General features: G+C 63.6%; 59 protein-coding genes (2 of these 59 running past the window's edge). 30 read left to right on the top strand and 29 right to left on the bottom strand.

What is annotated here, in order from left to right:
* Nucleotides 1-217, bottom strand: the 5' portion of a protein-coding gene (locus V3C33_20580) for an HAD-IA family hydrolase (protein XAS67769.1). It extends 521 nt beyond the left edge of the window; the window shows 217 of its 738 coding nt (coding positions 1-217); it begins with the start codon at nt 215-217; its stop codon lies beyond the left edge, outside the window.
* Between the two features lie 336 nt (nt 218-553).
* Entirely contained in the window at nt 554-1,171 is a 618-nt protein-coding gene (locus V3C33_20575; protein ID XAS67768.1) for a phospholipase, read from the bottom strand.
* 416 nt (nt 1,172-1,587) lie between these two features.
* On the opposite strand from V3C33_20575, the gene V3C33_20570 reads away from it, so the two are divergent.
* The 6 genes from V3C33_20570 to V3C33_20545 all read left to right on the top strand — a co-directional run bounded on the left by V3C33_20570 (nt 1,588) and on the right by V3C33_20545 (nt 6,820).
* A complete protein-coding gene (locus V3C33_20570; GenBank protein ID XAS67767.1) occupies nt 1,588-1,845 on the top strand; it encodes a DUF6458 family protein in 258 nt (85 codons plus the stop codon).
* Nucleotides 1,846-2,217: 372 nt separating this feature from the next.
* The gene (locus V3C33_20565) at nt 2,218-3,021 is read left to right on the top strand and encodes a DeoR/GlpR family DNA-binding transcription regulator (protein ID XAS67766.1); all 804 of its coding nucleotides are present in this window, start codon (nt 2,218-2,220) and stop codon (nt 3,019-3,021) included.
* Nucleotides 3,018-4,004, top strand: coding sequence for a hexose kinase (locus V3C33_20560; protein XAS67765.1), 987 nt, complete (start codon nt 3,018-3,020; stop codon nt 4,002-4,004). Before V3C33_20565 ends, V3C33_20560 begins: the two co-directional genes overlap by 4 nt.
* Nucleotides 4,005-4,006: 2 nt before the next feature.
* Nucleotides 4,007-6,043, top strand: a complete 2,037-nt coding sequence (locus V3C33_20555) for a fructose-specific PTS transporter subunit EIIC (GenBank protein ID XAS67764.1) — start codon at nt 4,007-4,009, stop codon at nt 6,041-6,043.
* Between the two features lie 57 nt (nt 6,044-6,100).
* Nucleotides 6,101-6,379 carry an HPr family phosphocarrier protein gene (locus tag V3C33_20550; protein ID XAS67763.1) on the top strand — a complete coding sequence of 93 codons (279 nt, stop codon included), beginning with the start codon at nt 6,101-6,103 and terminating at the stop codon, nt 6,377-6,379.
* A 129-nt stretch (nt 6,380-6,508) separates the two neighbouring features.
* Nucleotides 6,509-6,820: a hypothetical protein gene (locus tag V3C33_20545; GenBank protein ID XAS69816.1), complete on the top strand. Its 312-nt coding sequence runs from the start codon at nt 6,509-6,511 to the stop codon at nt 6,818-6,820.
* 172 nt (nt 6,821-6,992) lie between these two features.
* Here the strand turns inward: V3C33_20545 and V3C33_20540 are convergent, their stop codons facing one another.
* The 4 genes from V3C33_20540 to V3C33_20525 all read right to left on the bottom strand — a co-directional run bounded on the left by V3C33_20540 (nt 6,993) and on the right by V3C33_20525 (nt 11,012).
* Complete coding sequence (locus V3C33_20540) at nt 6,993-7,541, bottom strand: GNAT family N-acetyltransferase (GenBank protein XAS67762.1); 549 nt, start codon at nt 7,539-7,541, stop codon at nt 6,993-6,995.
* Between the two features lie 76 nt (nt 7,542-7,617).
* Complete coding sequence (locus V3C33_20535) at nt 7,618-8,151, bottom strand: GNAT family N-acetyltransferase (protein XAS69815.1); 534 nt, start codon at nt 8,149-8,151, stop codon at nt 7,618-7,620.
* Between the two features lie 125 nt (nt 8,152-8,276).
* Nucleotides 8,277-9,673, bottom strand: a protein-coding gene (locus V3C33_20530; protein XAS69814.1) for an IS3 family transposase whose coding sequence is annotated in 2 segments (ribosomal slippage) — nt 8,277-9,295 and nt 9,295-9,673 — 1,398 coding nt in all. Because the reading frame shifts where the segments join, the coding sequence is not laid out codon by codon here.
* A 304-nt stretch (nt 9,674-9,977) separates the two neighbouring features.
* Nucleotides 9,978-11,012 (bottom strand): NAD-dependent epimerase/dehydratase family protein, encoded by a 1,035-nt coding sequence (locus V3C33_20525; GenBank protein ID XAS67761.1) that lies wholly within the window; start codon nt 11,010-11,012, stop codon nt 9,978-9,980.
* Between the two features lie 224 nt (nt 11,013-11,236).
* On the opposite strand from V3C33_20525, the gene V3C33_20520 reads away from it, so the two are divergent.
* The gene (locus V3C33_20520) at nt 11,237-11,503 is read left to right on the top strand and encodes a Rho termination factor N-terminal domain-containing protein (protein XAS67760.1); all 267 of its coding nucleotides are present in this window, start codon (nt 11,237-11,239) and stop codon (nt 11,501-11,503) included.
* 99 nt (nt 11,504-11,602) lie between these two features.
* Here the strand turns inward: V3C33_20520 and V3C33_20515 are convergent, their stop codons facing one another.
* Complete coding sequence (locus V3C33_20515; protein XAS67759.1) at nt 11,603-12,577, bottom strand: Ku protein; 975 nt, start codon at nt 12,575-12,577, stop codon at nt 11,603-11,605.
* Nucleotides 12,578-12,617: 40 nt separating this feature from the next.
* Here V3C33_20515 and V3C33_20510 point away from each other — a divergent pair, with 40 nt between their 5' ends.
* Nucleotides 12,618-15,128, top strand: coding sequence for an ATP-dependent DNA ligase (locus tag V3C33_20510; protein XAS67758.1), 2,511 nt, complete (start codon nt 12,618-12,620; stop codon nt 15,126-15,128).
* A gap of 109 nt (nt 15,129-15,237) precedes the next feature.
* Here V3C33_20510 and V3C33_20505 read toward each other — a convergent pair whose 3' ends face one another.
* The 3 genes from V3C33_20505 to V3C33_20495 all read right to left on the bottom strand — a co-directional run bounded on the left by V3C33_20505 (nt 15,238) and on the right by V3C33_20495 (nt 16,630).
* Nucleotides 15,238-15,498: a hypothetical protein gene (locus V3C33_20505; protein ID XAS67757.1), complete on the bottom strand. Its 261-nt coding sequence runs from the start codon at nt 15,496-15,498 to the stop codon at nt 15,238-15,240.
* A gap of 71 nt (nt 15,499-15,569) precedes the next feature.
* Nucleotides 15,570-15,815, bottom strand: a complete 246-nt coding sequence (locus V3C33_20500) for a hypothetical protein (GenBank protein ID XAS67756.1) — start codon at nt 15,813-15,815, stop codon at nt 15,570-15,572.
* A gap of 308 nt (nt 15,816-16,123) precedes the next feature.
* Nucleotides 16,124-16,630: a hypothetical protein gene (locus tag V3C33_20495; GenBank protein ID XAS67755.1), complete on the bottom strand. Its 507-nt coding sequence runs from the start codon at nt 16,628-16,630 to the stop codon at nt 16,124-16,126.
* 439 nt (nt 16,631-17,069) lie between these two features.
* Here V3C33_20495 and V3C33_20490 point away from each other — a divergent pair, with 439 nt between their 5' ends.
* Both V3C33_20490 and V3C33_20485 read left to right on the top strand, forming a co-directional pair.
* On the top strand, nt 17,070-18,647 hold the full coding sequence (locus V3C33_20490) for an MFS transporter (GenBank protein ID XAS67754.1): 1,578 nt from the start codon (nt 17,070-17,072) through the stop codon (nt 18,645-18,647).
* 165 nt (nt 18,648-18,812) lie between these two features.
* Nucleotides 18,813-19,889 carry an FUSC family protein gene (locus V3C33_20485; protein ID XAS67753.1) on the top strand — a complete coding sequence of 359 codons (1,077 nt, stop codon included), beginning with the start codon at nt 18,813-18,815 and terminating at the stop codon, nt 19,887-19,889.
* On the opposite strand, the gene V3C33_20480 is transcribed toward V3C33_20485, so the two are convergent.
* Entirely contained in the window at nt 19,837-20,631 is a 795-nt protein-coding gene (locus V3C33_20480; protein ID XAS67752.1) for an SDR family NAD(P)-dependent oxidoreductase, read from the bottom strand. The genes V3C33_20485 and V3C33_20480 overlap by 53 nt on opposite strands.
* A 31-nt stretch (nt 20,632-20,662) precedes the next feature.
* Between V3C33_20480 and V3C33_20475 the strand changes: the two genes are divergently transcribed.
* The gene (locus tag V3C33_20475) at nt 20,663-21,178 is read left to right on the top strand and encodes a tetratricopeptide repeat protein (protein XAS67751.1); all 516 of its coding nucleotides are present in this window, start codon (nt 20,663-20,665) and stop codon (nt 21,176-21,178) included.
* Here V3C33_20475 and V3C33_20470 read toward each other — a convergent pair.
* Genes V3C33_20470 through V3C33_20455 form a run of 4 tightly spaced genes read right to left on the bottom strand, consistent with a single transcriptional unit; the run spans nt 21,175 to nt 26,661 of the window.
* Nucleotides 21,175-23,067: an IucA/IucC family siderophore biosynthesis protein gene (locus tag V3C33_20470; GenBank protein XAS67750.1), complete on the bottom strand. Its 1,893-nt coding sequence runs from the start codon at nt 23,065-23,067 to the stop codon at nt 21,175-21,177. The two genes, V3C33_20475 and V3C33_20470, sit on opposite strands and share 4 nt — an antisense overlap.
* Nucleotides 23,064-23,711: a GNAT family N-acetyltransferase gene (locus V3C33_20465; protein ID XAS67749.1), complete on the bottom strand. Its 648-nt coding sequence runs from the start codon at nt 23,709-23,711 to the stop codon at nt 23,064-23,066. The genes V3C33_20470 and V3C33_20465 overlap by 4 nt, the downstream gene beginning before the upstream one ends.
* Nucleotides 23,708-25,084, bottom strand: a complete 1,377-nt coding sequence (locus V3C33_20460) for a lysine N(6)-hydroxylase/L-ornithine N(5)-oxygenase family protein (protein XAS67748.1) — start codon at nt 25,082-25,084, stop codon at nt 23,708-23,710. Before V3C33_20460 ends, V3C33_20465 begins: the two co-directional genes overlap by 4 nt.
* Nucleotides 25,081-26,661 (bottom strand): pyridoxal-dependent decarboxylase, encoded by a 1,581-nt coding sequence (locus tag V3C33_20455; GenBank protein XAS67747.1) that lies wholly within the window; start codon nt 26,659-26,661, stop codon nt 25,081-25,083. Before V3C33_20455 ends, V3C33_20460 begins: the two co-directional genes overlap by 4 nt.
* Nucleotides 26,662-27,040: 379 nt before the next feature.
* Here V3C33_20455 and V3C33_20450 point away from each other — a divergent pair, with 379 nt between their 5' ends.
* Nucleotides 27,041-27,400 carry a hypothetical protein gene (locus V3C33_20450; protein XAS67746.1) on the top strand — a complete coding sequence of 120 codons (360 nt, stop codon included), beginning with the start codon at nt 27,041-27,043 and terminating at the stop codon, nt 27,398-27,400.
* 79 nt (nt 27,401-27,479) lie between these two features.
* Here V3C33_20450 and V3C33_20445 read toward each other — a convergent pair whose 3' ends face one another.
* Nucleotides 27,480-27,698: a hypothetical protein gene (locus tag V3C33_20445; protein ID XAS67745.1), complete on the bottom strand. Its 219-nt coding sequence runs from the start codon at nt 27,696-27,698 to the stop codon at nt 27,480-27,482.
* Between the two features lie 227 nt (nt 27,699-27,925).
* On the opposite strand from V3C33_20445, the gene V3C33_20440 reads away from it, so the two are divergent.
* Entirely contained in the window at nt 27,926-28,663 is a 738-nt protein-coding gene (locus V3C33_20440) for a GAF and ANTAR domain-containing protein (protein XAS67744.1), read from the top strand.
* A gap of 81 nt (nt 28,664-28,744) precedes the next feature.
* On the top strand, nt 28,745-29,728 hold the full coding sequence (locus V3C33_20435; GenBank protein ID XAS67743.1) for an aldo/keto reductase: 984 nt from the start codon (nt 28,745-28,747) through the stop codon (nt 29,726-29,728).
* Between the two features lie 19 nt (nt 29,729-29,747).
* Here the strand turns inward: V3C33_20435 and mmsB are convergent, their stop codons facing one another.
* The 3 genes from mmsB to chvE all read right to left on the bottom strand — a co-directional run bounded on the left by mmsB (nt 29,748) and on the right by chvE (nt 33,812).
* A complete protein-coding gene (gene mmsB, locus V3C33_20430) occupies nt 29,748-31,052 on the bottom strand; it encodes a multiple monosaccharide ABC transporter permease (protein XAS67742.1) in 1,305 nt (434 codons plus the stop codon).
* Nucleotides 31,053-31,057: 5 nt separating this feature from the next.
* Nucleotides 31,058-32,587: a multiple monosaccharide ABC transporter ATP-binding protein gene (mmsA, locus tag V3C33_20425; protein ID XAS67741.1), complete on the bottom strand. Its 1,530-nt coding sequence runs from the start codon at nt 32,585-32,587 to the stop codon at nt 31,058-31,060.
* A 106-nt stretch (nt 32,588-32,693) separates the two neighbouring features.
* Nucleotides 32,694-33,812 (bottom strand): multiple monosaccharide ABC transporter substrate-binding protein, encoded by a 1,119-nt coding sequence (gene chvE / locus V3C33_20420; GenBank protein XAS69813.1) that lies wholly within the window; start codon nt 33,810-33,812, stop codon nt 32,694-32,696.
* A gap of 377 nt (nt 33,813-34,189) precedes the next feature.
* Between chvE and V3C33_20415 the strand changes: the two genes are divergently transcribed.
* On the top strand, nt 34,190-35,254 hold the full coding sequence (locus tag V3C33_20415) for a LacI family DNA-binding transcriptional regulator (protein ID XAS67740.1): 1,065 nt from the start codon (nt 34,190-34,192) through the stop codon (nt 35,252-35,254).
* 61 nt (nt 35,255-35,315) lie between these two features.
* Here the strand turns inward: V3C33_20415 and V3C33_20410 are convergent, their stop codons facing one another.
* The 5 genes from V3C33_20410 to V3C33_20390 form a co-directional block, all read right to left on the bottom strand.
* On the bottom strand, nt 35,316-35,657 hold the full coding sequence (locus tag V3C33_20410) for a GNAT family N-acetyltransferase (GenBank protein XAS67739.1): 342 nt from the start codon (nt 35,655-35,657) through the stop codon (nt 35,316-35,318).
* The gene (locus tag V3C33_20405) at nt 35,654-37,072 is read right to left on the bottom strand and encodes an acyltransferase (protein XAS67738.1); all 1,419 of its coding nucleotides are present in this window, start codon (nt 37,070-37,072) and stop codon (nt 35,654-35,656) included. Before V3C33_20405 ends, V3C33_20410 begins: the two co-directional genes overlap by 4 nt.
* 138 nt (nt 37,073-37,210) lie before the next feature.
* Nucleotides 37,211-37,603 (bottom strand): DUF1304 domain-containing protein, encoded by a 393-nt coding sequence (locus V3C33_20400; protein XAS67737.1) that lies wholly within the window; start codon nt 37,601-37,603, stop codon nt 37,211-37,213.
* Between the two features lie 72 nt (nt 37,604-37,675).
* Nucleotides 37,676-38,578, bottom strand: coding sequence for an NAD(P)-dependent oxidoreductase (locus V3C33_20395; protein XAS67736.1), 903 nt, complete (start codon nt 38,576-38,578; stop codon nt 37,676-37,678).
* 34 nt (nt 38,579-38,612) lie between these two features.
* Nucleotides 38,613-40,118 carry a four-carbon acid sugar kinase family protein gene (locus V3C33_20390; GenBank protein ID XAS69812.1) on the bottom strand — a complete coding sequence of 502 codons (1,506 nt, stop codon included), beginning with the start codon at nt 40,116-40,118 and terminating at the stop codon, nt 38,613-38,615.
* 165 nt (nt 40,119-40,283) lie between these two features.
* On the opposite strand from V3C33_20390, the gene V3C33_20385 reads away from it, so the two are divergent.
* Together V3C33_20385 and V3C33_20380 are read left to right on the top strand one after the other, a co-directional pair.
* Nucleotides 40,284-41,006 (top strand): FadR/GntR family transcriptional regulator, encoded by a 723-nt coding sequence (locus V3C33_20385; protein XAS67735.1) that lies wholly within the window; start codon nt 40,284-40,286, stop codon nt 41,004-41,006.
* 119 nt (nt 41,007-41,125) lie between these two features.
* On the top strand, nt 41,126-41,497 hold the full coding sequence (locus V3C33_20380) for a hypothetical protein (protein ID XAS67734.1): 372 nt from the start codon (nt 41,126-41,128) through the stop codon (nt 41,495-41,497).
* Between the two features lie 45 nt (nt 41,498-41,542).
* Here V3C33_20380 and V3C33_20375 read toward each other — a convergent pair whose 3' ends face one another.
* Both V3C33_20375 and V3C33_20370 read right to left on the bottom strand, forming a co-directional pair.
* Nucleotides 41,543-41,980, bottom strand: coding sequence for a YbhB/YbcL family Raf kinase inhibitor-like protein (locus V3C33_20375; GenBank protein XAS67733.1), 438 nt, complete (start codon nt 41,978-41,980; stop codon nt 41,543-41,545).
* 125 nt (nt 41,981-42,105) lie between these two features.
* Nucleotides 42,106-42,474: a cupin domain-containing protein gene (locus V3C33_20370; GenBank protein ID XAS67732.1), complete on the bottom strand. Its 369-nt coding sequence runs from the start codon at nt 42,472-42,474 to the stop codon at nt 42,106-42,108.
* A gap of 501 nt (nt 42,475-42,975) precedes the next feature.
* On the opposite strand from V3C33_20370, the gene V3C33_20365 reads away from it, so the two are divergent.
* The 10 genes from V3C33_20365 to V3C33_20320 all read left to right on the top strand — a co-directional run bounded on the left by V3C33_20365 (nt 42,976) and on the right by V3C33_20320 (nt 51,068).
* A complete protein-coding gene (locus V3C33_20365; GenBank protein XAS67731.1) occupies nt 42,976-43,356 on the top strand; it encodes a VOC family protein in 381 nt (126 codons plus the stop codon).
* 323 nt (nt 43,357-43,679) lie between these two features.
* Nucleotides 43,680-44,591, top strand: coding sequence for a slipin family protein (locus V3C33_20360; protein XAS67730.1), 912 nt, complete (start codon nt 43,680-43,682; stop codon nt 44,589-44,591).
* Nucleotides 44,592-44,908: 317 nt separating this feature from the next.
* Nucleotides 44,909-46,006 carry an IS701 family transposase gene (locus V3C33_20355; protein ID XAS69811.1) on the top strand — a complete coding sequence of 366 codons (1,098 nt, stop codon included), beginning with the start codon at nt 44,909-44,911 and terminating at the stop codon, nt 46,004-46,006.
* Nucleotides 46,007-46,276: 270 nt separating this feature from the next.
* A complete protein-coding gene (locus tag V3C33_20350; protein ID XAS67729.1) occupies nt 46,277-46,399 on the top strand; it encodes a hypothetical protein in 123 nt (40 codons plus the stop codon).
* A gap of 126 nt (nt 46,400-46,525) precedes the next feature.
* Nucleotides 46,526-46,855: a hypothetical protein gene (locus tag V3C33_20345; protein ID XAS67728.1), complete on the top strand. Its 330-nt coding sequence runs from the start codon at nt 46,526-46,528 to the stop codon at nt 46,853-46,855.
* The gene (locus V3C33_20340; GenBank protein XAS67727.1) at nt 46,848-47,102 is read left to right on the top strand and encodes a hypothetical protein; all 255 of its coding nucleotides are present in this window, start codon (nt 46,848-46,850) and stop codon (nt 47,100-47,102) included. The genes V3C33_20345 and V3C33_20340 overlap by 8 nt, the downstream gene beginning before the upstream one ends.
* 295 nt (nt 47,103-47,397) lie before the next feature.
* Nucleotides 47,398-48,241 (top strand): IS5 family transposase gene (locus V3C33_20335; GenBank protein XAS69810.1). Its coding sequence is split into 2 segments (ribosomal slippage): nt 47,398-47,703 and nt 47,705-48,241, totalling 843 coding nucleotides; the frame shifts between segments, so codons are not numbered across the junction.
* A 1,142-nt stretch (nt 48,242-49,383) separates the two neighbouring features.
* A complete protein-coding gene (locus V3C33_20330; GenBank protein ID XAS67726.1) occupies nt 49,384-49,734 on the top strand; it encodes a hypothetical protein in 351 nt (116 codons plus the stop codon).
* A 416-nt stretch (nt 49,735-50,150) separates the two neighbouring features.
* Nucleotides 50,151-50,669, top strand: coding sequence for an SUMF1/EgtB/PvdO family nonheme iron enzyme (locus tag V3C33_20325; protein XAS67725.1), 519 nt, complete (start codon nt 50,151-50,153; stop codon nt 50,667-50,669).
* Nucleotides 50,670-50,858: 189 nt separating this feature from the next.
* Nucleotides 50,859-51,068, top strand: a complete 210-nt coding sequence (locus tag V3C33_20320) for a dodecin (GenBank protein XAS67724.1) — start codon at nt 50,859-50,861, stop codon at nt 51,066-51,068.
* 96 nt (nt 51,069-51,164) lie between these two features.
* Here the strand turns inward: V3C33_20320 and V3C33_20315 are convergent, their stop codons facing one another.
* The 3 genes from V3C33_20315 to V3C33_20305 all read right to left on the bottom strand — a co-directional run bounded on the left by V3C33_20315 (nt 51,165) and on the right by V3C33_20305 (nt 53,844).
* Nucleotides 51,165-52,388, bottom strand: a complete 1,224-nt coding sequence (locus V3C33_20315; protein XAS69809.1) for a beta-ketoacyl-[acyl-carrier-protein] synthase family protein — start codon at nt 52,386-52,388, stop codon at nt 51,165-51,167.
* A gap of 172 nt (nt 52,389-52,560) precedes the next feature.
* Nucleotides 52,561-52,746: a hypothetical protein gene (locus V3C33_20310; protein XAS67723.1), complete on the bottom strand. Its 186-nt coding sequence runs from the start codon at nt 52,744-52,746 to the stop codon at nt 52,561-52,563.
* 126 nt (nt 52,747-52,872) lie between these two features.
* Nucleotides 52,873-53,844, bottom strand: coding sequence for a helix-turn-helix transcriptional regulator (locus V3C33_20305; GenBank protein XAS67722.1), 972 nt, complete (start codon nt 53,842-53,844; stop codon nt 52,873-52,875).
* A 204-nt stretch (nt 53,845-54,048) separates the two neighbouring features.
* On the opposite strand from V3C33_20305, the gene V3C33_20300 reads away from it, so the two are divergent.
* The 3 genes in view from V3C33_20300 to V3C33_20290 are tightly spaced (at most 47 nt apart) and all read left to right on the top strand, a layout consistent with a single transcriptional unit that may run on beyond the window.
* Complete coding sequence (locus V3C33_20300; protein ID XAS67721.1) at nt 54,049-54,909, top strand: aldo/keto reductase; 861 nt, start codon at nt 54,049-54,051, stop codon at nt 54,907-54,909.
* Nucleotides 54,910-54,956: 47 nt separating this feature from the next.
* Nucleotides 54,957-55,928, top strand: a complete 972-nt coding sequence (locus tag V3C33_20295; GenBank protein ID XAS67720.1) for an aldo/keto reductase — start codon at nt 54,957-54,959, stop codon at nt 55,926-55,928.
* A 2-nt stretch (nt 55,929-55,930) separates the two neighbouring features.
* A protein-coding gene (locus V3C33_20290) for an NAD-dependent epimerase/dehydratase family protein (GenBank protein XAS69808.1) crosses the window boundary here: on the top strand, nt 55,931-56,161 show its start. It continues 792 nt past the right edge of the window; only the first 231 of its 1,023 coding nucleotides appear in the window; it begins with the start codon at nt 55,931-55,933; its stop codon lies off the right edge, out of view.

Below are 56,161 nucleotides of genomic sequence, written 5' to 3'. Positions count from 1 at the left end.
GGACGCCGTCGAACCGCGGTTTGCCGTCAATGTGGTCGAAGTAGTCGCTTTCGCGGTAGCCGGCGAATTCCGGTTTGGACTCGAGATAACCGTCAAAGAGCTCCTGCCACGCGCGCTCGTGGACCGTGGCCGTGGGAGTGAGGACGCCGTCGAGGTCAAAAAGGATGGCGGAGGCCCCGGTCCAGCTGGTGCGGTTGCTGTTGGGAAGTGCAGTCATGCGCGGATCGGTGTCCTTTCAGACGGTGAGGACAACAGTGGCGGGATGAATCGATGGATGCGGGGGCGGCGTTGTTTCGATGGCCGCGGGCAGCGTCTTTGCCGGTGCTGGCGGGCACTAGTGAGTGGTCAGGCAGTGGCCTGGCGGTACGCGCGCGCTGATGATCGTCCCTTCCCATGATGAACGCGTTCCTCCGCGCTGGCAAACCGAGTTCACCGACAGCCAAGTCCTGCGCCGGAAACCCCGGCCGAAAAAAGTGTAAGCGCTTACAATTTTGGCGTGCAAGTGGTTCATCCAAGTAAATCGAATGTGGCGTCTCAGCACGGCGCGTGCGTCTCAGCGGAGCACGTAGTGGCGCAGGAACGCGCTGACATCCACCATTTCGGTCTTGGACATCGCATGGCCCATCCCGGGATACGTCCGGGCCGTCAGATGCGTGTTCGCGTGCAGCCATTCGTGGGTGTGCGCCGTGGCGTCCTCGTTGATCACGAGGTCCGCCTTGTCCCGGCCCCAGAAAAACGGCGGCGGGGTGTCAAAGGATTCACTCAACGCCAGAAGATCGTTGTCCAGGACAAAACCGGAAAGCCCGACGACGGCACGGAAGTCGTGCGGCCGCAGCCGCAGCAGCGTACTGGCCATCGCCATCCCCTGCGAGTAGCCCAGCAGGCTGACGCTGGTGTGCTGGCCTTTGACGGAGTTGATCCAGGAGGAAACTGAATTCGTGGCGCTGATGACGTCCGCGAAGTCGTTGGTGAGGAAGTAGTCCAGCAGGAACCAGCCGTAGTCATCGCCGATGGCCATGGGCGCCCTGAGTGCGGCGCAGGTGAATTCGGATGGCAGATGCTCGAACAGCTTCACCATGCGGGATTCGTCGGTTCCGTAGCCGTGCATCATCACCAGCAGCGGCGTGCCGGCACGCTGGTGTTCCGGCCTGGACCATACGACTGTCTCCATCGGAACAGCCTAGCGAGTCCGCAGCTCCAGCAGGTGCCAGCTACTCCGCGCCAGGCGCATTAGGCACCCTCCATGAATTCCGGGCTCGGGTGACGAAACCGGGGCAATTATCCAGCATGTTTGATTGCCGCCTGAGTTTCCTCGACAGGCGGCCGATGGAAAACGGGGCGCAGGCATCCCTGGCGGTGTGGACCCCGCCGTCGGCTGTAGCCACGGCGATGCCGAAGTTGTCAGCGCTGACTCCGCAGGGTGCCCTATGGTCACGGGGCATAAGCCGTGATCTGTCCCATCGGAGGTCGCCGGCTGTGCGCATCTTCCGAATGATTGAATCCGCCGTGGCCGGGCTGTAGCGTGACACTAGACAGCATGCTTAGCAAATCACGCCGATCAATTCAGCGAATAACAAGGAGCAAGTCATGAGAGTCGGTTCCTCCATTTTTCTCATCGCCGTCGGCGCCATCCTGGCCTGGGCCATCACACCGGGCCTCATCCCCAATGTTGACCAGCCCCTGATCGGATACATCCTCATGGCAGTAGGCGTGATCGGGCTGATCGCTTCGCTGATCCTGGCCTCACCCGGGCGCAGCCGCCGTGTCAGCGAAACCCGCTCGGTGATCGACCCGAACACGGGAGAGTCCATCACCCGCAATGAAAGCCGCGACGGCGGCCTGTAGCTTCCCGCCACCGGTAACCGCCCGCCGTCGAGCGTTAACCAGACACCATGCACCGACCACCCAGCCGGGTCCGACCATCAGGGGCGGGCCCGGCTCTCTTATTCCGCCGAACTCGCCTGCATTGCGGTTGTCGTGCGCCATTTATGGCCGGCTGAACAGGCGGTTGCCTTGATTTTCCGGGCTCCCCGGCTCCAACGCGGGCCATAAGTCACGCATTTCCGCCAACCCTTCAGATACCGGGAAGCTGCTCTATCTGTGAATTTGTTGTTATCCGTTGACAAACCAACATGAACAAAGATAAAGTCAAGTAATTCCAGATCATGTGACGCCAGTCACCTGACGGATATCAGGACTTTACGCAACGGAGGGTATGTGTTCGCCGAAGAGCGCCAGCAGCTTATTGCCGAGCTTGTGACCGGCCACGGCCGCGCCAGCGTCACCGATCTGGCCGACCGTTTCAGCATCACCACGGAGACCGTCCGCAGGGATCTGGCAGCACTCGAGTCCACCGGAAAAGTGCGCCGCGTCCACGGTGGCGCCGTTGCCGCAGACCGTTTCAGCACCACCGAGGAAAGCATCCACGAACGCACCGTCCAGCGCCCCGATCAGAAGCTTCGGATCGCACAGGCCGCCCTTGCCCTCATTCCGGCGGCTTCCTCCGGAAGCATCCTGCTGGATGCCGGCTCCACCACTGAAGTCCTGGCCGACCTCCTCGCCCGGCGCACCGCGGGCGAAGCATCATCGGCGGAGGCGGGTACGGAACTTGTGGTCATCACGCACGCCATCCCCATCGCCGGGAGACTTTCCAGCGCACCGGGCATCGCCCTCCACATCCTGGGCGGCCGGGTCCGCGGGCTCACCCAGGCAGCAGTCGGCCAGGCCACGGTGGAAGCCGCCCACAAGATGCGCCCGGACATCGCGTTCATCGGCACCAACGGCATCCACGCAACCTTCGGCCTGAGCACCCCCGATCCCGAAGAAGCCGCTGTCAAGGCCGCCTTCGTCCAATCAGCCCGCCGCATTGTGGTGCTGGCCGATTCGTCCAAGCTGGATGCGGAAACGCTGGTCCAGTTCGCCTCCTTGAAAGATCTGGACACCGTGATTACTGACCGAGAACCCAGCCAGGAACTCGCCGCCGCACTTGCAGACGCCGGCGTTGATGTGGTGATCGCATGATCGTCACCCTGACCGCAAACCCCAGCCTGGACCGCACCGTTGCGCTGCCGGCTCCGCTGGAACGCGGCGAAGTCCAGCGGGCTGTTTCCGTCAGCCAGGAGTCCGGAGGCAAGGGCGTCAACGTCTCCCGTGCCCTCGTGGCCTCCGGCCTGGAAACTGTTGCCGTGCTGCCCGGCGCCGACACGGACCCGGTCCTTGCAGGACTGCGCGACGGCGGTGTTCCGTACGCCGCTCTTGCCATCAGTGAGCCGCTGCGCACCAACGTGGCACTCACCGAACCTGGCGGCGTCACCACAAAAATCAACGAACCCGGCCCGGAACTGAGTGAAGAACAGCAGGAGGCTCTGATCGGGCTGCTGCTGGAGCGCTCCCGGGGCGCCAGCTGGGTTGTCCTCGCCGGCTCACTTCCACCCGGAGTCCCAGCCGATTTCTACGCCACCGTCACCCGGCGGCTCCGCTCCATGAACGACGGCGGGGTTGCCCCGCGGATCGCCGTCGACTCATCCGGTGAACCTCTCATCGCTGCCGTCACGGGCGATGCGTCGGGCAAACCGGACCTCCTCAAACCCAACGCCGAGGAACTGGCGGAGCTGGCTGCCGCAGCCGGTTTCGCGACGGCGTCCGCCGCTGAGCGACTGGAAGCGGATCCGGAGGCTGCCGCGGCAGCCGCCGCCGCCGTCGTGCGCTCCGGTGTAGGTGCCGTGCTGGCAACGCTCGGCTCCAAGGGTGCGGTACTTGTGACGTCCGACGGCGCGTGGCTTGCCACGCATCCGCCGGTCAATGCGGTCAGCACGGTCGGCGCCGGCGATTCGTCGCTTGCCGGCTACCTGCTCGCCTCCAGCCAGGGCGCCGCCCCGGCTGACTGCCTCCGCCAGGCGGTGGCACACGGTGCCGCCGCCGCTTCCCTGCCGGGCTCCACTGTTCCGGCAGTCCACCAAACAACCCCCGATGCCGTAACCATCACGGCCCTCCGGAAGGATTGACAGTGACTCAGCTCATTACTACCGAACTGGTCGAGCTCGACCAGAACCTGGGCACCACGCCCGAGGACGTGATCCGGCACCTGGCCAGCAAAGTTGCTGCCACCGGACGCGCCACCGAGGTTGAAGGCCTCTTCGCCGACGCCTTTGCCCGCGAACAGAAGACCGCCACCGGTGTTCCCGGCGGCATTGCGATCCCGCACTGCCGTTCCACTGCCGTCACGGTGCCCACGCTGGCCATGGCGCGGCTCTCCCAGCCCGTCGACTTCGGCGCCAAGGACGGCCCCGCAGACCTCATCTTCTTCATTGCGGCTCCCGAAGGCGCGGACCAGGAGCACCTCAAGCTCCTCTCCAAGCTGGCCCGCTCCCTGATCAAAAAGGACTTCACGGCGGCGCTTCGTGCAGCCTCTTCAAGAGAAGAAATAGTCGAGCTGGTGGACGGCGCATTGGCTGACAAGCCGGCGTCGCACGCTGCAGCGGCGCCCGCCGCCATGGCCCCGGCCGCCACAACCCCTGGCGGCGGCGCTCCCAAGCGCCTTGTGGCAGTCACGGCCTGCCCCACGGGCATCGCCCACACCTACATGGCAGCCGATTCGCTCGTGGCAGCCGCCCAGGAAATGGGCGTGGATCTTCAGGTTGAGACCCAGGGTTCCTCAGGCGCCAAGCCGCTGGACCCGGCAGTCATCGCAGCCGCCGATGCCGTGATCTTCGCGGTGGACGTGGATGTGCGTGGCAAGGAACGCTTCGCCGGGAAGCCCGTCATCAACGCACCGGTCAAGCGCGGCATCGACGAACCGGCCAAGATGGTCCAGGAAGCACTGGCCGCAGCCGACAACCCGAATGCCCGCCGTGTGCCGCACTTCGGCGCGGAGGAGCAGGCTGAAAACGAGGCCGCAGAAAAGGGTGAGCACATCGGCCAGAAACTGAAGAAGGCCCTCCTCACCGGCGTCAGCTACATGATTCCGTTTGTTGCAGGCGGCGGTCTGCTGATCGCGCTGGGCTTCCTGATGGGCGGATACCTGATCACCAAGTTCGCGGACACGATCGTCGTGGAAAACAGCATATTCAACCTTCCGACAGAATTCCCGGACAACGCCTGGGGCCCGCTCGGCGCATACCTCGGCGCCGTCCTGTTCAAGATTGGCGCCCTCTCGCTCGGCTTCCTGGTGCCCGCACTGGCCGGCTACATCGCCTACGCTATCGCTGACCGGCCGGGCATCGCGCCAGGCTTTGTTGCCGGAGCTGTTGCCGGGTTCATGGGAGCCGGCTTCCTCGGGGGCATCGTCGGCGGCCTGCTCGCCGGCTACATCGCCCACTCGATCGGCCGGCTCAATGTGGCCCGCTGGCTGCGCGGCCTGATGCCGGTGGTTATCATCCCGCTGGTGGCTTCGATCGTCGCGTCCGGCCTGATGTTCCTGATCCTGGGCGGACCGATCGTGGCGATCACCACGGGACTCAACACCTGGCTGTCCGGCCTCACCGGTGCAAGCGCCATCGCCCTGGGTGTGATCCTTGGCCTGATGATGTGCTTCGACCTCGGCGGACCCGTCAATAAGGTTGCCTACTCCTTCGCAGTCGCCGGCCTGGGTGCAGCGACGCTGACCAACCAGGCACCGTGGCAGATCATGGCCGCAGTCATGGCCTCCGGCATGGTTCCGCCGCTGGCAATGGCCCTCGCCACGATCCTGGACAAGCAGCGTTTCAGCCTCGCCGAGCGTGAGAACGGAAAGGCGGCCTGGCTTTTGGGCGCGTCCTTCATCTCCGAAGGTGCCATCCCGTTCGCCGCAGCTGACCCGCTGCGTGTTATCCCTGCCAGCATGGTCGGCGGTGCTCTCACCGGCGCCATCTCGATGGCGTCCGGCGTGGGGTCGAAGGCTCCGCACGGCGGGCTCTTCGTCTTCTTTGCCATCGACAACTTCATCATGTTTGTTGTCGCTATCCTGGCAGGAACCGTGGTCACCGCACTGTCTGTTCTCGCCCTCAAGCGGTGGGCAGTACGGAAGCCCGTTGATACGGTGGAACCCGTTCCGGTAATGGTCTGATCCGGTCCGGAAGATCCACCACGCTGTAATTCTCAAGCTGCAATGCAAGGAGCAGAAATGTCAGAACGTACCGCCACAGTTGCCAGCCGCGTGGGCCTGCACGCCCGCCCGGCGGCCATCTTTGCCGAGGCCGCCGGCGAGTTTGATCTCGAGATCACCATCGCCCGTGAGGGCGAGCCGGCTGACGAAGCCATGGATGCCGCCAGCATCCTGTCGCTCATGAGCCTGGGCGCAGCCCACGGCGACGTTGTGGTGCTTCGTTCAGAGGGCGACGGCGCGGATGACGCCCTGGACCGTCTCGTCCAGATCCTCGAAACCGATCACGACGCCGAATAGTCCGGATTGATTCGCCGTGGCCGCCGCCTGCGCAACAGTAACCCGACAAACCGGGCCTGACGCGCCGGCGGCCGGCCGCGGCTTTTCGATGCCGCTTCGGACGGCCAGGGCCTCCAGGACGATGAAACCATCGCCCGGATCAAGGCGCTGGTCATCCCGCCGGCGTGGAAGGCCGTGTGGATCTGCCCGTGGCCGAACGGCCACATCCAGGCTCTGGGAACGGACGACGCCGGGCGGAAAGCTGTGGAAAGATACGTTCGGCGACGCCGCACTCGCAGAAGTCCTGAAAAATACGCCCGCCATTGCCCGGGCTTCGTACGTGAACCCGCTAGTGTTCGAGCTGTTCCAGCACGGCGTGACTGCCAGCCGGAAGGGCTCGGCGGATGCCGCCGTCGTGCGTCTGCTGACTCAAAAGTGACCCGCAGGCGGCGCCTGAATTAGCCCGGGGCCGGCGACGGGCAGACCACTATCTGAACGTCGTCTTCGTAGAGAACTTCTCCCGCCGAGACCGTTGGCAAGGCCGAAGATGCCGACAAATAAGCCCCGGACGTTAAGCTGCGTCGCCTGATATCTGAGAAAAGCGACTGCCTCGGTCATGAGCGAAACCAGCCGCTCACCAGGGAAGGCCGCGAAGATCGATGACACCGACAGGCCAGGCTTCCACGGGCCTGGTGCCGGCGCAGATCATTGTTGGTCCCTGGCTTTGTACGACCGTCATCGCGTCGCGGGGAGAAATATCGCGGATGAGGGTGTCAATCCGGGTGAAGCCGCATGACCGATAGAACGGCACAACCTCGTCACGGCACCCGAGCAAGCCGAAGTCAGCGGGGGCGAAGCTGCGGCTCGCTTCCTGGAGCGCCGCGAGAATCTGGCGTCCGACGCCCATTCCACGCGACTCCGCGCTGGTTATGACCCCGCCTGTGCCTGCGATGACGACTTCGCGCTCACCGACGCCGATAAATCGTCTGGCAGTAGACGCGTATCCAAGCAGCTTCCCGTTGCTGCGCGCCATCCCATGCAACTCGCCGTTGGCATATCCGTAACCCTGTTTCGGATTCCACGGGCCCCATTCCTGGGCATACTCGCTGTCGAAGAGTTCAGCCATATCCGCATGATCGGCAGCTGAGAGCTGGGTTGTCCAGCGAAGGTTAACGGAGGTCATTTGCCCACAGTAACAAGCGTCCGGCGGCGAACTGCGGCATAGCCGCGTTCCTTGACGGGTAGCTGCGGAACTCTCGTCAGCGGAGGATGCGCTGGTACAGGATGTGGTCCTGCCAGGAGCCCGCGATCTTGAGGTAGGTGGGGGCCAGCCCTATCTCCTGGAACCCAGCTCGACCAAGTATTTTTTTTGACGCGGCGTTATCCCTGAGCGTCGCGGCTTGAACCCGGTGCAGGCCCAGCTCTTCGGCTGCGGCTTTCATCGCAAATGCCAGTGCCGCCGCACCGACCCCTTGACCGGAAAATTCCTCATCCACCCAGTAGCCGATGTTGGCGCTGAGGAACGGGCCGCGCACAATGCCGGTCAGCGTGATGGTTCCGATGACGCGGCGGCCGTCCAGGAGAACCCAAGGAACTTCGGAACCAGCATCGTGCAGAACGAGCTTGGCCTCTATGTTGGCGCGCTGGCCAGCTACCGTGAAGAACTCCTCCGCCCGTGCCGGTTCCCAGGGCGCCAGATGTTCCCTGTTGAGCTGATAGGCGTCTCGCATTGCCGCAGCGTCGGAGGGGCGCATCACTCTCAACTGAGCGTTGCCGATCAGGCTGTTAGCCATCGCAGTCACCCGGCGACCCTAGCGGTCCCTTGCACTGCCTTCAATGCGGAAGCCTCTCTGCCATGAGATGTTTCGTCAGTTCTTGCCATTTCGGAATTTGTCAAGGCGAATGAGGCCAGTGGGAGTTAGGCTGCTGCTTTTGTTTCGTTTTTCTCGGCTGGTTTGTTGATCCATGCCGTGTCGGGGATGACCAGGATTTTGGGGTCCTTCCTGGTGGCGAATCGTTCGGGGTTCCTCTGGCGTGCTGCGGCCAGGGTTTTCGAGCGCTCGACGGCTTTGCCGGCGGCAAGGCCGTAGTGGACATCTGCGGGGGTGTTCAGGCCTATTCCGGTGTGGCGATGAGTGTGGTTATACCCGTCGACGAAGGACGCAATGAAGGTCCTCGCATCGGGCAGCGAGCCGAAGCGTTCAGGGAACACGGGAGCGAACTTCAGCGTCTTGAACCACGCCTCGCTGTACGGGTTGTCATTGCTTACCCGGGGCCGAGAATGCGACCGGGTGACCTCCAAGTCAGAGAGCAATGCGGCAACCGTTTTACTCGTCATGGACGTCCCACGGTCGGCGTGGACGATCTCCGGGATGCCGTGAATGCCGAAGATCTCCTTCATCATCTCCACCGCCAGCTCCCCGGACTCATGGGCGTGGACGTAGGCTCCGACAATGTAGCGGGAGTAGATGTCGATCATGACGTAGCAATCGAGGTATTTCCCCTTCACTGGACCGGCGAGTTTGGTGATGTCCCAGGAGTAGACCTGGCCGGGCCCTGTCGCGATGAGTTCCGGAATCGTCCTGGGGGGATGGCGTGCCTGCCGGCGGCGTTCCTTGACCTGGCTGTTCTCGGCCAGAACCCGGTAGAACGTGGAGATTGAACACAAATAGATCCCCTCGTCCAGGAGCTGGGCGTAGATCTGGACCGGCGGCAGGTCCACGAATCGCTCCGAATTCACCGTGGCCAGGATCCGTGCGCGTTCGGCTGGGCTGATCTTGTTCAGTGGGGCCGAGGCGGGCATCAAATCGGTCACCGGTGTCCGGGGCTTACGGGTCGCTGTGGCCCTCGATATCCCGGCCAGGAGGGCCGCTTCCCTGGTTGGAATGTCCGCCTTTGTAAGGTCGGTATAGGCTCTGGTCAGGGTTTCTTGTACCAGGGCTGTTGTTCCGCGCTTTCGGAGATATCCTCCAAAAGCTGTCGTGCTTTTTCCATAATCGATAACGCAGCTTCCGTCCGTGCCAGCTTGCGTTCACTCACCTCCAGCTGCCGGCGTAGACGAGCGATTTCTGCTTGTTCAGCAGTGAGTTTGCCGATCGTCTCACCGGGCTTTTTGCCCTCGAGCACGCCGGCATCACGGAGCTTGCGCCACTCGGTGATCTGCGAGGAATACAGGCCCTCGCTCCGCAGGTAGGCTCCGCCGCCGGTGCCGTCATCACAGGCCTGCTGGTAGGCGTCCAGGTGGGCTAATTTTTGTGCCGGAGTGAACGACCTTCGAGGACTCGGGCCACCGGCGCGGGGGCCAGGATTACTCATGGACCCATCTTCCCGCACCGGGGAAATTGTGGAGATAGACATTAGTGATGTTCCTGATTCTCGCCCTACGAATTAGACGAAGTTGCTATGAGGTACTGGCCTCACCCAACCCTGACACGTAGGGTTTCGCCCGGGGCCGAGACGATCTTTAGCGTCTCCGAGCTGTCACCCATAGAAACTATGAAGGAGGGGTACTCTTCCGAACACAACTCTGTCCAGATGCTTTGAATCGCGGGCCGCTTCGTCCTTGCGAAGCCCACAACATTGACGGGGCGCAATGCCGTCCAATTTTGGCCTCCTGGCATCAGGGCCTGACTGCACCGTGTGTGGCGAGCAGCTGATCCTCATCCGAGTAGTTGAAGAGTCCTTCAAAGTACGACTCGTCTTGTCTCGCGCACGCGCCACGCTGGCTATTGGCGACGAGCCAATCCACTTCCTCGATCACGGTCTGCGCATAGCTGCCGACGGGCATGTACCCGAGTCGGGTGGCTGCCGTCATGTCCAGCAGGATGGGCGAGACGGTGTCCCACGGCGTGGCCCCTATAGCAGGATCGGCCTCGTAGCCGACAAGCACTTCCTCCCAGGTGTGGCCGAGGTGCCGGGCAATAATCCGTGATATCTCGAGCACAGTCGGCGCGTCGGGGTCGGCGCTGTTAAGAACACGGCTGCCCGGTACTTCGGCGGATAGCTCAATCAACGCTGCCAGGTTGACCGCCGCGGTGGTGTGGTCGATTGACTCGCCGCGGCCCCTGAGGAACACGGCTGGCCGACCATCCAGCACCCGCTTCACGAAGACCCATTCCCGCGCCGGCCTGGCACCCTCCCCATGGACTTTCGATGCCCGGACTATTGTGACGGGAAAGCCGCTGTCCAGGAGCGTCTGTTCTGCCGCTACCTTGTTGGCGCCGTACCCTTCCGGTGTGTTGTGGTCGCCGCCCCCGGCAAGCACAGTCGGTTGGCTCTCCGAGATGGGGCCGTTGAAGCGCGGCGGTGACTCGGAATTGACGTGGCGGCCCTCGTCGTCGACGTAGACGGCCTTGCTGGAGACCATGACCGTTGATCCCACACTTCCCAAAAAGGGAACAAGGATTTGGGCGTCTGAGGCGGTGAAGGCCAAACAGTCAACGAGCAGATCGGCCCCGTCCCCGAGGACTGCGCCCACAGAGGCTCCGTCGGGACGATCCAAAGTGTGGAAAGCCGTGCCGGCCTCGACGAGGTCTACCGGCATGCGTTGCCGGTTGCGGCCGCAAACGTCCACGTGCCATCCCGCTGCCACGAAGCGACGAGCGACAGCTCGCCCAATCAACCCGGTACCACCCAAGATCACTACTTTCGACATCAGCCGACTATATCGAGTCGTCGACGGACTTGTGCGGCAACGGCGCGGACGCCTCAGCCCAGGATGTCGCCGGCAATTAACCCTTGGCCATGAAATAAGCAACCTTAGTAGATTCCTTGTGTTTGTCCGGGCCCCCAATTAGCGTTGGAACGTGGCGTCACGCCGCTCAAGACCGCGCCGTTCGAGACCGCCGGAGGGCCACTTCTCCGGTTGAAGAGGATGAAATGCCTGGTAAAAAGAACCCCAGCCTGAAGGATCCCGAGCTCTACGAGGAACTCAGGGTGGATGGCGCGTCCAAGCAGAAGGCCGCCCGGATTTCCAACCCCGCCGCGAAGGAGGGCCGCTCTGCAGTGGGCCGCAAGGGCGGTGAAGCCGGCGACTACGACGACTGGACGGTGGCACACCTCAAGGCGCGCGCCAAGGAGATCGGCCTGAAGGGTTACTCGGGCAAGAAAAAGAGCGAACTCATTTCCGCCCTCAGAAACTCCTGAGCGGCTGCCATGCGGCCGGGTGCGGCACGTGCGGGCGCTGAGTATGCCAGCGCTGCGCGTGCCTGCGGCGCGGGAACAGCCAGGGACGGAGCCTCCGGCTCAGGCCTCTTTCCGGGCAGCCTTCGCGGCGGGCTTGGCGGCAGTTTTGGTTGTGGACCTGGGAGCGGAAGTCGCCTTTGCCGCGGGCTTCCGGGCGGGCGCAGCCTTCGTGGCCGACTTGGCCGGTGCTTTGGCACCGGATGCGGGAGCCTTGGCGGCCGTCTTGGTCGCAGTTCCGCCGATCCCTCCCCCGCGCTTCCGGTCCAGGCTCCGCTTGAGCGCCTCCATCAGGTCGATCACCTCGCCGTTGCCCGACTCCGCGGCCCGGGCCCCGAACGTCTCCTCCGTGTCCAACGAATCGCCCTTTTCGAGCTTGGCGTCGATGAGCTGGCGGAGCTGCACCTGGTAGTCGTCCGTGAACTGCCCCGGCTCGAAGTCGGCAGCCATGGATTCCACCAGGGCCGCGGACATCTCCCGCTCCTGGGCGGAGATCCGAACGGACGCTTCAAGAGCGGGGAAGCTGGCTTCGCGCACTTCATCCACCCACAGCAGCGCCTGAAGCATCAGCACATCATCGCGGATCCGAAGTGCTCCCAAACGGGTTTTGTCTCGCAGTGCGAACTGGACGATCGCCACCCGGTCCGTGTCCTCAAGCGCCCGGCGCAGCAGCACATAGGCCTTGGGAGACTTCGAATCCGGCTCAAGGTAGTAGCTCTTCTCGAACGTGATGGGATCCAGCTGCTCGGACGGCACAAACTGCACCACTTCTATCTCGTGGCTGTTTTCGGCCGGTATGGACTTGAGTTCCTCTTTGGTCAGGACCACCGTGCGGCCGTCGTCCTCATAGGCCTTATCTATGTCCGCATAGTCCACGACCGTGCTGCAGACTTCGCAGCGGCGCTGGTAGCGGATCCGGCCGCCGTCGGCATTGTGGACCTGGTGAAGCCCGATGTCATGGTCCTCCGTTGCGCTGTAGACCTTGACCGGGACATTGACCAGTCCGAATGCGATTGCGCCTTTCCAGATGGCTCTCATGACTCAAGTGAACATCAGACTTGCCCGGAGGTGAAGACCCTTGGCTGCGCGTAAAGAGCGCGTGCGTGTGGACGGACGCGAATTGACCATCACCAGTCTGGACAAAGTGCTCTACCCGGAAACCGGCACCACCAAGGCTGATGTGCTCGCCTACTACGCCGCAGTGGCCTCAGTGTTGATCCCGGCCGCGGCCAACCGCCCGGCTACCCGCAAGCGCTGGGTGCACGGGGTGGGCACCGCTGAGGATCCGGGCCAGATGTTCTTCCAGAAGAACCTGGACGATTCCACCCCCGGCTGGGTTCCCCGGGCGTCCATCCGGCACAAGGAGCACTCCAGCCAGTACCCGCTGGTCAACGATCCCGCCACGCTGACCTGGTTTGGTCAGATTGCCTCGCTCGAGATCCACGTGCCGCAGTGGCGGGTGGATGCGCATGGAAATGCCTTGCCGCCAGACAGGATGGTCCTGGACCTTGACCCCGGAGAGGGCGCCGGACTGGCCGAATGTGCGGAGGTGGCGAAGCTGGCCCGCGTCATTCTGAAGGACGTGGGCCTCGATCCCGTTCCCGTGACCAGCGGCAGCAAAGGAATCCACCTCTACGCCGGACTGGACGGCACGCAGACGTCGGAGCAGATTTCGGCCTTCGCCCATGAGCTCGCCCGTGCACTTGAGGCCGACCACCCCGAGCTCGCCGTCAGCGACATGAAAAAGTCCCTGCGCACGGGCAAGGTGCTGGTGGACTGGAGCCAGAACAGCGCGGCCAAGACCACTATCGTGCCGTACTCCCTGCGCGGCCGCCTGACCCCGACCGTCGCCGCACCGCGGACGTGGCGGGAGCTGGCCTCCCCCAAGCTGCAGCAGCTGGACTACAAAGCAGTCATGCGCCGGGTCAAGGACGGCAAGGATCCGTTCGCGGCCGTTTCCGCACGCGCCGGCCACGTTGACGGGACGCTCGACGGCGGTGCCTCCGATCCACGGCTGGAAACGTACCGCTCCAAGCGGGATCAGGAAGGGACGCCGGAGCCGTTTTCAGACAGGCCTGCCGGTATTTCGACAGGCTCAATCACCGGGACAGTCTCAATCACCGGTAAGGCAGCGGGCGGCCAGGAGACGTTTGTGATCCAGGAGCACCATGCCGGCCGTCCGCACTTCGATTTCCGGCTGGAGCACGAGGGCGTTCTGGTGTCCTGGGCGCTCCCCAAGGGTGTTCCGGTCACTGGGGCCCAGAATCACCTGGCGGTCCAGACCGAGGACCATCCCATGGACTATGGCGCCTTCGAAGGCACCATCCCCAAAGGCCAGTACGGCGCCGGCACGGTACGCATCTGGGACCACGGTGTCTACGAGTGCCACAAGTGGATCAACGGCAAGGAAGTCATAGCCACCCTCACGGGTGCGGAAGGCGGCGGCCTCGAGGGCACCAAAAAGTTCGCCCTCATCCATACCGGCCAAGGAAACGGCAAGGACTCGCAGGGCCAGTGGCTGATTCATCTCATGGACAAGGGTTCCCAAGCACATGCCACGACAAGCTCAGCTGTGCCATCGACCGGGACTTCCACCGCCGCTGATTCCGGTGCCACTCCTGCTTCCATGGAGGACATCATCCCCATGCTGGCAACCGCGGGCGCCCCAGCGGATCTCCATGGCAGCGGCTGGCAGTTCGAGCTCAAATGGGACGGCATCCGCGCCCTGATCGTGGCCGACGATAAAAAGATCCGGCTGATCAGCCGCAACGGCAGGGACATGACTGCCACCTACCCAGAGCTCACCGACCGCTCGTGCTGGCCGAAGCAGAGCTTCACCGCCGACGGCGAGATCATCGCCGTCGGGCCTTCCGGACGCCCCGATTTCGGCCGTCTGCAGGGACGGATGAATCTAACCAAACCTGCCGACGTCGAGAAAGTCCGCGCGTCCGTCCCCGTCCGGCTGATGCTTTTTGATCTGCTGTCCGACGGCGGCGAAGACCTCCGCCGCCTGCCTCTCGAACGGCGTCGGGAACGCCTGGAATCGTTGTACCGCCCCTCGGATTGCCCGGTGGAGCTGTCCGCAGTATTGGACGACGACGTGGAGATCATCCTCGAAAGCGCGCAGGAGCTGGGACTCGAAGGGGTGATGGCCAAGCGCGTGGACAGCCGCTATGTCAGCGGGCAGCGGACCCGGCTCTGGATCAAACTCAAGTTTGAACGCACCCAGGAAGTGGTCATCGGTGGCTGGCGCACGGGCAAGGGCGAACGGCAAGGGACGGCGGGTTCGCTGCTGCTGGGCATCCCCGAGGGCAAGAAACTCCGGTATGTGGGGCGGGTGGGCAGCGGCTTCAGCAACCGTGAGCTGAAGGAGCTCCGTCAGAAGATGGATGGCCTGGCCCGGAAAACCTCACCCTTCGACGACGTCCCGGGCGCCGATGCAGCAGATGCGAATTGGGTCACCCCGGCCCTCGTGGGCGAGGTGACCTTCGGCGAATGGACCGGGAGCGGCAAACTGAGGCACCCGGTATGGCGCGGCTGGCGGCTGGACAAGGATCCAGGCGATGTCGTGGCGGAGACCGGAGTATGACAGCGACGCGCACTCCTCCCCTCGACGCGCAAATGGCCCGCCGACTCCCGAATTCGGGTGTCGCCAGGCCAATTGCGTGTCGCCAGGCCATCCGGGTGTCGTCAGGCGGTCAGGAAGAGTGCGGCATCTGCGGCCGCCGGGTCCGGTGCACGGCCGTTACAGCAGCCTCATGACCCGCCCGGCCGTGGTCCGTTCCGTTGTCTTTCGGATGGCGGTGCTTGCCGCTGCCATCCGGCCACTCCTGGCCTTCCGTCATGGCCGCAGCTACGGCGATGGTTGCCGGTTCGGGCATCTGCGGCGTGTCCATGGACTCCGCGAGACGACTGGCGACATCCGCCCCGATCTGTTCTCCAGCGTGCTTTTCAGCCATTGTTCTTCCTTCCGCAATGAAATGAAGTGTTCACCAATACTAGGTCTGGAGCCAGATATTGTCTGCAGTAATTACCAGCGGACTTTCTTTGGCGCCGGGCCCAGTTTGCCGCTTGCGTGAGTGGGCTTATGGTTGCTGCCGACGCTTTGCGTGCCTGCGCCGCCACCGCGTGATTTGCTTTCAAGCATCTGCTTCTGAGCATCGGTAAGCCGCGATTTCATGCCCTTGTCTGGAGTCTCAGCCTCCGCTTCGACCGGGCTGGTCTCCTGCGCGTTGTTGGCCTGGTCGTTGCCAGCGGTGGATTGTTTGTCAGTCATGAGGTTGGTCTCCTTCTTGGGGTGAACCTGCTGGTGATTGCACGCTGTGAAGTGGTCTGTGCCGCCGGCGGAGCAGCACCAACGGGAGCAACGCGGAGGCAGAGGCCTCAACAAGCATGGATTTATTTGGTAAGACTCGACGGCGGGATCACGGCAAACGCCATCATCGCAGGGCAGCCGGTCTACTCAAAAATCAGTGTTCCCATGGATCAACCATAAACAGTTAACGCGCAGGTTGTGAACCCCTCATTTGTGGTCAGCTCCAGTACACGCGGATGGGCACACCAGAGGCAGCATCCGAGCGGCTATCAGCCCGCGGCCTCATCGCTGAAACGGCCTTCCCAAACAGCCCGTGACCCTGCTTCGCCAATCAGCACAACCGTAGCCACGGTTCCGCCGCAGAGCGCCAGCACCAGTACAGTCGCCACCACTGCCACGACGCGGGAGCCTGCAGTGCCCAGCTTTTCGTTCATTCTGGCCGCCGTTATTGTGCCGTAGCGGAACCAGAGCCACTGCCCGACCGCCACCACGAACACACCGATGACCCACGGCAGCAGGGTTTTGCCGAGGTTGGCGTGGGTAGAGATGGCGGGCGTGGTGTCGATCCGCACCAGCAGCCACGCTCCGGCTGCCTGGGTCACTGGAACCATCACGAGTGCCACCAAGGCGAGGAGGGGCGTCACAATTCCAAGCCGCCGCCTGGCCACCGGCCATACAATACTCAGCAACGTGCACAGGGCCGCCAGAGGAACAACAACTACGGTGCCGTGTACCAACAACGCATGCATTGGAAGGCCGCTTATTTGGTAGTCCATGCCGAACACCCCTGTCTGGAATCTTTCCGAAATCTTGCGTGCGCGTTCACTCAGGTTCACTCAATCAGACGCGCACCGCCGCCAAAGGGTTCAACCGGACGTTTATGACGTCATGGATCCCCGGAATTCCCTCCCGGCCCGGGCAGCAATGTTCTGTGGCCGCCATCACTAATCCCTGCGGAATGGGGCTTGAATGCGCTCGAATATGGTCGCGGCCCAAAAAGGTTTGGTAACAACGGTCCGGAACGCCGGAGACCCAGTGATGGCGCGGTGAGAGCGCGCAAAAGAAATCGGGCTTTCCCCGCGGATATGTGCCGGAAACGGGTGATCCTACTGCACCGAACTCTCAATTTCCATGGAAATCGCGTAAAATTGAAAGCCTGCCCGGAGCGGGGCAGCTACAAGTCGTAAGCAAATGACCTCCCTAGGAGAAGCCCAAATGCCCACAGACCGAAGCACGACCGACTCTTCAGCAGGCGTTTACAACGCCAGCGGAACCAATAAAGTCGCACCCCTGGGTGTGAGAAAACCAAAGATACTTGCACGGCGTCGGCTCAAAGAGTCCGACGTAAATGTTGTTGACCAGCCCATGCTGAAGAAAGCACTCGGCGGCACCATCGTGGGTAACACCATGGAATGGTACGACGTCGGTGTTTTCGGCTACCTGATCACCACCATGGGCCCGGTATTCCTGCCCGAAGCGGATAAATCCGTACAGACGCTGTTCCTGCTGGGCACGTTTGCCGCCACCTTCATTGCCCGCCCGCTCGGCGGTGTGATCTTCGGCTGGCTCGGCGACAAGGTGGGCCGCCAGAAGGTGCTTGCCACAACGCTGATGCTCATGGCGGCCAGCACGTTCGCCATCGGCCTTCTGCCGGGATACGCCCAGATCGGCATGTGGTCGGCCGCGCTGCTGGTGGTGCTCAAGATCGTCCAGGGGTTCTCCACAGGCGGTGAGTATGCCGGAGCCACCACGTTCGTGAGCGAATATGCCCCGGACAAGCGCCGCGGCTTCTTCGCCAGCTTCCTGGACATGGGAAGCTACCTCGGCTTCGCCCTCGGTGCTGCCCTGGTCTCCGTGCTGCAGCTGACCCTGGGCCAGAGTGCCATGGAGGAATGGGGCTGGCGCCTGCCGTTCCTGATCGCCGGACCGCTGGGCCTGATCGCCATCTACTTCCGGAACAAGATCGAGGAATCACCTCAGTTCCAGGCCACCCTGGACGCCCAGGAAGCCGTGGCCAAGGATGCAGCTGCCGGCGACGCCGCAGCAGTCAAGGGTCCGGTGGGCATTGTGAAGGCCTACTGGCGCTCGATCGTTGTAGCCATGATTCTGGTGGCCGCAGCCAACACTGCCGGCTACGCGCTGACTTCCTACATGCCGACCTACCTCACGGAGTCCAAGGGCTACGATCCCGTCCACGGAACTCTGCTAACCATCCCCGTGCTGGTCATCATGAGCCTCTGCATTCCGCTGACCGGCAGGCTATCCGACCGGATCGGCCGCCGTCCCGTGCTGTGGATCGGCGCCGTGAGCACCGTCGTCCTGGCTACTCCGGCGTTCCTGCTGATTGGCGTGGGAGAGATCTGGTCTACCCTGGCCGGCCTCGCGCTGATTGCCTTCCCGGTGACGTTCTACGTGGCTAACCTGGCTTCGGCCCTCCCGGCCCAGTTCCCCACGGCCAGCAGGTACGGCGCCATGGGCATTGCGTACAACTTCTCCGTGGCCATCTTCGGCGGCACCACTCCGTTCATTGTCGCTGCGCTGATCACGGCGACCGGCGATGACATGATGCCTGCGTATTACCTGATGGGCACCTCCTTTGTCGGCGCCATTGCCATCTACTTCCTGAAGGAATCGGCCCAGCGTCCGCTGCCGGGCTCCATGCCCAGCGTGGACACCCAGGCCGAGGCCCGCGAGCTCGTCGCTACCCAGGACGAGAACCCGCTGATCGATCTCGATGAGATGCCCTTCGAGGCCCTGGACCTGGAACCCGCAAAGGTCCCTGCCAACGCCTGATGTTGTAGTTCAGCGCCCCGCGCCCGCGTTCTGAGGCCTGTTCTGCGTGCTATTCCTTCGGGAAAGCATGCAGAGCGGGCCTCACCGGCGTCCGCCGCGGCTAGGTGTCTGTGTGTGACTGCCTGCGACCCCCGCCGGCAGGCGAACTGATAGGTGGTGTCCCGGATGCAGTCCGTCATGCGCCATGTCCGGATGCTGCACAGTCTGGGACCCGCGAACAACGACCACCTCTCCGCGCTCCGGGTGGCCATCAGCGTTGCCGTCCCGTCCCTTCTGCTCCTGTTCTTCGGCCGCCCGGATCTGATCATCTACGCCGTCTTCGGAGCGCTGACGGGTATGTATGGGCGTTCCGAGCCCCACCAGCTGCGGTTGAAGCACCAGCTGCAGGCGGCCCTCGTGTTGCTGGGCGGCGTGGGCGTCGGAGTATTCCTATCCGTCAACCAGCTCCATTCCTGGTGGCTGGTGATCATCGAAGCCCTGCTGGCAGGCGCGGGCTCTGTTTTCGCGGACAAGGTGGGGCTTAAGCCCAACGGCCCGTTCTTCGGCATACTTGCCCTCGGCGCCTGCGCCTCCGTTCCCACCACCATCCCCTGGCATGCGGCGCTGCTCATCTGTGCCGGCTCGGCGTCGTTTTCCGTATTCGTGGGATTCGGCGGCTGGGTCCGTGGCCGGGCCTGGGATCCCCGCGCCACGCGGGACGTTGTGCCGCTGCGTGGTCCCGTCCGGCAAGAAGCGGTGATCCATGCCGCCCGGTACACACTCGCGGTAGGCGCGGCCGGCACAATCGGAATCCTGACGGGCAGCGGCCACCCGCACTGGGCCATGGCCGCAGCCGCCGTGCCGCTCGCCGGCGCGGACCTGCCCAGCAGCGTCCACCGTGGCATCCACCGCATTGTGGGGACGTTCATCGGGCTGGTCCTGACCGCCGTCGTACTCTTTCCCTGGCCCTTGGCGCCGACGCAGTTCTTCCCGGGGCGGGAGGCCGCGGTCCTGGCTGTCCTGGTGATTGCTTTCCAGTTCACCACGGAGCTGTTCATGACCCGGCACTATGGCCTGGCGATGATCTCCTTCACGCCGGTGATCCTGCTGATGACGCAGCTGACGGCCCCGATCGGCCCCTACCTGCTGATCACCGAGCGCGGTGCGGAGACTCTGGTGGGCGCGGTGGTTGGCATCCTGGTGGTGGTTCTCATCCGTCGGCGGGAGACAGCTGCTTTGCCTTCCGTGGCGGACCGGAAGTGAGCTTGGCGGGCAGTATCCGCGCAACGCCGGTAACCACTTTGTAGCGCTTGGTCGGGATGGAAACCCCTTTGCCCCGGGCGTTGTCCGCGAGCCCTTCCCGGACCACACGCTCCGCCGTCAGCCACATCCAACGCGGGGCGACTGTCTTGTCCATGCCCATGCGGTCGTGGAATTCGGTGTGCGTGAAGCCGGGACACAGGGCTGTGATCTTCACACCGCTGTGTGCATACGCCAGATTGGCCCAGCGGCTGAAGCTGACTTGCCACGCCTTCGCGGCCGAGTAGCTGCCTCGGTTGGCAAACGCCGCCACGCTGGCAACGTTGATGATCCTCCCCGAGCCCCGCGCCAGCATCCCCTGAAGTGCGGCATGGCAAAGCTCCATCGGCGTCTGGACATGCAGGCGGAGGTGGTTCCTCTCCTCCTGCACGCTGTTCCGCTCGAACGAATGCAGCAGCCCGATCCCCGCGTTGTTCACCAGGACCTCCACGGGACGCAAAGCGTCTGAAAGGCGTTCGACGACGGCGGCCACCCCGGCGTCGTCCGTCAGGTCAGCGGGAAGCACCTCAGCCGTGATGCTGAAATCGCGCTCGAATTCGTCCGCCGCCTGCTGAAGGCGGCCGGCGTCGCGTGCCACGAGGACAAGGTGATGTCCTTCCTGTGCCAGCTGCCGGGCGAATTCGGCACCCAGACCTGCGGTGGCACCCGTGATCAATGCGGTGGTGGCGTTGGCCCTGGTAGTCATACGCCCAGCCTAACCGTGCTAGCTTGGCCGCATGCAAAATGCTGACTGGGAAGAGCGTGTGGCCGCGCTGTGGGCCGAACTGGACAACTATGGCCGCGAGGAATTTCCTGCGGCCATGGCCGGGCTGGCCGCCGAACTGCCCGAAGGCACCGCCGATGCCGACTTCGAGCTCGGAGCCTCCTACGATTCCACCGGTTACCCGGAACGTGCGGTGCCCCTTTACCGGCGGGCAATGGAAACGGGGCTGGAAGGTGAGCGCCGCCGTCGGGCAGTCATCCAGCTGGCAAGTTCCCTGCGCAATCTGGGTCACCCGGAAGAAAGCGTGGTTTTACTGATCGCGGAGCGTTCCAAGGGCACCGATCACCTGTCCGACGCAGTAGACGCCACCCTTGCGCTGGCCTATGCCAGCACAGGGCGTGAACGCGAAGGCCTCTCCCTGGTCCTGGCCGCGCTGGCACCGCACCTGCCGCGGTACCAGCGCTCCATGGGCAACTACGCCCGGATGCTCCTGGAGGACGCCCCGGGTTCTCCGGTGAAGGATTCCTAGGCACCACTTTTCCGGGCGTGGTTGTCCCCTGCTTCCGCTGCGAATCCGGCCAGCGGGTTGCTCAGCCGGCCGGCCATCTGCAGGCCGCCGGACGGATCCGTGAGGTCCAGCATCTGCTGGTTGTTGCGCAGCTGCAGGCGGTTCAGGCAGGACAGTTCGAAGTCGGCGGCAAAGAGATCATGCCGGGCAAACTGGTCGGCAAGTTCGGGGTGCTGTGCCTGGTATTCCTGAATGGCTGTTGCCGCGATGCCCCAGAATTCGTCCCCGCTGAGCTTGCCGTCCTCCACCAGCAGTGCGTTGAGGAAGCGGAAAATGCAGTCGAACACATCCGTGAAGATGGCCAGGACCTTTTCGCTGTCCGGGATGTCTGCCCTGATCCGCGACACTTCCTCGGGCAGCTCAAGCCTGTCCCCCATCACCACGATTTCCTCGGCGATGTCCTTCATGACGGCCCGCACCGGCACACCGTTCTCCAGTACCAGGATCACATTCTCGCCGTGCGGCATGAAAGCCAGCTCGTAGCGGTACAGGCAGTGCACCAGCGGAATGAGGTACGCCTCGAAGTAGCGGCGCAGCCATTCCGAGGGCGCCAGCCCGGACTGCTCCATCAGCGCCGAGACCACCGGTTTACCAGCTGAGTCGACGTGCAGCAGCGAGGCCATGGTGGCCAGCTGCTGATCGTCCTTGAGCAGCGGAAGCGGACTCTCCCGCCACAGGGCGGACAGCATTTTCCGGTACGGAGAGTCCTTGGCGGAAGCGGCCTCGTAGTAACCGTTGTGGTAGCCGATGGCCGCGACTTCGCTGATCATGGCCAACCCGCGCCGTTGCAGCACGTCATCCCTGCGGATCAGCGCCCGCAGCCAGTCGTTGATGGCCGGCGTTGCCTTCATGTACTGCGGGGACAGCCCGCGCATGAAGCCCATGTTCAGCACGGACATGGCAGTCTTGACGTAACATTTTTCCGGCGCCCCCGTGTTGAAGAATGTCCTGATGGATTGCTGGGCCTGATAGGAGTCGGCACCGATGCCCAGGTGGACGATGTGATTCTGCGCTATTTCGGCCGCAAACGTCACGGTGAGCTTGTTTTCCCACTGCCACGGATGGACCGGCATCAGGAAGTAGCCGGACGGGTCCAGACCCTGCGCGCCCAGTTCGGCATGGAAACAGGCCACGGTGGAGTCACCCAGTTCAGCGTCAAGGTGTGCCCGGTAGTCCAGCCCCTCGCCGGAAGTGAATACGGCCTTGCTGCGGTGCACGGCGATCCATTCCAGCTGCACCGGCGCCCCGGTTTCCGGGGCAAACGCCAGGTAATCGCTGACGCCGAACCCCAGCCGTCCGTTGTTTGCCACAAAGCACGGATGCCCCTCGGTCATGCTGCGCTCGATGGCTTGGAAGTCGATGGCGGCGTTGGCGCCGCCGGTGACTCCGGCTGCGAGTTCAGCGGACGACGGCTGGCCGACCCACTGCTTGTACGCGTGGCTGGAGAGCGTGCTGCTGATTTCCTCGAGGTAGACAGGCAGCATCTCTTCGCGGATTCCCAGGGTGTCGGGGAACTCCGTGATGAAGTTCAGCGCGTCCAGCCCGGATTCCAGGCCGTCGCGGGTGCAGCGGATGGACACGGGGTCGATGGACCAGTGATCCAGCTCGAGCAGCCGTGCGGAGAACGAGTATTCCACCGTGGCGTCATCACTGAGGACCTGATAGTCAGCAGGCTCGCCGGGCATTCCGGAATCCGGGCTGACGCGTGAAGGAGCCAGGATCCGCTCGTGTGAGAACTCGGCGAGCGCCTTGCGGACCAGATGGCGGTTGGCCGCCGCCCAGCGTTCCGGGGTGAGGTGGGCTGCGGCATTGCCGGCAGCGAGGACAGATTCAAGTTCAACGGTGGTCACAGTGATGCTCCCTGATGGCTCGTGGACTGACGGATGGCGGGCGTGTGCCCGGCGGCCTGGACGGAGGCCTGATCGGAGTCCGGCGGGTGGGCCGGCTCGGGGATCGCGGCCCGGTGGATAGCTGCCTGGGCAGTGTGGAAGTCGGCGCGGGTGCAGAAACTCAGCAACGCCTGTTTGTCCGGCAGCTCCACCACGCCGGCAGGCTGGAACCCCAGCCGCTCATTGAGAGCATGGATCTTGGTGTTCCGGGCATCCGGCTCCACCACGACGCGCTCCACGCCGGGTTTCTCGAACAACCTCTCCAGCACGGCCTCCATCACGGCGGTGGTGTAGCCGGACCGCGGACCTCCCGACGCCGGTGCCACCAGGAGGTGCATGCCGATGTCCTCCGGTTGCACGGCGTACACACCGGCCAGAGGTGAGCAGCCGGGGAGGTACTCCTCCATGAGGAAGGCCGGAACACCGCCGTCGAGCCCCACCAGCGCGTGGTGATGGCCGCTGGACTGGATCCTGGAGTATTCCTCCACAACGTCGTCAACGCTGGCGGTCAACATTCCCCAGAAGGAGGCATACTGCCGCGTCATCCAGCTGTGGAGGAGAGGTGCATCGGCTTCGACTTCGACGCAGCGGAAGGTGAAGCTCATGCCGGCACCTCCGCGGTCTCCGTCTGCTGCACATCCGGGCTTTCCACGTGTGCCGGCGCCGAAACCGGCGCACCGAACTGCTGGAAGGCGATGCTGCGCTCCACCGCGTACACCTCGCGCCCGGTGATTTCGCGCAGGATGCACGAGTTGCGGTAGGCGGCCATGCCGAGGTCCGGGGTGACGAAGCCGTGGGTGTGGAGTTCCGCGTTCTGGACAAAGATCTCGCCGGGCTCGACGCCGGTGCTGTAGTTGCGCCCCACGGCGAACCTGCCGCTGGAGTCCCGGGCGATGCGGTCCTGAACGCCGGCAAGGAAGGGAGGCTCGCGGTAGGTGTAGCCGGTGGCCAGGACCACGGCTTCGCTGTCCAGCGTGTAGTCGACACCCTGCTCTTCGTGCCGCAGCTGCAAAGTGTGGGACTGAGCTGACGAATCCCACGAAGCGCCGGTGAGGGCCGAGTGGGTCAGCAGCCGGGTGTCCACCATTCCTCCCAGGCTCTTGGCGTAGAGCAGGTCGTAGATGGCGTCGATGAGCCCTGGGTTGATGCCCTTGTACAGGTTTTTCTGGCTCTTGACCAGGCTGTCGCGCTGGTCCTGCGGCAGTTCGTGGAAGTAGTCCACGTACTCCGGTGACGTCATCTCGAGAGTTAGCTTGGTGTACTCCAGCGGGAAGAACCGGCCGGACCGCGTGACCCAGTTCAGCTGGTAGCCGCGGACGTCGATCTCCTGCAGCAGCTCGTAGTAAATCTCAGCGGCGCTTTGTCCGCTGCCTACAACCGTGATGCTGCGTTTGCCCTGGAGTTCACTCCTCCTCAACAGGTACTCGGCGTTGTGGAGGGCAAGTCCTCCGCCGTCCACGGAGGCGTCCACTATCCCTAAACAGGCCTCCGGAACGTACGGGCTGGTTCCGGTGCCCAGCACCAGCCGCCGTGCCAGCAGCACCTCCGGCCCTTCCGGGCCATCCGCCGCAAGCCGGTACACGCCGTCGTCGTACGTGATTTCCCGGACATGCGTACCGAACCGGACAGAGTCCAACTGGCCGGCCACCCACTGGCAGTACTGGTTGTACTCGGCGCGCAGCGGGTAGAAGTTCTCGCGGATGTAAAAACGGTAGAGCCGCCCGGTCTGCTTGAGAAAGTTCAGGAACGAATATGGCGACGTGGGGTCCGCGAGCGTGACCAGGTCCGCCATAAACGGCACCTGAAGATGTGCGGGTTCCAGCATCATGCCCGGGTGCCAATCGAAGGAGTCGCGGCGTTCCAGGAACACCCTGTCCAGCCCGGCCACCGGCTCGCTCAGCGCCGCGAGACCCAGATTGAAGGGCCCGACGCCGATCCCGGCGAAGTCGTAAATGCGGGCTGTGGTGGAGGTGCTCATGCGCTTGCCTCCGCTGCTGTGGTCCCGGTAATGCTGCCGGCGAGGTCGTTTTGGAGGAGGGACTCGCCGGTGCGCCGGAGCAGCCCGATGATCCCGTCGATGTCCTCCAGAGTTGCTTCGGCGTTAAGCAGCGTGAACTTCAGGTAGTGCCTGCCGGCCACTTTCGTCCCGGCGACCACCGCCTCGCCGGAGGCAAACACGGCGGCCCGGATGGCGGGGTTAAGCGAGTCTGCGGCGTCCTCGGACAAGCGCGTGCCGTCCGCCAGGGCGGGGCGGTAGCGGAATACCAGCGTGCTGAGCAGGGGTTCGGCGGCCAGTTCGAAGTCGCTGTCCCCGCCGAGCAGCGAACCCACGCGGCCGGCCAGGTCAATGGCTTCATCAAACAGCGCGCCGATCGCGTCCGCGCCCATGATCCGGAGCGTGAGCCAGAGCTTGAGCGCGTCGAAGCGGCGGGTGGTCTGGATGCTCTTGTCCACCTGGTTGGGGATGTCCGCGAGGGCGGCGCTTTCCGGGTTGAGGTAGTCAGCGTAGTACGTGACGTGGCGGAGCATGGCGGCGTCCCTGACCAGAAGCGCGCTGGAGCTGACGGGCTGGAAGAACGTTTTGTGGAAGTCCACGGTGACGGAATCGGCCAGCCTCGTGCCGTCGAGCAGGTGCCGGTAGCGCTTGGACACCATGAGCCCGCCGCCATAGGCCGCATCGACGTGGAACCAGGCGCCGTAGGCGCGCGCCAGGGCAGCGAGCTCTGCGAGCGGGTCCACCGCGCCGAAGTCGGTGGTCCCGGCGGTGGCCACAACCGCCATCGGCACCAGCCCGTCGTCGTGCGCCTCCGCCATTGCTTCCGCGAGCGCAGCCGGATCCATCCGGTGGTCTATTGCGCAGCGGACCGGCACGACGGCGTCGAACCCCATCCCCAGCATTGAGGCCGACTTCCGGATGCTGAAGTGGCTGTCCTCGGAAGTGAAGATCCGCAGCTTCTCCAGCAGCGGCGGCAGCCGGAGCCCGGCATTGCCCGGTTCCTGCCGCAGCCCGGCCACGGCATGGTTGCGCGCGATCAGCAACGCCTGGAAGTTGGACTGGCTCCCGCCGGAGGTGAAAATGCCGTCGGCAGCGGCCCCCAGCTGCAGCCGTTCGGCCGTCCAGTCAATCAGCCTGCGCTCGATCATGGTGGCGCCGGCGCTCTGGTCCCATGTGTCCATGGAGGAATTCACCGCCGACAGGATGGCCTCCCCCACGAGGGCCGGGATGACCACCGGGCAGTTGAGGTGGGCGGCATATTTGGCATCGTGGAAGTAGACGGCGTCCCGCAGGTAGACGTCCTCAAGCTCCTCCAGGGCAGCTGCTGTGTCCGGCAGCGGGCGGTCCAAATCCACGGCGCCCACGCGCGCTTTCATCTTTGAGGGCCCGACGCCGGTGAACGGCCGCGTGGTCCGGTCCAGTTTGGTGGCCACCACATTGACCGCCTGCATCACCTGCGCCACGTAGCGGGGCGAATTGCGGGTGTTGAAAAGATGGTTGGTGGCGGCAAGGGCCAGCTCCACCCGGGAACCGAAGTCATGGCCTGATACTTCTTCCACACGTATTCCAGCCACTCGGGGCAACAGCGTCACAGTGGTAATCCTTTTGTCGGCGTTAGGGGCTCTCAGATAGCAAGGTAAGCCTTACTTAGGTATACCTTTTCGTCAAACTTCTGTGAGGTAATTCATCCCAACCCCGGAAATACACGATTTTTGGTGGGTTGCGGGAGGTCATTGACTTCCCAAATGAGCGCGAACGAGCAGATAATGCCCTCGAATTCGCGATTTACGGGCCTTATCTGCCCGTTCGGGCTTCACAATCTGGGGGAACAATGGCGCAGCCCCGGTCCAGATCGGCGCGGTTGCGGAAATCGCTCCAGGGGTAGTGTTCTTGGCATCACGTAACGGCGGCTGAGATCAGCAACAATCAGGGGGAACCATGGCGCAGATCGACGGGGACAGGCTGAATTTCCGGGAAGTGGACCAGGACGGAAACCCGGCAGGCGACGGTGCCGTGGGGCAGGCTGATTCTGCGTCGGAGTCAACGCGGACAGCCAGCTTCACAATCAACCCCTTCATCGTGGCGCTGTGGCTCGCCTCGGCAGGACTTATCGTTGCAGGCTTCGGGATGTTCCTTGGTGCACAGAATGCCGCGATGGCCGGGCCGAACAGCAGCGACTCCATGCCCCTGAACTACCTGTGGATGAGTTTCGCGCCGAACGTCCTGCTCGCCGGCGTCCTGACGTCGGCCGGGCTGCTTTTCTGGCACGCAGCGCAGTGGCAGCGCCACGCAAAGTAGCCCTCGGCGTCGTAACCCACCTCCGCGAACGCACAGTTGAGGACCTGAAAACGCCGATTCCGGCGCGGATTCCGAGGCCTCAGCTGCCCCCTCGCGCCCGCCGCAAATCCAGCTCGTCAGCAACCTGCTGGTACAGGGAATGCGCCCCGAAGACTGGGCTCTGAGTGTCCAGGTGGCGGTAGAGCGAGTCAGCCAGCTCGGCCAACGCGTCATCGCTCATGGCACGCGCCGCTGCGGCAGGATCCCGTGTGTCGTCAAGGTTTCGGGCCAGGTAGCGGGCCAGATCCTTCTGGTTCATGACGGGTCCCCCGCCGGGACTGGACGGCCGAAGGCGTCCGGGGTGGCATGTCCGGGGCTGACATCAACACGGGCAGGCACTCGCAGTTTGTGGTTCAAGGCGACTCCAATGAAAGATTCCTTGAGCCGGCTGCACAACTCAGACTGATCGTACGAAATTGATCTCCAGCTCACAAGTCCGCCTGGTTTTTCGGGTTCACATGACGGCCGCGGACCTACACTGGGGGCATGGAAGAGGCCGCCGTTGAACAAACAGTCGCCGAACGGCTGCAGGACCTCGTCATTGACAGCCAGGACGTCAACGCTTTCCTGGCTGATCTCTGTGAATTTTCAGCCGCATCTGTTTCAGCGTCCCTCGGGCAGCAAGTGGTCTGCGCCGTCACGTTGAATCGGCACCGTCGCCGCAGCACGGCCGCCTGGAGCAGCCCGGACGCGCGCACCATGGACGAGATCCAGCATGCCTTCGGTGAAGGGCCGTGCCTCCACGCAATGAAAACCGGGACGACTGTGGTGGTCAGGGACACCCGGACGGATCCACGCTGGCCGGAGTACGGGCAGGCCATTGCGGCGCAGGGCCAGTTCAGCGTTTTGGGCGTCCCGCTCACCCTTGATCAAGGCGCCACTGCGGCCCTGAATGTCTTCGCCACCACGCCCGATGCCTTTGATCCGGCGTCCGTCCAGAGCGCAGAACTCTTAGCAGCGCAGGCGCAGAAAGCCGTGCGCCTGGCAGTCCGGGTGGGCGCCGGGCAGCAGCTGGCCGGCGATTTGCGGGCGGCCATGGAATCCCGGACCGCGATCGATCTGGCGTCCGGAATCATCATGGGCCAGAACCGGTGTTCACAGGACGAGGCAATGACCATCCTGGTCAAGGCCTCGAGCGGCAGGAACAAGAAGCTTCGTGACGTCGCGGAGCAACTGGTGGCGCAGTTCTCGGCCGGGCCGGCCACAACCCATTTTGACGTCTAGAGCCGCCGACGCCGGGGCACCAAACTTCCGCCTTATACGGCTTTTCATCATGGACGCAGCCGGACTGCATATAGTCGAAGGATGGAACAACGCAGACTGGGCAGGACCGGACGGAACGTCTCCACCGTAGGACTTGGGACCTGGCAGCTGGGCGCAGATTGGGGAACTGTGGATCCGGCGGAGGCCAATGCGATCCTGGCTGCCGCCGTGGAATCCGGGGTGACGTTTATGGACACCGCGGACGTCTACGGCGACGGGCGGAGCGAACAAACCATCGGCGCCTTTCTGGCGGCCAATCCGGGCCTGGACATCACCGTCGCCACCAAGATGGGCCGGCGTGTGGAGCAGGCGCCCGAGAACTACACTCTGGCTAATTTCCGGCAGTGGGTGGACCGCTCCCGCCGGAACCTGAAGACGGATACCTTGGACCTGGTGCAGCTGCACTGCCCGCCCACACCCGTGTACAGCAACGGCGAAGTGTACGACGCGTTGGACACCCTCGTGAGCGAAGGCGCGATCCGGAGCTACGGGGTCAGCGTCGAGCGGACGGAGGAAGCCCTGGCCGCCATCGGACGCGGCAGCACAGCCACCGTTCAGATCATTCTCAACGCCTTCCGGCTCAAACCGCTGGACGCCGTGTTGCCGGCGGCAAAAGCGGCAGGCGTCGGCATCATTGCCCGGGTGCCGCTGGCCTCCGGCCTTCTGGCCGGCAAGTATTCCAAGAAGACCACTTTCGCGGACAATGACCACCGCAACTACAACCGGACGGGCTCCGCCTTCGACGTGGGCGAGACCTTCTCCGGGGTGGACTTTGACCGTGGGCTGGAAGCGGTGAAGGAATTCGAGGAGCTGGTCCCGGACGGCGTCACAACCGCCCAGGCCGCCATCGCGTGGATCGTCGCCCAGGACGGCGTCAGTACCGTCATCCCCGGGGCACGGAACGTAGAGCAGGCCCGTTCCAACGCGGTGGCCGCATCCACCGGAACCCTGGGCACCGGCCTCGATGCCGGGGTACGTCATATTTACGACCGGTACTTCCGCGAGGCCGTCCATCCCCGCTGGTAGCCAGGGGCAGGGCAGGCGCCTATGCGCCGGGCCCCGCGGGTGTAGATGCAGGAACGGCGACCGGTTCACCGGTTGTTGGTTTCCCGTTCTGATGTGTGGCCGGCGGCGGGGTGCGGAACTTGAAGCGTTTGCCAAGGCCTCCGCCTCCGCCGCTGCTGCGGTTCTTGTTGAAAATGTCGAAGCCGACGGCCAGAAGCAGCACGAGGCCCTTAATCAGTTGCTGGTAGTCCGTGCCCAGGCCGAGGATGGACATGCCGTTGTTGAGTACTCCCATGATCAAACCACCGATCATGGCTCCGGCGATGGTCCCGATTCCTCCTGTGACGGCGGCCCCGCCGATGAAGGCGGCGGCGATCGAGTCGAGTTCGAAGCCGGTTCCACCGGCGGGCTGGGCGGAATTCAACCGAGCGGTGAAAATGAGCCCTGCCAGCGCAGCAAGAACGCCCATATTGACGAAGATCCTGAACGTGACGGCTTTGGTCTTGATTCCGGAGAGTTCAGCCGCGTGGAGGTTGCCGCCGATGGCATAGGTGTGCCGGCCGAACACGCTGTTGTTCATCAGTGCGGTGTACACAATCACCAGACCGGCAAGAACGATCAGCACGATGGGTGTGCCTCGGTAACTGGCCAGCAGGAACGCGATCGTCAACACCAGCAGGGCCGTGAAAGTGGTCTTAATCGCGAACCAGGCCATCGGCTCGTTCTCCAGATCAAATTTCCGGCGCACCCGCCGCTCCTTCACGGCCTGGAAGACCATGGCCGCTGTGGCAGCGACGCCAAGGATGACGGTCAGCCATTCCAGCGCAGAGTTGCCCCCGGAGATGTCCGGCAGGAACCCACCGCCCAAGGACCGCATTTCATTCGGGAAAGGGGTGATCTGCTGGTTCTTCAGGGTGATCAGGGTAAGTCCGCGGAAGATCAGCATGCCGGCCAGGGTAACGATGAATGCGGGGATCCCGATGTAGGCGATCCAGTAGCCCTGCCAGGCCCCGACGAGCGCTCCCAGAAGCAGGCAGGCCGGGATGGCGAGCCACCACGGCCAGCCCCATTGCACCATCAACACGCCGGAACAGGCGCCGATGAAGCCGGCGACGGAACCAACCGAAAGATCGATGTGCCCGGCGATGATGACCATGACCATGCCGATGGCGAGGATAAGGATGTAGCTGTTTTGAACGACGATGTTTGACACGTTCTGGGGTTCCAGCAGAATCCCGCCGGTCAGCATCTGGAACAGCAGGACAATCAGGATGAGAGCAACGAAGATGCCTACCTGACGGAGGCGGCTTGTGAGGAAGCCCAGAGTTTCTCGTATGGCGGACATGTTCGTCATTCCTTTTCTTGGGTCATGTAGTGCATCAGGATTTCCTGCGAGGCTTCCGCGATCGGCACTTCCCCGGTGATGTGACCTGCGGACAGGGTGTAGATACGGTCGCAGATGCCCAGCAATTCGGGCAGCTCCGAAGAGATGACGATGACTGCTTTCCCCTCGGCCGCCAGCCTGGCAATGATCGTGTAGATCTCAAACTTCGCGCCGACGTCGATCCCGCGCGTGGGTTCGTCGAGGATCAGAACATCCGGATCGGAAAACATCCACTTGCTCAGGACCACTTTCTGCTGGTTTCCGCCGGAGAGTTTGCCGGTTATGGACGCGACGGAAGGCGCCTTGATGTTCATGCTCTTGCGGTAACCGTTGGCGATGACGGTCTCTTCGTTCTTGTTGACCCAGCCGCCCTTTACGAGCTTTTTCAGCCCCGCCATCGAGATGTTGCGTTTGATGTCCTCAATGAGGTTGAGTCCATAAAGTTTCCGGTCCTCTGTGGCGTATGCGATGCCATGCTTGATGGCAGCGTGCACGGTCCGGGTGTCTATTTCCTTGCCGTTCTTGAACACCCTTCCGGAGGTGGCATGACCGTAGGTGCGGCCGAAGACGCTCATGGCCAGTTCCGTTCGGCCGGCACCCATGAGCCCGGCCAGTCCGACCACTTCGCCGGCCCGGACATTGAGGCTGGCGTTGCGAACGACCATGCGGGTGGGGTCCTGAGGGTGCCGGACAGACCAGTCCTCGATCCGCAGGACCTCGTCACCGATCCGCGGTTCCCGGTGCGGATACAGACTTTCCAGATCACGGCCGACCATCCCGCGGATGATCCGTTCCTGCGAGAGCTCGCCCTCGTCAAGCCTCAGGGTTTCGATGGTCTTTCCATCGCGAATTATGGTGACGGCGTCGGCGATCTTCCTTATTTCATTGAGCTTGTGGCTGATGATGATGCTCGTGACGCCCTGGCCTTTGAGATGGCGGATGAGATCAAGCAGGTGCCCGGAGTCTTCGTCGTTGAGCGCGGCCGTCGGTTCGTCCAGAATCAGCAGCTTGACCTTCTTTGAGAGGGCCTTGGCGATTTCAACCAGCTGCTGCTTGCCTACGCTGATGTGTTGGATGGGCGTCACCGGATTTTCGCTCAAGCCCACCCGGGCCAGCAGTTTGGCTGCTTCAAGGTTCGTTTTGCGCCAGTCGACCCAACCGCGGCTGGCCTGTTCATTGCCCAGGTAGATGTTTTCCGCAATCGAAAGATAGGGGCTCAGCGCCAATTCCTGGTGAATGATCACGATTCCGCGTTTTTCGCTGTGGCCTATGTCCGAGAAGTGGCATGGTTCATTCTCAAAAAGAATCTCGCCGTCGAAGCTTCCGTGGGGATAAACGCCTGACAGGACTTTCATCAGGGTTGATTTTCCGGCGCCGTTCTCGCCGCAGATGGCGTGTACCTCTCCCCGGTTCACGTTGAGGGTGACGTCCTGAAGTGCCTTGACACCGGGAAAGGTCTTGGTAATGCCTTGCATTTGAAGAATATGGTTTTGCATCGTCAATTCTCACTGACTCGTCGAGCCTGGACCTCCTGCGGCCGCAGGAGCCTGGGTGATGGGCTGCGACCGGGCTTCCACGCCCGGCCGCAGCCCACAGCATCGGCTACTTGAGATCGCTCTCTTTGTAGTAGCCGGAGTCGGTGAGTTCCTTCTTGTAGTTGTCTTTGGTGATGATCACGGACTTGAGCAGGTACGCAGGGACTACCTTGACCTTGTTGTTGTACGTCTTGCTGTCGTTGACCTCAGGCGTCTGGCCCTTCAGCACGGCGTCGACCATTTTGACCGCCTGGGCACCGAGCAGCCGGGTGTCCTTGAAGATAGTGGAGTACTGCTCACCCGCGGTGATGGATTTGACAGACCCCTTTTCGGCGTCCTGGCCGGTGACGATGGGGAGGTTGCTTTTGGAATAGCCGCCCGCACTGGTGAGTGCCGAGATAATGCCGATGGACAGGCCATCGTAGGGCGACAGCACGCCCTGAAGCTTCGTCCCGGAGCTGTAGGCAGAGGTCAGGATGTCTTCCATCCGCTTCTGTGCAACTGGGGCCTGCCAGCGCAGAATGGCCGCCTGCTCAAACTTTGTCTGGCCGCTTGGAACCTTGAGAGTGCCTGCATCCAGGTACGGCTTGAGGGTGTCCATGGCGCCGGTCCAGAAGAAGTTGGCGTTGTTGTCGTCGGGGCTGCCGGCGAAGAGCTCCACATTGAACGGCCCCTTGCCATCGACTTTCTTGCCACTGGAGTCAACGAGGCCCAGGCCGGTCAGCAGCGAAGTCGCCTGCTGAACCCCTACGGTGTAGTTGTCGAACGTCGTGTAGTAGTCAACATTCGGGGTGCCGTTGATCAGGCGGTCATAAGCGATGATCTTGACGTTCTGTTCCTTTGCCTTGGCGAGGACATCGGTCAGCGTGGTGCCGTCGATGGCGGCGATGATGAGTGCCTTGGCGCCCTTGGTGAGCATGTTTTCGATCTGGGAAACCTGGGTGGGGATATCGTCATTGGCGTACTGAAGGTCAGTTTTGTACCCGAGTTTTGTCAGCGATTCTGAGACATTCTTTCCGTCCGCGATCCAGCGCTCGGATGTCTGCGTCGGCATCGAGATGCCGACGAGGGAGCCGGCGGTATCGGCACCGGCAGACGGGCTTGAAGCGCCTCCACGGCTGCCACAGCCGCTGACGCTCAGGCCGACCGCAAGGACGACGGCGAAGGCGCCCCAAAGTTTTTTCATTCTCACGATAGTTCTCCTTCCGCGGACTTTCGGTCCGCGAACTGGTGCTTTTCACTCTGCGCCTGCGATTGCCGGCGAAAGGCGTACCCGGATCTGACATCCGATGTGGCCGGAGCCGGAGTCAGCAGACTCCGAAGCCATTGGCGTGCTTCTGGACCGGACCTCGGTCTTCAGACCTGCACGGTCCGGACCGTCCCAAGATATGAGGACCGAACGTTTGCCCGCGCAAATTGTTACCGCTAACAACTTCATTCAAATTAGCGTAGACTCCGGTGTGGGTCAAGTCACATCTTTATCATGCAGCCGCCCTCGAGCATCTTCCGGGGCGGCCAGTGCTATGGCCGTTGCACCACCAACTCGTCAGGAGGAGATCAGCCGTGCAGGCAGATTCCGGACAGCGTCGGGCGCCGGTCATGACTGATGTGGCCAGGCTGGCTGGAGTGTCCCATCAAACTGTGTCGCGGGTGATCAACAACCACCCCAACGTAAGCGCGCGAACCCGGCGGCGGGTGGAGACAGCCATCGCTGGCCTGGGATACCGCCGCAACATTGCTGCGCGCGCGCTGGTGACCCGCAAATCGACGACTGTTGGAGTCATCGGGGTCGAATCAGCGCAGTTCGGTCCCGCCAATACCTTGATCGGCGTCCAGAATGCGGCCCGCGCCGCGGGATATTTTGTCAGTGTCGCCGGTCTGGCGTCCCCGACGCTCAACGCAGTCCAGGACGCCGTCGGCCATCTTCTGGATCAGGGCGTAGACGGGATCGTTGTGATCGCTCCGCACGCCGCCGTCTTCGATGAGCTCCTCCTCCTCGACCTGCCGGTGCCGCTCGTAACGATCGGCGATCCGGCATACTCCTCCCTGACCGCCCGGCCATCAGGGCACGCGGTAGTCAGCGTCGGCGTCGACCAGGAGCTCGGGGCCTGGAGAGCCGTGCGGCACCTGATTGAACTCGGCCACGAACAAATCGCCCACCTGGCCGGTCCTCCGGACTGGATCGACGCCACGGCACGACAGGCAGGCTGGCGGCGTGCCCTCCGCGGGGCCAACCTTCCCGTGACGGATCCGTACGAGGGTGATTGGAGTGCCGCCTCGGGGTACCGCCTGGGCCCGAAGATCCTCGCGGCATCCGCAGCCACTGCGGTATTCGTCGCCAACGACCAGATGTCCATCGGGCTGCTGTGCGCACTCCACGAGGCCGCTATCCGGGTCCCTGAAGACGTAAGTGTCGTTGGGTTCGACGATCTGCCCGAGGCCGGATACGCGCTTCCACCGCTGACGACCGTGCGTCAGGACTTCCAGGAACTCGGGCGTCGCTGTATCGCCGTGCTGCTCGAGCGGGTTAACGGCACCGCAGTGCCGGCTCCCCCTCCGGTGCAACCCGAGTTGATCCGTCGTAGCAGCGCGGCCAGGCGGACATCTTCCTCGACGAGGAATCATTGACGGGCGCTTGTTAGCGGCCAGTACCGCGGCCGAGAATCCACTCAATAAGGCGACTGTAGTCCTAGGCTCCGGGCTCGCCCTCGGGCCAGTCGATGCACTGGGTATAGACCTCGTGTTTACGGAGGTACCGGGCGGTAAAGGGGCAATGCGGGATGATCCGCTTGCCGGACGCCACTACGTCATCGAGGGCAAAATGGATCAGCACCTTGGCGAGTCCGTGGCCCCTGAAGGCGTCGTCCGTCTCCGTGTGGATGAAGTCAACGTGACCGGGTTTGTCGATGAATTTCGTGCGCACCGCGAGTGTCCCGCCAACGTGCAGCTCGTAGCGGTGAAGGGCGTCGTTCCGGGTCGTCACAACGTCCGGCGTGAACGTATCCTCAGCTGAAACCATGTTGTCCGTCATGGTTCGACACTGGCACTTAATGGCGTCTCTGGCAATGGCCCGCCGGAATCACCGGCACCTCCGCCGCCCCCGCCGGCGCCGCCGTCCGCCGGAACATCCTCCGGAACGCCGTCCAGACCACCCGCCGGAACACCCGCCGGCGCAGGAATACGGTCCGGTACCCGTCCCAGCAGCAGAACCGCCAGGGCAAAGCAGGCGGTCCCCCCGCCAATCATCGTCAACGTGAGGCCGTTAAAGACGGCGTCCGCCACCGGAACAAAAACGACGACGACGGCAGTCACCACAGCGGCAGCGGGCCGGCTGCGCGTGTGGACAGACGCCGTCGGGCGATCCTCAAGACGCCCGAAAAGTGCCAGCACCGGCAGGAGCAGAACCACCACACCGAGCAGCACCAGCGGCCGCGCCCACCACCATTCGGCGGTGCCGGCGGCTGGCTTGGGGAAATCGGTCAGCAGGAGCAGGCCGGACATTCCCCCGAGCAGCGGTAAGTGCCAGAGGTAAACGGTCATGGACCTGCGGCCGGCACCAGTGACAATGGCCTGTACCCAGCGTGCCGCAGCGACCCAGTTGAGCACCGGCCGGAACAACCGGAGCGCGGCGGTCTGCGACACCCCAAGGAGGAGCAGGCAGAAAGTGGGCGGATTCAGATTCTCCAGCATGTTGCCCGAATACAGGGCGACGCCCGTCACCACCCCCAGCAGGAGATTACTGCCCACGATGAGGCCCACCAACCCGGAACGGTTGAACCGGGCCAGTTGCCCGTCAGCCATCAGGAATCCCAGCTGTTGGACAGCGCACCAGAGGAAGATCAGGTTGGCGTAGGCCAGAAGCGGGAGCGCCCCGCGGAAGCAGTCCACAGCCACCACCAGCACCACCAGTCCGGCGAACGTCAGCCACGGCGCACGGGTGTGGAGGCGGGCCAGCAGCGGAATGTTCAGCTGCGCGGCAAGGTATGTGGCCAGGAACCACAGCGGCATTCCCGCGCCGGTGGCCAGCAGTGCCACCACCTGCGGGTCCACGCCCAGGAGCAGTGCACCCCACAGACCGGTGAACATGGCCGCAAGCAGTGCCGTTGCAGGGCGGATGAGCCGCAGGAGACGGATCTGGGCGAACTCGAATCCGGTGCCGCCACGGGCCTGCAGCCTGCGCCAGGACTGAAGTCCGGTGATGCCACCGGCCACGAAGAAGATGGGCATCACCATAAAGATCCAGATGACCGGCACGAACCAGTCCTGTTCCGCCAGCGTGTTTTCGGTAGTCACAGTACCGTCCGGGTGGAGCACCGGGCTTGTCATCATGCTGTGGCCCACCACCACCAGGGCGAGGCAGAAAAACCGCGCGAGGTCGATCACCAGATCGCGTTGCGGCGCAGGCGCGTGTTCCCCGGGCCCTGACTGCTGCAGTGAACCACCCATTGCGCTCCTTATGAACGCGGCACTGGCGAATATCTCCGTATTGTCCATTGTCCGCCCGGGCAGGTGCAAGAGCTAGGAAGCCCTCCGGTGACTCGGCCAGGGGTCCGGTCGAGGACATCCGGCTGAGATGAGCAGGGGCTAAGCAAGCACCACCGCCAGGATGCCAAGCACGACGGCGAGCAACGGCGTCGTTCCCTGCGTTGCCGCGGCGCGGAGGTACTTCTTTCCGCTGAGTGCCAGCACGGCGGAGGCCAGGAACATTGAGCCGCAGCTGCTGAAGATGAGGGTCCAGCCCACTACTGGCTGGCCGAACGCCACCGCGCAGATGCCGATCAGCGCGCCGACGGCCAGGAACAGGTTGTAGAAGCCCTGGTTGAAGGCGAGCGGTTTGGTGGTGTCGGCTTCGGCCTGGGAAGCCACGCTGAAGCGCTTCCACGTAGCAGGCCGGGTCCAGGTGATGGACTCCATGGTGAAGATGAAAACGTGAAGAAGAGCAGCGATGAGCGCAAAGATCAGGGCGGCCAGAATCATGCTCTGATCCTAGCCTCCCCATTCCGAATTCGCCGGGACTTGGCGGCGTCAGCGAGTAAGCACGGCCAGCGCTTACGCGGCGGTGCGTTTGGTGGGCGCCACTACCTTGATGACGGCGGAATCGTCCGCGGCGGCGAGGCCCCGGGCCTGGCCCAGCAGGAATAGCTGCTCGGCGGCCGCGGCAACGGGTGCGGCCAGGCCGGCTGCTCGGGTTGCCTTGCCCACGATTCCCATGTCCTTGACGAAGATGTCCAGGCGGCTGAGGACCTCGGCGCCTTCCTCGGTGTAGGCCTCGAGGATGCGCGGGCCGCGGTTGGAGAGCATGAACGAACCGGCGGCACCGGCTTCGAGTGCCGCGAGGGTCTTGGCCTGGTCCAGTCCGAGGGCGTCGGCGAGGGCCATGGCCTCGGCGGCTGCGGCGATGTGCACTCCGCAAAGCAGCTGGTTGACGGTTTTGAGCGCCTGGCCGTCGCCGGGCTTGTCGCCCACGATGGACAGCGTGGAGGCCAGCAGTTCCAATACCGGGCGGGCGGTTTCCTGCGCGGAGGGCGATGCGCCGACGACGATCAGGAGGTCGCCTTCGCCGGCCCGCTTGGGGCCGCCGGACAACGGGGCGTCAACGAGCTCGACGCCGAACTCGGCGAGGCGGGCGACGGTGGCCGGGATGGCTTCGGTGCCTACGGTGCTGGTGAGGATGACGACGGCGCCCGGCTTCAGCACTGTGGCCACGCCGTTCCCGCCGAAGAGGACGTCGTGGAGCTGCTCGCCGTTGCGGACGGCCAGGAGCAGCGCATCGGTGTCCTGGACGGCTTCGCGGGCGGAGGCGAAGGTACGGACGCCGGCCTCGTCAGCGAGCTTGAGGCGCGGCTCGGCGATGTCGAAGCCATGGACGGTCAGTTGGGTGGCCAGGCGGGTGGCCATGGGCAGGCCCATGGCGCCGAGGCCCAGAACGGTGACTTTGTAGTTTGCAGTCATGGTTTCTCCGTTGAATACAGTGTCTTGAGACGGTTCAGAAGGTGTTGCTGAGCTTGCGGGTGACCTGGGCCAGGGACTCGTCGTCGCCCACGTTGCCGGCGAAAACGATGAACGGGATGCCCTTGGCGGGGCCGTCCACCGGCTCCCACAGGCTGACGATGCCCGGGAGCATGGGCCCCCGGACAATGGCATGGCGGATGTCCAGGCCGTGCGCCGCCACGTCCGAGGACGTGATGCCGCCCTTGGCGATGACAAAACGCGGAGGGAAGGTTTTGAGCGTCCGATTCACGACGGCGACGACGGCGGCGGACACCGTGCGTGCGATCCGCAGGCTTTCGGCGGGGTCATCGGTCTTGATGAGCAGACGGCTGGTGTGGACGATGACGTCGCCGGTGTGGAGAGCGCCAACTACCGTTTCGACAGTCTGGTCGAGGTAGCTGTCCGCGCCGTCCGCGAGGAGCTGTCCGACGTCGATCTCCACAATGCGCGCTGCGCTGTGCTGTTCGGTGAGCGCCTTGAGCTGGCGGGTGGTGACGCCGACGTGCGAGCCGACGACTATCAGGCCGCCGGCTTCCGATGGCGTATTGCCGGCGTAGGCTTCCTCGCCGCTGAGCTCGGAACGGATCGCCTGGCCGATGCGGGCACGGACGAACGGCGGACCCACGCGGTAGAGCAGTTTTTTGCCGCGGCGTTCGGCTTCCTCCAGGCCCAGGGCGAGGGCGCGGAGATCGTTTTCGGTGACGATATCCACCACGATCGGGGTGGATGCCGTGGCCGGCTCTATGGCGTCGGCAATGGCCTCGGCGGAAACCTGAGGGTCCGAGGACGGGCCGCCCGCACGGATGATGTTCAAGTCCAGGACAATCACGGAGTCAGCAGCAAATCGTCCCTGCGACTTCTCCTCCACATACTTGGCCAGCTCGGAGGTGGCGAAGCCGAAGCTGGCGTCCTTGGCGAACTCCGTCTCGGCCACCGGGGTGAGGTGACCGGCGTCGTCACCTGTTCCTCGCATGTAGTGCACGCCACCGATGGTTACGCGGCCGGCGTCCGGAAACGCCGGGACGATCACGACGCCGTCAGTCGCCTCGCCGCTGACATCGGCAACCGTAGCGGCAATAACGTCGGGCTCCAGGGGGTAGTGGCCGCGGAGGGTGGAGTCGCTGCGGCTGACGAAACTGAGGCGCAGCCTGGATTCTCCTGCGTCAGACGCCGCAGCGGCCGTCAGTGCGCTGCAGACGATTTCCTCGTTGCGGGCGGCTGCTTCGGCCGGATCCAGGCTGCGCGTGTTGGTCAGGACGTACACGGCGGCGGAGCGCCGGCCGTCAATCTCGTGGCCGAACGCCCAGCTGAAGTCCTCAACGTCCCAGCGGGTGAGCACGGGAAGATTGGAAACCGACTGCGTTCCGGTGGGGTCGTCGTCGAGCACTACCAGCACGCGGGGCGACGACGAGGAAGACGCCGCGACAGCGTGAGCAACCAGCTGAGCCGGAATCTGGACTTCCGCCGGAAAGGCGGCCAGAACATCTGCTTCAAGGGGCAATGCTTGAGTCGTCACTGGGCACTCCATCGTGTAGGAAATCGCTGGTGCGAATCGTATTTGTAAGATGTCTGACATCTAACATTTGATGCTAGTGTGGCATACGGCACAGGGACGCGCAACTAGACTTGTCAGACAAATGTGCCCGTCACACTGAATCGGGGGAGAATGGCACGGAAATCACTGGTCGAAGAAGTGGCTGATGAGCTTCTGGACCGCATCATTGCGGGCGAATTTCTGCCCGGCTCCAGCGTCCCGGGCGAGCTGGAGCTCAGTGCCAAGCACGAGGTCAGCCGCATGACGGTGCGCGAGGCCATGAAAACCCTTGAAGCGCAACGCATCCTCAGCGTGGAGCGCGGCCGCGGCACCTTTGTGAACCCGCTTAACAGGTGGGCGTCCCTTGAAGCGGTGCTGCGCGCGGCGTCGGAGGGGAAGAACGAGGCCGCGGCGTCTGTTCAGCTCATTGAGCTGCGCAGGATGCTGGAGTCCGGCGCCTGTGAACTTGCAGCGGTGCGCATTAACGATGCTGACGTGCAAACCCTCCATGACCAGGTGGCGGCAATGCGGACCGCCCATGAGGTCAACGATGTGGCCGCTTTTGTGGAAGCGGACCTGGGCTTCCATGATCTGATCCTGCATGCTTCGGAAAACGTCTTCGTGTCGGTGCTCTTTGAACCGCTGCACCGGGTGCTGGAAAAACGGCGCACCGAGACTTCGGAAGTCCGGCAGATCCAGGAACACGCGATCGGCCACCACCAGAACATTGTGAACGCCCTGGAATCCCGAGACCCCATACGGTCCCGTGAAGCAATGGATGCGCACATGCAGCAGACCCTGGATGACCTGAAAAGTTTCGTCCTGGAAGAACGGCAGTCCGCCGTGGGCGGGTGACGCCCCATATGCCTCACCGGCGAGTACACTCGGCCGAATAAGATCTCTAGAACGGGACCACGGTCAACGGCGGGGGCGCTATGAATCGAACCGGTACTGCCACTATTGGAGCGCTGCTTTTGGCCTGCATTGCACTCGCCTCCTGTGTCCAGCCAGAGGGACACACCTCCGAGGGCACTGCTGTTCCGTCCGGGGCCCCTGTCGATGCGGCCGTCCAGCAACGCGTCAAGAACGGGTGCGTAGACCAGCTCGAGGCGCAGGCCGCCGCCGCAACTCCTGCGCCCGGTCTGCTGCACCCACAAAAAGCCTCCCTCGCAAGAGTTGCATTTCTCGGAGACGCCAGGCAGATCGAGCTCCCCGGAGGCGCCACTGGCTACGAACTCGGCATCGAATTCGTCTACAAGCTGGGGCACGACGATCCGCGGACCGGCAAAAAACTATGCAGGATAAATCTTGTCGACTCAAGCGTGGAATGGAAATCCCTGAAGTAAGGCCTGATGAACGCCACCCTCTATTTTGCGGCGCCCTGAGCACGATCACGCCTTCGTGAACGTTCCGAGCAACGTGGCGGCGGCGAGGACGTCGCCCTCGGTGGCCTGAACGAAGCGGTCGAGCGTCGCCTTCGCCGGGAGGTCAAGCGTTTCCACGCCCAGTGCATAGAGCGTGAATTCATACTCGTGTGTTCCGGAAGGGGGAAAAGGGCCCGCGTACGCTTCGACCTCTCGGCCGCCGCCCAGCAGGCCCCGTCCGGCTGCTCCTTTTGCCAACATGGTGACGTCAGCGCCGATGTCGACCACCAGCCAGTGAACGTATTTTCTCGCCACCGGGTGGTTGTCAACCAGGCTCAGGGCGAAGGACTTCGTTTGGCGGGGCACACCTTCCCAAAAGAGTTGCGGCGAGACATTCTCTATCTTCTTGCCGTACCGCTGAGGGATCTCTTGTCCGTAGTCGAATGACGTCGAGAGGAGTTCCACGTTGTGCCTCAATTCTCGTACCGAAGCTGCTCGGAACCGTGCTCAAATTCGTCGGTACCGTGTTCCCGGTTCTCCCGCTCCAGATCCTTGATCCGGACCTCCCGTCGACGGCCAGGAATTATCCGCTACGCCTGGCGCTTGGCGTAGTCGGCCAGGCCCTGCCAGTCGATGACGACGCATGACTCGTCCCCCAGTATCCACGCGTCGTGGCCTGGCGGGACAACCATATAGTCCCCGGGCCCGAACTCCTGTTCTTCGCCGTCGTCCATGACGACCTTCATGCGCCCGGACATGACATAGCCCATGTGTGAGGCCTGACAGCTGTCCGTCTTGGCGATCGGCTTGACGTGTTTGGACCACTTCCAACCTGATTCGAAAACGGCCCTCCCCACGGCGCCGGCCTCAAGATTGACGAGGTCGACTTTCCCCATCCCTTCCTCAAACGGCCGGGTTTCTTCGGGTTCATTCAGGCTCTTGCGGATCATGGCGGTCATGACGGACTCCTTTGCATCGTTGCTTGGATACCCTCACTATGGCAGCGGGCCGTTGGCTCGTCAACGAATCCCCCAATTGAGGTCAAACGCCGGAAATCAGCGGCAACCATCCATCGCGCAGAAGGCAACAAGATCCCCAACGAGCCCTGTTCCGCTCAGCCTTCGCAGCCATGAAGACCCATGAACCAGGGCCTACTGCGACCGGAAACGAGCCGAAGGCAAACGGCATCAGCACCGTTTCTTGTTGGTCGCCGTGCAACGCCCGACCGGGTTCCGCCCTGCCTCTATCCGTGGATGCCACTCTATGTCCATAATGGCGGCATGAACGCTGTGGAGACTCTCGAGCCGGCCGTCGCTGACCGGCACCGAAGAGCTCCCCTGTGGCCGCCCCGGCGCGTCGCCGAAAAGCGGCGACCGGCCCCCGAAAATGAGCGGGTAAATCCGCCCGCGGGGACCGGATTCGAGAGTACCGCCATCACTGCATAGAAGGAGAAAATCAGCATGCTGAAGGAACTTGACATCATCGCAGTCCTCCCCGCGAAGGACATGGCCAGGGCGAGAGCTTTCTATAGAGACGTGCTTGGACTCGAACCCACGGACGCCATGGACGAGGAAAACCTGCTCTACCGCAGCGGGAACGGAACGTCCTTCCTGCTCTACAAGACCGACAATGCGGGCACCGCGAAAAACACCCAGATGGGCTGGGGGACCGACAACATCGAGGGCGAGGTCGAGGATCTGCGGGGCCGCGGCGTCGTCTTCGAGGAGTACGACTTCCCGGGCCTGAAGACTGAGAACGGTATCGCGGCGACCCCGGTGGGGAAGGCTGCCTGGTTCATCGATAGCGAGGGCAACATTCTCAACATCTTCCAGCGCCTGTAGCCGTACCGCCCCGCGTCCATCGCACAGTTGAGGCCCTAGTCAAACCAGGCTTGGGTTCTAGCGGTCGTTGCAACACCCGGACTTTGGGCGTTGCAACGACCGTGTCGCGTTAACGCACATCGCGATCAGCCGGTGGCGAGCTCACATGGTGGTTACGAGACGCGCCTTGATCCGAAGCGTTGCGGACGTGGCCACCCGGCATGGCTGCGGACGGATCCGGGGCGCAATTCCACGGACTGATGGGACAATAAGACTAAGGACCCTGCCCCAGTGCCGGACACGCACCGGCGGATCCAGCTCACAAAACCAAGGAGGGGATCCCGATGGACCCCACCAGCATCATCGTCGTGATTATCCTCGTGGTGCTGCTGCTCATAGCGGCGAAGATGTCCATCCGGATCGTGCGGCAGTACGAGCAAGGCGTACTCTTCCGGCTAGGCAGGGTCATCGGGGTCAGAATGCCGGGGCTGAGGCTGATCATCCCGGTCATTGACCATTTGCCCCTGGTCAGCCTTCGAATTGTGACCATGCCGATCCAGTCGCAGGGCATCATCACCCAGGACAACGTGAGCGTCGATGTTTCCGCCGTGGCCTACTACCGGGTCGTCGACGCCGTGAAATCCGTCGTCGCCATCGAAAACGTCGAAGCTGCGATCAACCAGATCGCACAGACCACGCTCCGCAAAGTCGTCGGTCGCCACACCCTGGACCAGACCCTGTCCGAGACCGAGCGGATCAACGTCGACATCCGCGAAATCCTCGACGTCCTCACCGTCGAATGGGGTGTCGAAGTCACCCTGGTGGAGCTCAAGGACATCCAGCTGCCCCAGACCATGAAGCGTGCCATGGCACGCCAAGCCGAAGCAGAGCGCGAGAAGAGGGCGAAGATCATCGCTGCCGAAGGCGAAGCCATCGCAGCGGCCGCCCTCGGAGACGCCTCAGACACCATGATGGCCCATCCCCTGGCCCTGCAGCTTCGCGACCTGCAGTCCCTCGTCGAAATCGGTGTTGACAAGAACACCACCGTCGTCTTCCCCGCCCCCATGATGAGCACCATAGGAGAACTCTCCGCGTTCCTCGCCCGCGAAAACCAGGCCGCGGCAAACTCCAACGACAAAACACCGGTCAGGGCTGCGGAACCGCCGGCAACACCCGTGGACAACCGGCGCCCGCCCTCCCCTTCCCACCGGACAGGCCCGCGTTCCCCCGTACGAGGAATGACAGGCGGATCGTAACCTGCCTGACGGGTCACCTGTCTATGTCAGTCCCATTCAGGACCACTGTGACGGCTTCCGCCGGGTCCACTTTGTGAACTCTGAGTAGCCGGTTTGTTGGGCACGAATGTTAGCCGGTCTGGCCGTGTTTCGGAGACAGTCCATGACGACGCAACTTGTGCGGCACAGAACGCGCGGCCCTAGTACTACAGTCGTGTTTAATTTCGGTCCCGTCGGCGTTTTAATCGGATTTCCCGCCGTGGACCTGTTAATCGTTGGTGGTGAGTGATGATATCTGTGTGGCGGATGTAGAAAAATGGGCTGAGGGTCTCGATGAAATCGGTGAACTGATCGGGCGCCGCTTTGTCCGTTCCGAACCACGGGACAATGCCATGGCGTACGTGCGCGGACTGCTTTCGGATGAGGAACGGAAGAACTCCTGGACCCTGTCTGAACGTGCCGGGCACGGCACCCCGGACGGCATGCAGCGACTGCTCTCCATCACCGACTGGGATCCGGAAGCCGTGCGTGATGACCTGTTCAGCTACGTCAACCGCCATCTGGGCGACCCCGACGGGGTGCTGATCATTGACGAGACCGGATTCTTGAAGAAAGGCACCGCTTCGGCCGGGGTCGCACGCCAGTATTCAGGCACCGCGGGACGGGTGGAGAACTGCCAGATCGGGGTGTTCCTGACGTACTCCGCCCCGGCCGGGCGCACCCTGTTGGACCGGGAACTTTACCTTCCCAAGGTCTGGGCCGATGACCGGGAGAGGTGCGCCCGGGCCGGCATCCCCGAAGCCAGGGAATTCGCCACGAAACCGGTGCTGGCCGCGGACATGATCGACCGTGCCCTGGAGGCCGGGATCCCGGCCCGTTGGACCACCGGAGACGCGGTCTACGGGCAGCACACGGGGTTGCGCCGCCGCCTGGAAGCCAAGGGCCTGCACTACGTGCTGGCCGTTCCCATGAACCAAAACATCATCGCCCCCACAGCCGGGCTGGGCGAACAATGGCGCGCCGATAAACTCATTGCCTCCCTGCGCGGCACTGCCTGGCGGACCCGGACCGCCGGGGCCGGAACCAAGGGCGACCGGCGGTATTCCTGGGCACGGACCCGCATCAACGGACCCGCCGAAACCGGGGAACACTGGCTGCTGGCCCGCCGGTCCCTGAAGGACCCCACCGACCTGGCCTACTACATCTGCCACGGCCCAAACCGGGTCTCGCTGGCCGAGCTGGTCAGGATCGCCGGCGCCCGCTGGGCGATCGAGGAAACCTTCCAGACCTCCAAGGGCGAAACGGGGTTGGACCACTACCAGGTACGGCAATACGCCGGCTGGTACCGGCACATCACCCTCTCCATGTTCGCCCACGCCTTCCTGACCGTGATCCGCTCTAAAAAAGAGGCCCTGCCGCCGGGGACGGGGAACTGATCCGGCTCTCCTTGCCGGAGATCAGGCGCCTGCTGGTCCGGCTGATCTGGTACCGGACACTTCACCCGGACCGGATCCTGGGGCATTCGATCTGGCGGCGGAAACATCAGCAGCGTGCACGATACTGCCATTACGAGGCCCGCGGGCACACCCCATAAACGCGACTGTAGTACTAGGACGGCTTGAACGGTACCCACCTGCGGGCCTTGGTCCCATCAATGTCAGGTCAAGTTCAGGAAGGCCGGGATGGGTCAAGAGTGAAGTTGAGTTATGGACCAGGACCTCGACGAAGATCCCGAGCCGCTCGCGAACCCACAGAAGGCCACCAACCGCGCCATCCGCCAGCTCCAGAGCCTTGGCTACAGCGTCACCATCGCCCCAGCCAATGCCTGACGTCGCCTCATACTCCCGTATTAGATCCGAAGGGCCCCCTTGTGCAATGGCGAATGTCATGCAAGAGTGCACCATCAGTTGGCGGCGGTTACACCGAAACCCCGTCCGGACGCTCAGGGGGAAGCATTGAAAACTCGAAAAGTCGGCGCGATCGGCATTTGTGCGGCAATGGCATTGGTAGCGGCACCGGCGATGCCCGCGCAGGCGGCAGTCACGAGCGTCAACGGCACGCTCAGCTGCCCCGTGGGTCAGGTCGTGTGGGTATCCGTGACGACTCGGTACAGCGCACAGGCCCTCTTCTACTCCGGCACCGCCCTGCGCTCCAAGGACTTGGGCGGCTATACCCATTCCTTCAACTACGGAACCAGGACAGTCAACTGGAGGGTGGACAGCAGTGGAGACATCGACACGGCGGGCGACTGGTGCGGAGGGAACGTGAACCGCCCAAGTGAATGAATCCATCCAGGCCGAGGTCGCGCGCACACTCAGCGCAATTCCAGTTCGTGCATCTCGCCAAATGACCGCCGTCGAGTATCAGTTTCGGGTGAGCGAGATCCTCAATCTTTTTGACATCGATGCAGTGGCCGACGAAAAGGGCATGCATTTCGGGGGCGAGGGCGTTGAGCTGGAAGATCAGCCTTTGCTCTGGGCCATTCACATACTCGTTGGGAGGCGATTCGGCATCCCGCAAGCTCTACAGTAGCCCCACAGTAGGGGTCCTTCGGGTCTAGTGTCGCGTTTCTGAAGTTGTGGGACGGTTGACTTTCGCGAGGATCTGTTCCTGGGTCTTGGTCCAGACGAAGGGGTGGCATCGGTCGTTCCAGCCGGTGATGAATTGGCGGGTCTTGGCGTTGAGGCCACTGACGGACTCCCGCGATGCTGGCTGGTCCGCTAGGGCGTGTCTCCTAATGCTGGGGGTGGCTTGTTGGCAAAATTGAGTGGTGAGTTCGCGTTATGCCTTGTTGTCCGATGCCCAGTGGGAGTTCATTGCCCCGTTGATGCCTGATTCCTCGGGGAAACCCGGGCGGCCGTTCAATGACCACCGGTTGATGACAGAGGGCATCATTTACCGCTACCGGGCAGGTATTCCATGGCGGGATCTCCCTTCCCCTTTCGGGTCGTGGAAGACCGTATGGAAGCACCACCGCCGCAACAGCGCCAGCGGGATCTGGGACAGGGTACTGGCTGCGTTGTTGACCCGTGCCGACGCGCAAGGGCTGATCAACCGGGAGGTGTCGGTGGACTCCACGGTGAACCGTGCCCACCAGCACGGCACGAACCTTCCCCGCCACACAGGGGGACCTCTCGAATTACAGGAATCTGCTTGATGAGCCGGATGATCATGCCATCGGACGCTCCCGCGGCGGCCTGACAACCAAGATCCATGCCCTGGTTGACGGCAACATGCGCCCCTTGGTCCTGCTCCTGGGGCCCGGTCAGGGCGGGGACTCGCCCATGTTTGAAAACCTCATGGATGCCCTGAAAGTCGAACGGGAAGGTCCCGGACGGCCCCGCAGCCGCCCGGACCGGGCCATGGCTGACAAAGCCTACTCATCCAAAGCGATCCGGAGCTACCTGCGCGGGCGGGACATTGAATGCGTCATCCCAGAAAAGGACGACCAGAAAGCCAACCGGAAACGCAAAGGCTCCTCCGGCGGCCGGCCCGTCACCTACGACAAGGACGCTTACAAGCGCCGCAATGTCGTCGAACGCAGTTTCAACACCCTCAAGCAATGGCGCTCCCTGGCCACCCGCTACGACAAACTGGCCCTCACCCACCGCTCAGCGGCCGTTCTGCACACCGTCATCATCTGGAGCGCACTATTAGGAGACACGCCCTAGGGCCGGCAGACCGGCTTTCCACCTGCTTGCACGCCCGTTTGGAATGATGCGACTGTCAACTCAAAATGGCGCTTGAATCGCAGGTTTGAATGGCGAATGCCACTCTAACCGTGCGGCGCCTCGCCTCCGCCGGCCGCTGCGGGCGTGCTGAGGGTATGCGCGCAGCTGGACAAGGGGCTTCCCTGACCTTGAGCGCTTGCGCCGTCTCCGGATTTCAGATCGCTCTCCAGGCCGTTGTTGCCAGCTGGAGGCGGAAATGCATTCAGATTGCCCCGGCGACGATCGGCGCTATGGCTTTCAGATACACTCGCGGATATTGCCGATACATTTACTGAAGGGGCTCCATGCTGAACTACTTTCGCGAAGCGTCAGAGGTACGAAATGCGACGCCCGGCCGGCGCATCTATAACCATGTCTCTGCTGCCCTACTGATCGCAGTAGGGGTCTGTGTCTTTGCCGCCGTCGTACCTGCATGGATTTTCCTCGCCGTTGCCGTCGCCATGTGGCCGCTAGACGCTTTCCTGATCAGAAAGTGGATCAACGAAGACGCGCTCAGAGCGTGTCGAGCCGACCACGCTGGCTGATTTCCCGCCAGGAACGAATGCTCATACGTGATCGCGATGTCCTGCTCTCCGGTGGCAGAGCGGTGGCCAGGGTCATTTGAAGGGGTCCAGCCATGACGGATCAGCGGCTTCTCCGAGCCCTGCGCCGCCGCGACGGAGGGGAAGCCCTTCGTGAGATGGACGGCCCTGCTGTGAGCCAGCGTCCGGGTAACAGCCGCCAGCGCGTCCTGCGACCCGTACGAAGTGAGATCAAAGAATGCGTTTCGTTTAGCAGGCGAATACCCAGGTCTGGTGAGCGTTGTTGAATGAGTAGTCTTCCAACGATCCGCATGAAGCATTGTCCGCCACCTGGCTCATCAGCGAGCGGGGCTTCATACGCGGAGGCCTGCCGGGCCGACAGGCTGGCCGGTGAAGAGCAGCCGGTCAGGACCGGCCTCCAAACTGGCCTGAGCCCAGAACATCAAGCCGGTTGCCATTTCGACAACACACGTATTGATCGCCACTTTCCAGGCGTGACAACGAGAATTCCGGAGCGGTTGCAGCACAGACATGCCAGGGCCCACGCAGTATCCTGAGTGCATGACTGCACTTGATCTTGCTGCCCTGCGCCGCCTCGCCGAGAACGGTAACGAGGATGCCGCGAACCGGCTGGCCGAGCTTGCTGCCGAGCGTGGTGACTTGGAGGAACTGCGACTCCTGGTCGATGAGGGTAACGAGGATGCTGCGAACCGGCTGGCCGAGCTTGCTGCCCAGCGTGGTGACTTGGAGGAACTGCGACTCCTGGTCGATGAGGGCAACGAGGAAGCCGCGAACCGGCTGGCTGAGCTTGCTGCCCAGCGTGGTGACGTCGAGGAACTGAAACGCCTGGTCGATGAGGGCAACGACGTAGCCGCAACCTTGCTGACAAAGCTCATTCGCGACACCAATTAGCGCCAAGGCGGTTCGCCCGGAGCTGCCACGCCTGACAACGAACGGCGCATAGCCCAGCGGATGAACCCCCGCCAGATCATCGAGCTGAACGCCAGTCATGCTTCGCTCGCCTCCCAGCCAGGCCCGGTCACCGACCTGATCGACCAAGCCGCCCGCGAGCTCACCGTCCCCTGACAACAAATTGGCGGGGCCGTGCACAAAGCCCCCACGCATGCCCGCTGACCCGTAAAACGCTATCGATGCCCGGCTTGGACATCGTTCAGGACGGAATGGCCCCGCAATCACGGCGTTTAGTGAGTGGGACTAAAGATATCGACCGTTTGTGACCGCTCAACCTTGTGGGAGGCTGGGGACATGGCTTTGAATCTGCTGACCTCACGCTGCCCGAGTCGGATCGCCGAGAGTACGCACGACACATGAAAGCGATCGGTTTCCGGCTGGTCACGATTCCCGCTGGCACGGTTGAGCTGCGCGATGCGCGGTCCGGTTCCTCTCGCGAAGTCACGCTGCGTCCCTTCAAGATCGGGCAGACTCAGGTCACGTGGGCCGATTGGGGCAGAGGGTTCGATGATGCTGATACACCGGGCCCGTCACCGAAAGCTCCGGCACATCCGGTCACCTGGTTCGACGCGGTGCAGTGGTGCAACGAGGCGTCGGCCACAGCCGGGCTCAGACCGGCCTACCAGCTCCGTGGACGGGAGTTCACCTGGGACGTCAGCGCCGATGGCTTCCGGCTGCCGACGGAGGCCGAGTGGGAGTGGTCCTGCCGTGCAGGGACGCGCGACCCAACGTACGGGGCACTCTCGGACATCGCTTGGACCGCATCCGATCAGGTTGCCGGACCCCAGGACGTTGCACGTCGGGTTCAGGGTGGCCCGCGGGCCTGTGGGCGAGCCTGGCGCGCAAGCCGCACAAGGCTGGTCGGTGGCAGCTGATCGGCGAAGAGCCGAAATCCGTGGACCCCTTCCGATAGGGTGGACGCCGCTCCGGGGTTGAGCCGAGCAGTGATGCTGTCGCTGTCACCGAGAGATCAGGGCTCCTGCCCCTAGTCCCCACGCGCTCCGTCCGATAATCTGCAGGGACGGCCCGCAGCCGGGTATCGAAGGCGATCACGAGGAGCGAAGTTGTCCAATCACACGTACAGCATTTCTGAAATTGTCGGCACCTCGGAAGAAGGCGTGGACGCGGCCGTCCGTAACGGCATCGCCGAGGCGTCCAAGACCCTGCGCAACCTGGACTGGTTCGAGGTCAAGGAAATCCGCGGGCACCTCAAGGACGGTCAGGTTGCCGACTGGCAGGTGACCATCAAGCTCGGGTTCCGTCTGGAACGCTAATTCCGATTTCCGGAACGACGATGGCGGCGGACGCTTCCGCCGTCGTCGTCCGTCTTGGGTCCGCGGTGCTCAGCCCTGGGTAGCGAACCTCGGTAGCTAACTGGCAGCCGTGATCACCAGGGACGTGCTGTGGCCGCCGAATCCGAAGGCGTTGGCCATGCCCGCGGCCCTGGCAACGCCGTGAGTTGTCTCAGTGACGATGTTGAGGCCAATTTCCGGATCGAGATTCTCAATATTCCGTGTTCCGGGGATGGAGCCGGATCGGAGCGCCTGCAGGGTGACGATGGCGCCGAGGGCCCCCGCCCCGCCCAACAGGTGCCCGGTAAGTGACTTCGTTGACGTTACTTGCACCTGATTGCCCACCACGGCGTTGATGGCGTGGGCCTCCAGCCGATCCCCCACCGGGGTGGACGTCGCGTGGGCATGCACAAATCCGACGTCCTGCCCGGTGAGGTCTGCGGCCGCGAGCGCTTTCTGCATCACGCGGCGCTGTATTGCAGGATCGGCCGCCACGATGTCCACGGCGTCGGACATTACGGCACTGCCCGCGATGATTCCCAGGATCTTTGCGCCGCGCGCCCGCGCATGTTCCTCGCTTTCAAGAACCATGATGCCTGCGCCCTCGGCCATCACAAACCCGTCCCGGTCCCGGTCGAAGGGCCGCGATGCTGCCTGCGGTTCCTGGTTGCGGGTGGACAGCGCCCGGATCTGCGAAAAGCCGCTGATCGTCAGTCCGTTCACACAGGAGTCCACACCGCCTGCGATGACAACGTCAGCGGCTCCCAGCCGAATCATGTCGGCTGCCTGCGCGATCGCTTCGGCGCCGGAGGCACACGCGCTCACGGGCGTCCGCGCACCGCCTCGCGCGCCGACGTCGATGGAGACCCAGGCCGAAGGGGCGTTGACCATGATCCTCGTGAGGGTGTGGGGCGAAACGCGGCGGGATCCGCTGCCATCCAGTGTCCGGGTCTGTGCCACGGCGGTGTCCAGCCCGCCGTAGCCGGAGCCAATTACGACGGCGAGTCGCTCCGGGTCCATCTCCGGACGCCCGGACTGCGCCCATGCCTCCCGGGCGGCGATTAGGGCCAGCTGCGCGGGGCGGTCCATCCTCTTTATCTCCGGTGTGGTGAGCGCCGAGGTCAAGTCCAGCGAGACGCGGCCTGCCATGCGGACCGGCAGTTCCTGCGCCCAGCTTTCTTCGAGCAGGGCGATTCCGGAGTGGCCGGCCAGCAGCGCCGACCAGGTCTCCCCGGCTGTTGCCCCGACTGGGGTGACGGCCCCCAGACCGGTGACGACAACTGCGGGTACGACTCCGGACACTAAAACCACGCTCCCGAATTTCCGTTGGGCCTGCGGCGGTCCGGCATCGGCCCGTCGCGGGTACTTCTGCAGAAACCCTTCCATGGATTGGCCTCTGGTCCGAACGCCCGCGTTTTGTGACCTGCTGGCACGGCTTTCACGTCCCATGGGCATCATTTCGCGGGAAGGGGCGCTAGCCTTCCGTTCGGCGGCGCCACACCGTCGGCGTTCCGTTGTGAGTCGGAAAAACATGCCCTTCGAAGAAGGTCTGGACCGCATGCGGTTCGGCGTCCGGGCTCCAGAGTCCTGACGCGGGGCAATGGGATCCGGTGGTCCCGGCGGGCGAAACCCGCTCTCTCAGTAATGCGATGCGTTTCATCGTTGAATCTCATCCTTGGTGTCGAAGAAAAGGTCTTCAACAAGCCTAGGGAAAAGTGCCTGTCGGCCCAATGTTCGACTGGCCAGAATCGCCCCCCTCGGCTGGGCACCAGCACAGGCCGGGACCTCAGGGACGTTCGCTGCCCTGCACCCCGGTGGCGGGGGAAGCGGTGGACGCATCGGCGGCGTCCGCCGGGGCGGAAACAGAGCCACGAGCCCGTGGTGCGCCGGGGCTGGGAGCCCCACCCGCCGTCGAGCGCGATTCCGGCAAGCCAAAGCTGCTCAGCAGCGTCAGCGCATCGGCCGACGGCGATCCCGGTTTAGCGGAGTACACCCGCAGCATCTGGTCCGGATCGTCCGGCAGGACAAGGTTTTCGAAGTTCAGTTCCAGATCCCCGACGGCGGGGTGATGGAGGCGCACGCTGCCAGCGGACCGCGTGCCTATCCTGTGCCCTACCCACCACTGCCGGAAATGCTCGCTGTGCACGGCGAGCTCCCCCACCAGCTGGTTGGCCTGGGCGTCGTTGGGGTGCCTGCCCACATCAACGCGCAGAGCGCCCGCGGCCTCTGCTGCCACAGTTTTCCAGTCACGGAAGAGCTCCCGCGCAACCGGATCGAGGATGAGCCAGCGGGTCAGGTTCCGCTTCCCCGCAGGCAGCCCGGGGAAGTCGGCAAAGAGCAGGAATGCCATGCGGTTGCCGGCCAGCACATCGGTGCGGCGGCCAAGCACCAGTGCCGGGATGTCCCCGACGGCGTCAAGGAGCTGGCGCAGCGCCGGCCGCACGCCCTGTACCGGAACGGGCGAACGGGCCGACTCCGCGCAGTGCTCCAGCAGATCCATCATGTGCGCCTGCTCGCCGGAATCGAGCCGCAGCGCGCGGGCCACCGAGTCGAGCACCGCACGCGAGGGGTGGATATTCCGCCCTTGCTCCAGCCTGGTGTAGTAATCAGTGCTGACGTCTGCCAGCCGCGCGACCTCCTCGCGGCGGAGCCCGGGAACCCGCCGCGCACCGGCTGTTTCGGCAACCCCGGCATCCTCCGGCCTCAGCCGGGACCGCATTGCCTTCAGGAATTTTCCAAACTCGGCGCTCTGACCCATGCCATCCATTGTGCCCCTCTGACCGGCGCCTTTCTACAACGAAGGTAGGTCTGCCAGTCCTAGGAAAATCACGAACAGCCACAACTACTGACTCTGCCGGCGAAAGTGCATAGGCTCAATGCAGAGCCTGCTGAAAGCGGTTTCCGCCGCGGCCCATTCATACACAGCCCCATCCGCACGAGACGCACCCGAGGAGCGCCACCAATGTCCCAGTCATCCGAAACCTCCACGCAGCCGCTTGAGATCCCCGGGCTGACCCTCAACAACGGCGTCGTCATCCCGCAGCTCGGCTTCGGCGTATTCCAGGTCCCGCCGGAAGAAACCCAGCGGATCGTGGAGGACGCACTCGAGGCCGGCTACCGCCACATCGATACGGCCGCCGCCTACCGCAACGAGGCCGGGGTGGGAGCCGCGATCGCCGCCGCCGGAATCCCGCGCGAGGAACTGTTTATCACCACCAAGCTGCGCAACGGCGAGCATGGCCAGGCCCAGGAAGCATTCCAGAACAGCCGGAAGGCATTGGGGCTCGACTATGTTGACCTCTACCTGATCCACTGGCCGGTGCCGTCGCAGGGACTTTTCACCGACGCGTGGAAGGCAATGGAACGGCTGTACGCAAACAACCAGATCCGGGCGATCGGCGTCTCCAATTTCCTGGCGGACCATCTGGACACCCTGCTGGCAGCCGCGGAAACCGTGCCCGCCGTCAACCAGATCGAGCTGCACCCAAGCTTCCAGCAGGCCGAACTGGCAGCCAAGGGCCGCTCGCACGGAATCGCCGTGGAGGCCTACAGCCCGCTGGGCCAGGGCGGCGACCTCAACGGCAATGCCGTCACCGCCGTTGCCGCCGCTCACAACGCCACCACTGCGCAGGTTGTCCTCGCCTGGCACCTCGCGGCGGGAACCATCGTCATCCCCAAGTCCGCCGATTCCACGCGCATGCGGGAGAACCTCGCCGCTGCATCCCTCACGCTGACGGCCGCCGAACTGGACTCCGTCACGGCGCTGGAGTCCCGTGCCCGCGTGGGTGCTGACCCCGCCGTCGCGGCATTCACCCAGCTCTAAACCAGCCAAATCAAACCGCTTCAATCGAGCCAAAGGACCACACCACCATGCAGTACACCCATCTGGGCCGCTCCGGCCTGAAAGTCTCACGCCTGTGCCTTGGCACCATGAACTTCGGCCCGCAGACCGAGGAAACCGACGCGCATTCCATCATGGATTCGGCGCAGGAATCCGGTATCAACTTCTTCGACACCGCCAATGTATACGGCGGCACCGAGCACCGCGGCTGGACCGAGGAAATCCTGGGCCGCTGGTTCGCCAAGGGCGGCGAGCGCCGCGAACGCACCGTGCTGGCCACCAAGCTCTACGGCGGAATGACGGACCGTCCCAATGAATCCAAGCTCTCAGCGCTGAATATCCGCCGTGCCCTCGATGCCAGCCTCAAGCGCCTGCAGACGGACTACATCGACATCTACCAGTTCCACCACGTGGACCGGAATACGCCGTGGGACGAGATCTGGCAGGCCATCGACGTCGCTGTCCAGCAGGGCAAAATCCTATACTCCGGGAGCAGTAACTTCGCCGGCTGGCACATCGCCCAGGCCCAGGAGGCCGCCGCCCGCCGCAACTACAACGGCCTGGTAAGCGAGCAGTCCATCTATAACCTGCTCACCCGCAACGTTGAGCTGGAGGTCATCCCGGCTGCGCAGCAGTACGGCCTTGGCCTCATCCCCTGGTCGCCGCTGCACGGCGGCCTGCTGGGAGGCGTGCTGAAGAAGGATCGCGAGGGCGTACGCCGTGCGGAGGGACGCGCGCTTGAAACCCTCAAGACCCATCAGGACCAGATCCAACAGTACGAGGACTTCGCCGACGAACTGGGCCAAGAGCCCGGCGATGTTGCCCTCGCCTGGCTGCTCCATCAGCCTGCGGTGACCGCACCGATCGTGGGGCCGCGCACCCAGGGACAGCTCGACGCCGCCATCCGGGCTCTTGATGTCACGCTGGACACCGATGCGCTCAAGCGCCTCGACCACATCTTCCCGGGGCACCGCACCGCGCCGGAAGACTATGCCTGGTGACAATGGTGAGTCCGGCAAGCGAGACCGTGGCGCCGCGGAACATCCTGTTCATCGGCGGAACCGGGGTGATCAGCGCGGCGGCGGCGGAGCACGCCGTCGCGCTTGGCCACCGCCTCACCATCCTCAACCGCGGAAAATCACCGGACCGTCCGGCGCCTGAGGGTGCCGAGGTGCTGCACGCGGACGTCCGCGATGCCGGCGCGGTCCGTGAGGTGCTTCGCGGAAGGGAGTTC

It is taken from the genome of Micrococcaceae bacterium Sec5.7 (assembly GCA_039636785.1).
Classification (GTDB): Bacteria; Actinomycetota; Actinomycetes; order Actinomycetales; family Micrococcaceae; genus Arthrobacter.
This window is presented reverse-complemented; position numbering and strand designations above follow the sequence as displayed.

Coding starts and splice junctions, on each gene's coding strand:
- mmsB (XAS67742.1), bottom strand. CDS start 31,052: ATGTCCGCCATACGAGAAACTCTGGGCTTCCTCACAAGCCGCCTCCGT.
- V3C33_20405 (XAS67738.1), bottom strand. CDS start 37,072: ATGGGTGGTTCACTGCAGCAGTCAGGGCCCGGGGAACACGCGCCTGCG.
- V3C33_20350 (XAS67729.1), top strand. CDS start 46,277: ATGGACCAGGACCTCGACGAAGATCCCGAGCCGCTCGCGAACCCACAG.
- V3C33_20400 (XAS67737.1), bottom strand. CDS start 37,603: ATGATTCTGGCCGCCCTGATCTTTGCGCTCATCGCTGCTCTTCTTCAC.
- V3C33_20365 (XAS67731.1), top strand. CDS start 42,976: ATGCTGAAGGAACTTGACATCATCGCAGTCCTCCCCGCGAAGGACATG.
- chvE (XAS69813.1), bottom strand. CDS start 33,812: ATGAAAAAACTTTGGGGCGCCTTCGCCGTCGTCCTTGCGGTCGGCCTG.
- V3C33_20485 (XAS67753.1), top strand. CDS start 18,813: ATGCAGTCCGTCATGCGCCATGTCCGGATGCTGCACAGTCTGGGACCC.
- V3C33_20300 (XAS67721.1), top strand. CDS start 54,049: ATGTCCCAGTCATCCGAAACCTCCACGCAGCCGCTTGAGATCCCCGGG.
- V3C33_20515 (XAS67759.1), bottom strand. CDS start 12,577: ATGAGAGCCATCTGGAAAGGCGCAATCGCATTCGGACTGGTCAATGTC.
- V3C33_20500 (XAS67756.1), bottom strand. CDS start 15,815: ATGACTGACAAACAATCCACCGCTGGCAACGACCAGGCCAACAACGCG.
- V3C33_20480 (XAS67752.1), bottom strand. CDS start 20,631: ATGACTACCAGGGCCAACGCCACCACCGCATTGATCACGGGTGCCACC.
- V3C33_20445 (XAS67745.1), bottom strand. CDS start 27,698: ATGAACCAGAAGGATCTGGCCCGCTACCTGGCCCGAAACCTTGACGAC.
- V3C33_20440 (XAS67744.1), top strand. CDS start 27,926: ATGGAAGAGGCCGCCGTTGAACAAACAGTCGCCGAACGGCTGCAGGAC.
- V3C33_20410 (XAS67739.1), bottom strand. CDS start 35,657: ATGACGGACAACATGGTTTCAGCTGAGGATACGTTCACGCCGGACGTT.
- V3C33_20525 (XAS67761.1), bottom strand. CDS start 11,012: ATGTCGAAAGTAGTGATCTTGGGTGGTACCGGGTTGATTGGGCGAGCT.
- V3C33_20550 (XAS67763.1), top strand. CDS start 6,101: ATGTCAGAACGTACCGCCACAGTTGCCAGCCGCGTGGGCCTGCACGCC.
- V3C33_20540 (XAS67762.1), bottom strand. CDS start 7,541: ATGACCTCCGTTAACCTTCGCTGGACAACCCAGCTCTCAGCTGCCGAT.
- V3C33_20460 (XAS67748.1), bottom strand. CDS start 25,084: ATGAGCACCTCCACCACAGCCCGCATTTACGACTTCGCCGGGATCGGC.
- mmsA (XAS67741.1), bottom strand. CDS start 32,587: ATGCAAAACCATATTCTTCAAATGCAAGGCATTACCAAGACCTTTCCC.
- V3C33_20520 (XAS67760.1), top strand. CDS start 11,237: ATGCCTGGTAAAAAGAACCCCAGCCTGAAGGATCCCGAGCTCTACGAG.
- V3C33_20295 (XAS67720.1), top strand. CDS start 54,957: ATGCAGTACACCCATCTGGGCCGCTCCGGCCTGAAAGTCTCACGCCTG.
- V3C33_20475 (XAS67751.1), top strand. CDS start 20,663: ATGCAAAATGCTGACTGGGAAGAGCGTGTGGCCGCGCTGTGGGCCGAA.
- V3C33_20360 (XAS67730.1), top strand. CDS start 43,680: ATGGACCCCACCAGCATCATCGTCGTGATTATCCTCGTGGTGCTGCTG.
- V3C33_20435 (XAS67743.1), top strand. CDS start 28,745: ATGGAACAACGCAGACTGGGCAGGACCGGACGGAACGTCTCCACCGTA.
- V3C33_20490 (XAS67754.1), top strand. CDS start 17,070: ATGCCCACAGACCGAAGCACGACCGACTCTTCAGCAGGCGTTTACAAC.
- V3C33_20310 (XAS67723.1), bottom strand. CDS start 52,746: ATGAAACGCATCGCATTACTGAGAGAGCGGGTTTCGCCCGCCGGGACC.
- V3C33_20395 (XAS67736.1), bottom strand. CDS start 38,578: ATGACTGCAAACTACAAAGTCACCGTTCTGGGCCTCGGCGCCATGGGC.
- V3C33_20505 (XAS67757.1), bottom strand. CDS start 15,498: ATGGCTGAAAAGCACGCTGGAGAACAGATCGGGGCGGATGTCGCCAGT.
- V3C33_20570 (XAS67767.1), top strand. CDS start 1,588: ATGAGAGTCGGTTCCTCCATTTTTCTCATCGCCGTCGGCGCCATCCTG.
- V3C33_20370 (XAS67732.1), bottom strand. CDS start 42,474: ATGACCGCCATGATCCGCAAGAGCCTGAATGAACCCGAAGAAACCCGG.
- V3C33_20385 (XAS67735.1), top strand. CDS start 40,284: ATGGCACGGAAATCACTGGTCGAAGAAGTGGCTGATGAGCTTCTGGAC.
- V3C33_20450 (XAS67746.1), top strand. CDS start 27,041: ATGGCGCAGATCGACGGGGACAGGCTGAATTTCCGGGAAGTGGACCAG.
- V3C33_20560 (XAS67765.1), top strand. CDS start 3,018: ATGATCGTCACCCTGACCGCAAACCCCAGCCTGGACCGCACCGTTGCG.
- V3C33_20495 (XAS67755.1), bottom strand. CDS start 16,630: ATGGACTACCAAATAAGCGGCCTTCCAATGCATGCGTTGTTGGTACAC.
- V3C33_20535 (XAS69815.1), bottom strand. CDS start 8,151: ATGGCTAACAGCCTGATCGGCAACGCTCAGTTGAGAGTGATGCGCCCC.
- V3C33_20330 (XAS67726.1), top strand. CDS start 49,384: ATGACTGCACTTGATCTTGCTGCCCTGCGCCGCCTCGCCGAGAACGGT.
- V3C33_20575 (XAS67768.1), bottom strand. CDS start 1,171: ATGGAGACAGTCGTATGGTCCAGGCCGGAACACCAGCGTGCCGGCACG.
- V3C33_20325 (XAS67725.1), top strand. CDS start 50,151: ATGAAAGCGATCGGTTTCCGGCTGGTCACGATTCCCGCTGGCACGGTT.
- V3C33_20465 (XAS67749.1), bottom strand. CDS start 23,711: ATGAGCTTCACCTTCCGCTGCGTCGAAGTCGAAGCCGATGCACCTCTC.
- V3C33_20305 (XAS67722.1), bottom strand. CDS start 53,844: ATGGGTCAGAGCGCCGAGTTTGGAAAATTCCTGAAGGCAATGCGGTCC.